This window comes from Streptosporangium sp. NPDC002607, from assembly GCF_053592655.1.
The window spans coordinates 53,761-110,196 of sequence record NZ_JBSFWD010000029.1 but is presented as its reverse complement, the minus strand read 5'-3'; the positions used below and the strand labels follow the sequence as shown (position 1 = coordinate 110,196).

At 70.7% G+C, this 56,436-nt stretch carries 55 protein-coding genes and 1 pseudogene (3 of these 56 running past the window's edge); 23 read left to right on the top strand and 33 right to left on the bottom strand.

The annotated features are described in order from the left end of the window. Both xylB and xylA read right to left on the bottom strand, forming a co-directional pair. Positions 1-453, bottom strand: partial view of a xylulokinase gene (gene xylB, locus ACWD3H_RS29245; protein ID WP_355548147.1) — the 5' portion only. 918 nt of this gene lie to the left of the window's left edge; the window shows 453 of its 1,371 coding nt (coding positions 1-453); its start codon is at positions 451-453; its stop codon lies off the left edge, out of view. After that, the gene (gene xylA / locus ACWD3H_RS29240; protein WP_350923075.1) at positions 450-1,601 is read right to left on the bottom strand and encodes a xylose isomerase; all 1,152 of its coding nucleotides are present in this window, start codon (positions 1,599-1,601) and stop codon (positions 450-452) included. Before xylA ends, xylB begins: the two co-directional genes overlap by 4 nt. 78 nt (positions 1,602-1,679) lie before the next feature. On the opposite strand from xylA, the gene ACWD3H_RS29235 reads away from it, so the two are divergent. From ACWD3H_RS29235 to ACWD3H_RS29220, 4 genes are all read left to right on the top strand, one after another. Then, positions 1,680-2,828, top strand: coding sequence for an ROK family transcriptional regulator (locus ACWD3H_RS29235; RefSeq protein ID WP_355548142.1), 1,149 nt, complete (start codon positions 1,680-1,682; stop codon positions 2,826-2,828). Positions 2,829-2,991: 163 nt separating this feature from the next. Continuing rightward, the gene (locus ACWD3H_RS29230) at positions 2,992-3,867 is read left to right on the top strand and encodes a LysR family transcriptional regulator (RefSeq protein ID WP_451957266.1); all 876 of its coding nucleotides are present in this window, start codon (positions 2,992-2,994) and stop codon (positions 3,865-3,867) included. A 70-nt stretch (positions 3,868-3,937) separates the two neighbouring features. Next, entirely contained in the window at positions 3,938-4,966 is a 1,029-nt protein-coding gene (locus ACWD3H_RS29225) for a tartrate dehydrogenase (protein ID WP_451957265.1), read from the top strand. A 7-nt stretch (positions 4,967-4,973) separates the two neighbouring features. Continuing rightward, on the top strand, positions 4,974-5,861 hold the full coding sequence (locus tag ACWD3H_RS29220; RefSeq protein ID WP_451957264.1) for an alpha/beta fold hydrolase: 888 nt from the start codon (positions 4,974-4,976) through the stop codon (positions 5,859-5,861). On the opposite strand, the gene ACWD3H_RS29215 is transcribed toward ACWD3H_RS29220, so the two are convergent. The 6 genes from ACWD3H_RS29215 to ACWD3H_RS29190 are packed head-to-tail and all read right to left on the bottom strand — an operon-like array spanning position 5,838 to position 13,149. Beyond that, positions 5,838-7,694 carry a S9 family peptidase gene (locus tag ACWD3H_RS29215; RefSeq protein ID WP_451957263.1) on the bottom strand — a complete coding sequence of 619 codons (1,857 nt, stop codon included), beginning with the start codon at positions 7,692-7,694 and terminating at the stop codon, positions 5,838-5,840. The two genes, ACWD3H_RS29220 and ACWD3H_RS29215, sit on opposite strands and share 24 nt — an antisense overlap. Then, complete coding sequence (locus tag ACWD3H_RS29210) at positions 7,684-8,652, bottom strand: ABC transporter ATP-binding protein (RefSeq protein ID WP_355548127.1); 969 nt, start codon at positions 8,650-8,652, stop codon at positions 7,684-7,686. The genes ACWD3H_RS29215 and ACWD3H_RS29210 overlap by 11 nt, the downstream gene beginning before the upstream one ends. Then, a complete protein-coding gene (locus ACWD3H_RS29205) occupies positions 8,649-9,620 on the bottom strand; it encodes an ABC transporter ATP-binding protein (protein WP_030916010.1) in 972 nt (323 codons plus the stop codon). Before ACWD3H_RS29205 ends, ACWD3H_RS29210 begins: the two co-directional genes overlap by 4 nt. Next, positions 9,617-10,501 (bottom strand): ABC transporter permease, encoded by an 885-nt coding sequence (locus ACWD3H_RS29200; protein WP_451957262.1) that lies wholly within the window; start codon positions 10,499-10,501, stop codon positions 9,617-9,619. The genes ACWD3H_RS29205 and ACWD3H_RS29200 overlap by 4 nt, the downstream gene beginning before the upstream one ends. Continuing rightward, positions 10,498-11,463: an ABC transporter permease gene (locus ACWD3H_RS29195; protein WP_350923094.1), complete on the bottom strand. Its 966-nt coding sequence runs from the start codon at positions 11,461-11,463 to the stop codon at positions 10,498-10,500. Before ACWD3H_RS29195 ends, ACWD3H_RS29200 begins: the two co-directional genes overlap by 4 nt. A gap of 6 nt (positions 11,464-11,469) precedes the next feature. Further along, positions 11,470-13,149: a peptide ABC transporter substrate-binding protein gene (locus tag ACWD3H_RS29190; RefSeq protein WP_451957261.1), complete on the bottom strand. Its 1,680-nt coding sequence runs from the start codon at positions 13,147-13,149 to the stop codon at positions 11,470-11,472. Positions 13,150-13,327: 178 nt separating this feature from the next. Between ACWD3H_RS29190 and ACWD3H_RS29185 the strand changes: the two genes are divergently transcribed. Continuing rightward, on the top strand, positions 13,328-14,092 hold the full coding sequence (locus ACWD3H_RS29185) for a TetR/AcrR family transcriptional regulator (protein WP_451957260.1): 765 nt from the start codon (positions 13,328-13,330) through the stop codon (positions 14,090-14,092). Here ACWD3H_RS29185 and ACWD3H_RS29180 read toward each other — a convergent pair. Both ACWD3H_RS29180 and ACWD3H_RS29175 read right to left on the bottom strand, forming a co-directional pair. Beyond that, the gene (locus tag ACWD3H_RS29180; RefSeq protein ID WP_451957259.1) at positions 14,033-15,121 is read right to left on the bottom strand and encodes a M20 family metallopeptidase; all 1,089 of its coding nucleotides are present in this window, start codon (positions 15,119-15,121) and stop codon (positions 14,033-14,035) included. The two genes, ACWD3H_RS29185 and ACWD3H_RS29180, sit on opposite strands and share 60 nt — an antisense overlap. Before the next feature lie 201 nt (positions 15,122-15,322). After that, entirely contained in the window at positions 15,323-15,775 is a 453-nt protein-coding gene (locus ACWD3H_RS29175; protein ID WP_451957258.1) for a MarR family winged helix-turn-helix transcriptional regulator, read from the bottom strand. A 72-nt stretch (positions 15,776-15,847) separates the two neighbouring features. Between ACWD3H_RS29175 and ACWD3H_RS29170 the strand changes: the two genes are divergently transcribed. Next, positions 15,848-16,357, top strand: a complete 510-nt coding sequence (locus ACWD3H_RS29170; protein WP_355548106.1) for a VOC family protein — start codon at positions 15,848-15,850, stop codon at positions 16,355-16,357. Positions 16,358-16,540: 183 nt separating this feature from the next. Here ACWD3H_RS29170 and ACWD3H_RS29165 read toward each other — a convergent pair whose 3' ends face one another. Further along, the gene (locus ACWD3H_RS29165) at positions 16,541-17,503 is read right to left on the bottom strand and encodes an asparaginase (protein WP_451957277.1); all 963 of its coding nucleotides are present in this window, start codon (positions 17,501-17,503) and stop codon (positions 16,541-16,543) included. Between the two features lie 159 nt (positions 17,504-17,662). Then, the gene (locus ACWD3H_RS29160; protein ID WP_350923108.1) at positions 17,663-18,580 is read right to left on the bottom strand and encodes an SDR family oxidoreductase; all 918 of its coding nucleotides are present in this window, start codon (positions 18,578-18,580) and stop codon (positions 17,663-17,665) included. A 178-nt stretch (positions 18,581-18,758) separates the two neighbouring features. On the opposite strand from ACWD3H_RS29160, the gene ACWD3H_RS29155 reads away from it, so the two are divergent. The 7 genes from ACWD3H_RS29155 (at position 18,759) to ACWD3H_RS29125 (ending at position 26,568) form a co-directional block, all read left to right on the top strand. Then, entirely contained in the window at positions 18,759-18,893 is a 135-nt protein-coding gene (locus ACWD3H_RS29155; RefSeq protein WP_451957257.1) for a hypothetical protein, read from the top strand. Further along, a complete protein-coding gene (locus ACWD3H_RS29150) occupies positions 18,886-20,286 on the top strand; it encodes an MFS transporter (RefSeq protein WP_451957256.1) in 1,401 nt (466 codons plus the stop codon). Before ACWD3H_RS29155 ends, ACWD3H_RS29150 begins: the two co-directional genes overlap by 8 nt. Positions 20,287-20,530: 244 nt before the next feature. Then, positions 20,531-21,769, top strand: coding sequence for a sensor histidine kinase (locus ACWD3H_RS29145; RefSeq protein WP_451957255.1), 1,239 nt, complete (start codon positions 20,531-20,533; stop codon positions 21,767-21,769). Continuing rightward, positions 21,760-22,401: a response regulator gene (locus tag ACWD3H_RS29140; protein ID WP_451957254.1), complete on the top strand. Its 642-nt coding sequence runs from the start codon at positions 21,760-21,762 to the stop codon at positions 22,399-22,401. The genes ACWD3H_RS29145 and ACWD3H_RS29140 overlap by 10 nt, the downstream gene beginning before the upstream one ends. Positions 22,402-22,405: 4 nt before the next feature. Then, complete coding sequence (locus tag ACWD3H_RS29135; RefSeq protein WP_451957253.1) at positions 22,406-23,194, top strand: hypothetical protein; 789 nt, start codon at positions 22,406-22,408, stop codon at positions 23,192-23,194. Positions 23,195-23,294: 100 nt separating this feature from the next. Further along, positions 23,295-23,924, top strand: coding sequence for a TetR/AcrR family transcriptional regulator (locus ACWD3H_RS29130; RefSeq protein ID WP_451957252.1), 630 nt, complete (start codon positions 23,295-23,297; stop codon positions 23,922-23,924). 232 nt (positions 23,925-24,156) lie between these two features. Further along, positions 24,157-26,568, top strand: a complete 2,412-nt coding sequence (locus tag ACWD3H_RS29125) for a GH1 family beta-glucosidase (protein ID WP_451957251.1) — start codon at positions 24,157-24,159, stop codon at positions 26,566-26,568. Positions 26,569-26,589: 21 nt separating this feature from the next. On the opposite strand, the gene ACWD3H_RS29120 is transcribed toward ACWD3H_RS29125, so the two are convergent. Together ACWD3H_RS29120 and ACWD3H_RS29115 are read right to left on the bottom strand one after the other, a co-directional pair. Next, the gene (locus tag ACWD3H_RS29120) at positions 26,590-30,339 is read right to left on the bottom strand and encodes an nSTAND1 domain-containing NTPase (protein ID WP_451957250.1); all 3,750 of its coding nucleotides are present in this window, start codon (positions 30,337-30,339) and stop codon (positions 26,590-26,592) included. Positions 30,340-30,988: 649 nt separating this feature from the next. Then, positions 30,989-31,516, bottom strand: a complete 528-nt coding sequence (locus tag ACWD3H_RS29115) for a COG4315 family predicted lipoprotein (RefSeq protein WP_451957249.1) — start codon at positions 31,514-31,516, stop codon at positions 30,989-30,991. A 409-nt stretch (positions 31,517-31,925) separates the two neighbouring features. Between ACWD3H_RS29115 and ACWD3H_RS29110 the strand changes: the two genes are divergently transcribed. Beyond that, a complete protein-coding gene (locus ACWD3H_RS29110) occupies positions 31,926-32,453 on the top strand; it encodes a signal peptidase II (RefSeq protein ID WP_451957248.1) in 528 nt (175 codons plus the stop codon). A 406-nt stretch (positions 32,454-32,859) separates the two neighbouring features. Here ACWD3H_RS29110 and ACWD3H_RS29105 read toward each other — a convergent pair whose 3' ends face one another. Continuing rightward, complete coding sequence (locus tag ACWD3H_RS29105; protein ID WP_451957247.1) at positions 32,860-33,540, bottom strand: winged helix-turn-helix transcriptional regulator; 681 nt, start codon at positions 33,538-33,540, stop codon at positions 32,860-32,862. An 82-nt stretch (positions 33,541-33,622) separates the two neighbouring features. Here ACWD3H_RS29105 and ACWD3H_RS29100 point away from each other — a divergent pair, with 82 nt between their 5' ends. Further along, the gene (locus ACWD3H_RS29100) at positions 33,623-35,092 is read left to right on the top strand and encodes an MFS transporter (protein WP_355548061.1); all 1,470 of its coding nucleotides are present in this window, start codon (positions 33,623-33,625) and stop codon (positions 35,090-35,092) included. Between the two features lie 166 nt (positions 35,093-35,258). On the opposite strand, the gene ACWD3H_RS29095 is transcribed toward ACWD3H_RS29100, so the two are convergent. After that, positions 35,259-35,738: a hypothetical protein gene (locus tag ACWD3H_RS29095; protein WP_355548058.1), complete on the bottom strand. Its 480-nt coding sequence runs from the start codon at positions 35,736-35,738 to the stop codon at positions 35,259-35,261. 293 nt (positions 35,739-36,031) lie between these two features. Between ACWD3H_RS29095 and ACWD3H_RS29090 the strand changes: the two genes are divergently transcribed. From ACWD3H_RS29090 to secY, 3 genes are all read left to right on the top strand, one after another. Continuing rightward, positions 36,032-36,670: an HNH endonuclease family protein gene (locus ACWD3H_RS29090; RefSeq protein WP_451957246.1), complete on the top strand. Its 639-nt coding sequence runs from the start codon at positions 36,032-36,034 to the stop codon at positions 36,668-36,670. After that, entirely contained in the window at positions 36,667-36,939 is a 273-nt protein-coding gene (locus ACWD3H_RS29085; protein WP_355548052.1) for a hypothetical protein, read from the top strand. Before ACWD3H_RS29090 ends, ACWD3H_RS29085 begins: the two co-directional genes overlap by 4 nt. Positions 36,940-37,137: 198 nt before the next feature. Then, on the top strand, positions 37,138-38,451 hold the full coding sequence (gene secY / locus ACWD3H_RS29080; protein WP_355548049.1) for a preprotein translocase subunit SecY: 1,314 nt from the start codon (positions 37,138-37,140) through the stop codon (positions 38,449-38,451). Here the strand turns inward: secY and ACWD3H_RS29075 are convergent. The 3 genes from ACWD3H_RS29075 to ACWD3H_RS29065 all read right to left on the bottom strand — a co-directional run bounded on the left by ACWD3H_RS29075 (position 38,426) and on the right by ACWD3H_RS29065 (position 40,859). Continuing rightward, complete coding sequence (locus tag ACWD3H_RS29075; RefSeq protein ID WP_350923148.1) at positions 38,426-39,091, bottom strand: response regulator transcription factor; 666 nt, start codon at positions 39,089-39,091, stop codon at positions 38,426-38,428. The two genes, secY and ACWD3H_RS29075, sit on opposite strands and share 26 nt — an antisense overlap. Positions 39,092-39,146: 55 nt before the next feature. Beyond that, complete coding sequence (locus tag ACWD3H_RS29070; RefSeq protein WP_451957245.1) at positions 39,147-40,169, bottom strand: sensor histidine kinase; 1,023 nt, start codon at positions 40,167-40,169, stop codon at positions 39,147-39,149. A gap of 90 nt (positions 40,170-40,259) precedes the next feature. Further along, on the bottom strand, positions 40,260-40,859 hold the full coding sequence (locus ACWD3H_RS29065) for a TetR/AcrR family transcriptional regulator (protein ID WP_451957276.1): 600 nt from the start codon (positions 40,857-40,859) through the stop codon (positions 40,260-40,262). A 66-nt stretch (positions 40,860-40,925) separates the two neighbouring features. Between ACWD3H_RS29065 and ACWD3H_RS29060 the strand changes: the two genes are divergently transcribed. Then, a complete protein-coding gene (locus ACWD3H_RS29060; RefSeq protein WP_451957244.1) occupies positions 40,926-41,378 on the top strand; it encodes a VOC family protein in 453 nt (150 codons plus the stop codon). Between the two features lie 46 nt (positions 41,379-41,424). On the opposite strand, the gene ACWD3H_RS29055 is transcribed toward ACWD3H_RS29060, so the two are convergent. From ACWD3H_RS29055 to ACWD3H_RS29020, 8 genes are all read right to left on the bottom strand, one after another. After that, entirely contained in the window at positions 41,425-42,534 is a 1,110-nt protein-coding gene (locus ACWD3H_RS29055) for an acyltransferase family protein (protein WP_451957243.1), read from the bottom strand. A 97-nt stretch (positions 42,535-42,631) separates the two neighbouring features. After that, entirely contained in the window at positions 42,632-43,576 is a 945-nt protein-coding gene (locus ACWD3H_RS29050; RefSeq protein ID WP_355548032.1) for an urease accessory protein UreD, read from the bottom strand. After that, a complete protein-coding gene (gene ureG, locus ACWD3H_RS29045) occupies positions 43,558-44,193 on the bottom strand; it encodes an urease accessory protein UreG (RefSeq protein WP_451957242.1) in 636 nt (211 codons plus the stop codon). Before ureG ends, ACWD3H_RS29050 begins: the two co-directional genes overlap by 19 nt. An 11-nt stretch (positions 44,194-44,204) precedes the next feature. Further along, positions 44,205-44,903, bottom strand: a complete 699-nt coding sequence (locus ACWD3H_RS29040; RefSeq protein WP_451957241.1) for an urease accessory protein UreF — start codon at positions 44,901-44,903, stop codon at positions 44,205-44,207. Next, positions 44,903-46,624 carry an urease subunit alpha gene (ureC, locus tag ACWD3H_RS29035; RefSeq protein WP_355548022.1) on the bottom strand — a complete coding sequence of 574 codons (1,722 nt, stop codon included), beginning with the start codon at positions 46,622-46,624 and terminating at the stop codon, positions 44,903-44,905. Before ureC ends, ACWD3H_RS29040 begins: the two co-directional genes overlap by 1 nt. 6 nt (positions 46,625-46,630) lie before the next feature. Continuing rightward, positions 46,631-47,065: an urease subunit beta gene (locus ACWD3H_RS29030; RefSeq protein ID WP_451957240.1), complete on the bottom strand. Its 435-nt coding sequence runs from the start codon at positions 47,063-47,065 to the stop codon at positions 46,631-46,633. 138 nt (positions 47,066-47,203) lie between these two features. Then, complete coding sequence (locus ACWD3H_RS29025) at positions 47,204-47,512, bottom strand: urease subunit gamma (RefSeq protein WP_355548019.1); 309 nt, start codon at positions 47,510-47,512, stop codon at positions 47,204-47,206. A gap of 21 nt (positions 47,513-47,533) precedes the next feature. Next, positions 47,534-48,436, bottom strand: coding sequence for an urea transporter (locus tag ACWD3H_RS29020; RefSeq protein WP_355548016.1), 903 nt, complete (start codon positions 48,434-48,436; stop codon positions 47,534-47,536). Between the two features lie 342 nt (positions 48,437-48,778). Between ACWD3H_RS29020 and ACWD3H_RS29015 the strand changes: the two genes are divergently transcribed. From ACWD3H_RS29015 to ACWD3H_RS29000, 4 genes are all read left to right on the top strand, one after another. Continuing rightward, positions 48,779-50,002: an ammonium transporter gene (locus ACWD3H_RS29015; RefSeq protein WP_451957239.1), complete on the top strand. Its 1,224-nt coding sequence runs from the start codon at positions 48,779-48,781 to the stop codon at positions 50,000-50,002. Between the two features lie 30 nt (positions 50,003-50,032). Further along, the gene (locus ACWD3H_RS29010; protein WP_451957238.1) at positions 50,033-51,880 is read left to right on the top strand and encodes an APC family permease; all 1,848 of its coding nucleotides are present in this window, start codon (positions 50,033-50,035) and stop codon (positions 51,878-51,880) included. A 270-nt stretch (positions 51,881-52,150) separates the two neighbouring features. Then, a complete protein-coding gene (locus ACWD3H_RS29005) occupies positions 52,151-52,672 on the top strand; it encodes a hypothetical protein (RefSeq protein ID WP_451957237.1) in 522 nt (173 codons plus the stop codon). 285 nt (positions 52,673-52,957) lie between these two features. Further along, on the top strand, positions 52,958-53,419 hold the full coding sequence (locus ACWD3H_RS29000) for an NUDIX hydrolase (RefSeq protein WP_355548006.1): 462 nt from the start codon (positions 52,958-52,960) through the stop codon (positions 53,417-53,419). 47 nt (positions 53,420-53,466) lie between these two features. Here ACWD3H_RS29000 and ACWD3H_RS28995 read toward each other — a convergent pair whose 3' ends face one another. After that, a complete protein-coding gene (locus tag ACWD3H_RS28995) occupies positions 53,467-54,291 on the bottom strand; it encodes an SDR family NAD(P)-dependent oxidoreductase (RefSeq protein ID WP_451957236.1) in 825 nt (274 codons plus the stop codon). Then, positions 54,288-54,470 (bottom strand): hypothetical protein, encoded by a 183-nt coding sequence (locus ACWD3H_RS28990; protein ID WP_355548000.1) that lies wholly within the window; start codon positions 54,468-54,470, stop codon positions 54,288-54,290. Before ACWD3H_RS28990 ends, ACWD3H_RS28995 begins: the two co-directional genes overlap by 4 nt. Positions 54,471-54,957: 487 nt before the next feature. After that, complete coding sequence (locus ACWD3H_RS28985; protein ID WP_451957235.1) at positions 54,958-55,929, bottom strand: NAD(P)-dependent alcohol dehydrogenase; 972 nt, start codon at positions 55,927-55,929, stop codon at positions 54,958-54,960. Next, positions 55,926-56,156 carry a helix-turn-helix transcriptional regulator gene (locus ACWD3H_RS28980; protein WP_451957234.1) on the bottom strand — a complete coding sequence of 77 codons (231 nt, stop codon included), beginning with the start codon at positions 56,154-56,156 and terminating at the stop codon, positions 55,926-55,928. The genes ACWD3H_RS28985 and ACWD3H_RS28980 overlap by 4 nt, the downstream gene beginning before the upstream one ends. Continuing rightward, positions 56,153-56,436, bottom strand: the 3' portion of a protein-coding gene (locus ACWD3H_RS28975) for a hypothetical protein (RefSeq protein WP_451957275.1). Its footprint extends 100 nt past the window's final position; 284 of the gene's 384 nt are visible here — the last part of the coding sequence; the start codon falls outside the window, past its right edge; the stop codon is at positions 56,153-56,155. The genes ACWD3H_RS28980 and ACWD3H_RS28975 overlap by 4 nt, the downstream gene beginning before the upstream one ends. Further along, a pseudogene (locus ACWD3H_RS28970) lies at positions 56,427-56,436 on the bottom strand (ATP-binding cassette domain-containing protein) (its annotated part continues 302 nt past the right edge of the window); the annotation flags it as partial. The gene ACWD3H_RS28975 and the pseudogene ACWD3H_RS28970, both read right to left, overlap by 110 nt.

Sequence of the window (56,436 nt, the reverse complement as noted above, 5' to 3'; positions counted from 1 at the left end):
GTCGTGCGGCAGGCACACCCTCGCCGTACGACGGGCGGAGTCGGGCTCGTGCTCGGCCAGCCAGCGGAGCTTGGTCACCGTGAACGACGCCACCGGCACGCTGCCGACCGCCTCGGCCCAGCGCTCAGGACCGCCCAGTTCCCTCACCAGGTCGGCCGCCGCCCCGGCGGAGCGGGTGTCGTTCCAGAGCAGCGCCTTCCTGACCACGTCGCCTGAGGCGTCCAGGCAGACCATGCCGTGCTGCTGCGCGCCGACGCTCATCGCCTCGACGCCGTCCAGCCCGCCCGCCCGGGTGAGCGCCTCCCGCAGCGCCTCCCACCAGGCCCCGGGATCGACCTCGGTGCCCTCCGGGTGGGTCGCGCGGCCCTGGCGGACCAGGGCGCCCGTGCGGGCGTCCCTGATCACCACCTTGCAGCTCTGGGTCGACGAGTCGACCCCGGCCACGAGCGTCATCCGCGGACCCCGAGGAGGTGCTCCATGGCGAGCTGGTTGAGGCGGGTGAAGTGGAAGCCGCGCGCGGCCACCGCTTCGAGGTCGAAGGAGTCGCGACTCAGGTCCGCGATCGTCTCGCCCGGTGCCAGCGTGGGCTCGGAGAGCTCGGCGACCTTGCTCGCGGCGAGCGCCTCGACGACCTCGGGGTCCGCGCGGAAGGCCCTCACCTTCTCCTTCAGGATCAGGTACGTGCGCATGTTGGCCGCGGCGGAGACCCAGACGTCCTCGGAGTCCTCGGTGCGCAGCGGCTTGTAGTCGAAGTGCCTGGGGCCCTCGTAGCCGCCGTTCTCCAGCAGGTCGACCAGGAAGAAGGCGTTCTTCACATCGCCGTGGCCGAAGATCAGGTCCTGGTCGTAGCGGGGGCCGTGCTGGCCGTTCAGGTCGATGTGGAAGAGCTTGCCGTGCCAGAGCGCCTGCGCGATGCCGTGCGCGAAGTTGAGCCCGGCCATCTCCTCGTGGCCCACCTCGGGGTTGAGGCCGACGCGGTCGGGGTGTTCGAGCTCGTTGATGAACGCGAGCGCGTGGCCGACGGTCGGGAGCAGGATGTCGCCGCGCGGCTCGTTCGGCTTGGGCTCGATGGCGAACCTGATGTCGTAGCCCTTCTCGATCACGTACGAGGTGAGCAGGTCCATGCCCTCCTTGTAGCGGCTGAGCGCGGCCCTGATGTCCTTGGCGGCCCCGGACTCGGAGCCCTCGCGCCCGCCCCAGCAGACGTAGGTGGTCGCACCGAGTTCGGCGGCCAGGTCGATGTTGCGGATGACCTTGCGCAGCGCGTGGCGGCGGACCTCGCGGTCGTTGCTGGTGAACGCGCCGTCCTTGAAAACCGGGTGGGTGAACAGGTTGGTGGTGGCCATCGGGACCTTGAGCCCGGTCTCGGCCAGCGCCTTCTTGAAGTTCGCGATGGCCCTGTCCCGGTCGGGCTCGACGGCGAGCAGGTCGTCGTCGTGGAAGGTGACGCCGTACGCGCCGAGCTCCGCGAGCCGGTGAACGCTCTCCACCGGGTCCAGCGGGGCCCGCGACGCGTCACCGAAGGGGTCGCGGGCCTGCCAGCCGACGGTCCAGAGCCCGAAGGTGAAGCGATCTTCGGGCTTGGGGGTGTAGGCGCTCATCTACGTTCCTCCGATTTAATCCATTTTATGGACTTAATATGGATCGGGGTGGTGGGATCGTCAAGGGGTGGATGTTCCATGACACAGGCCGTACGCCACGACTCGATGCGCGCCCGCAACCTCGGCGTGGTCCTCGGCGAGATCCGCAGGAACGGCCCGGCCACCCGGGCGGCGCTGGCCGAGATCACCGGGCTGACGAAGACGACGGTGTCGAAGATGGTCGGCGACCTGATCGAGGCGGGCATGGTCGCCGAGTCCGGCGCGCTGCGAGACGGCGAGCGGGGCCGGCCGGGCACGGCGGTGATGCTCAGCGGGCGGCGGGTCGCCGCGCTCGGCCTGGAGATCAACGTCGACTACCTGTCCGCCTGCGTGGTCGACCTCACCCTCGCGGTGCGGCTCCGATATTCACAGGCTGTGGACAACCGTGCGACCTCCCCTGTGGAAACCCTTTCCCACCTGGCAGAACTTGCCCACAGGGCTGTGGACGAAGCCCGCCGGGAGGGCCTGGCCATCGCCGGATCGACCCTCGCGGTGCCCGGCCCCGTGGACGGGGGGCTCGTGCACACCGCCCCCAACCTCGGCTGGCACCACGTCCGCGTCTCCGACCTGCTGGACTTCCCCGTCGAGGTGGACAACGAGGCCAACCTCGCGGCCCTGGGCGAGCTCTGGTTCGGGTCGGCCCCCGGCGACTTCCTGCACGTGTCGGGGGAGATCGGCATCGGCGCGGGCCTGGTGGTGGGTGGCACCCTGTTCCGCGGCGCCCGCGGTCTCGCCGGGGAGCTGGGGCACGTGGTCGTCCATCCGGACGGTCCGGCCTGCCGCTGCGGCGGCCGGGGCTGCCTGGAGCAGTACGCCGGGCAGGAGGCCCTGCTCCGGGCCTGCGGCCTGCCCGGCATCCCCGAACTGCTGGAGAGCCTGCGCGCGGGCGAGCCCGGCGCGCTGGAAGCCTGCGAGCGCGCCGGGCAGGCGCTCGGCGTCGCCCTCACCTCGGCGATCCATCTGATGGACCCCGGCATGATCGTGCTGGGCGGCGTCTTCGCCCCGCTCTTCCCGTGGATCCGCGACCCGGTCCACCGGGCGATGACCGCCCGGCTGACCGGGATGCGGCATACCGTCCCCGAACTGACCGTCTCCCGGCTCGGCAGCGACGCCGCCCCCCTGGGAGCCGCCGGACAGATCATCCACCGGATCATCGCGAATCCGATCGCGATCCTGTTGCGACGCTGACGCGTCGCGGGTCGGCCGCTGAGACCCGGCTCCTTCGCTCCTCGGTCCAGTCCCCGGCGCGGCCTCAGCGGCCAGGCCGTGGCCTGGACCGCCGAAGGGGCGGCGCGGGGTCTGCTCCCCGTGGTTCCTGGACCCGGATCGCCGGGAGAGGGATGATCATGCGGTGGACTTCCGGCAGTTGGAGCGGTTTCTCGCGGTCGTCGACCACGGCGGTTTCCATCGTGCGGCGGAGGTGCTCTATGTCGCGCAGCCGTCGTTGTCGCAGTCGATCAAGCAGCTCGAGCGCGAGCTGGGCGAGGCGCTGTTCCATCGGGTCGGCCGCGGTGTGGTGCTGACGGAGGCGGGGCGGGCGCTGGTGGAACCGGCGCGGGCGGTCATCCACGCGCGGGGCCTCGCCGTCGGGTCCGTCGAGGCGGTGCGGGGCCTGCGGACGGGACGGTTGGAGATCACGACGATGCCGTCGCAGGCGATCGACCCGCTCGCGGGGGTGATCTCCCGTTTCACGGCGGAGTATCCGGGGGTGCGGGTGGTGGTCCGCGCCGCGGCGACCGCGGAGCAGGTGGTGGAGGCCGTCCGCACCGGCCGGACCGAACTGGGCCTGCTGGCGGCGATACGGCTCCCGCAGCGGCCCGGCGTGGGTCTGCATCCGGTCGGGCGGCAGCGGTTCGTGGTGGTCTCGTCGGCCGGCGGGCCGTTCTCCGCCGGCGCCCGGGTGAGTCCGGGCGAGCTGTCCGGCCTGCGGGTGATCGCCGGCCAGACGGGCACCGGGATGCGCGCGGTGGTCGACGACCTGATCCGCTCGGGGGTGCGGCTGACGATCGCGGTCGAGACAGAACACCGCGAGGCGATCCTGCCGCTGGTGCTCGGCGGGAGCGGCGTCGCCGTGCTGGCCGACTCGTGGCGGGAGCTGGCCGAGCGGTCGGGCGCGGTCGTGGCCGACCTCGATCCGCCCGTCCATCTGGACATCGCCTACGCCGGCCACGCGGGCGGGCTCGGCCCGGCGGCACGCACGTTCCTGCGCATGGCCACGCATCGATAGGCGGCGCCGATCGGTGGGGTAGGCAGCCGATCTTGGACCGCACCCGGGCCCGGCTGCTGGAATCGAGGGCATGAAATCGCATCGCATCGCCGTGATCCCCGGGGACGGGATCGGCACCGAGGTGTGCGGCGCCGCCCGCGCCGTACTCGACGCCGTGGGCCGCAAGCACGCCATCGACCTCACCTACGACGAGTTCGACTGGTCGTGCGCCCGCTATCTGGCCGAGGGCGCGATGATGCCCGCGGACGGCCTCGACCGGGTGCGCCACCACGACGCGATCTTCCTGGGCGCGGTGGGCGCGCCGGGCGTGCCCGATCACGTGTCGCTGTGGGGGCTGCTGATCCCGATCCGCCGAGGCTTCCAGCAGTACGTGAACCTGCGGCCGATCAAGGTACTCGGCGGGCAGCGGGGGATCGATCTCGTGGTGGTGCGCGAGAACGTCGAGGGCGAGTACAGCGAGATCGGCGGCCGCCTGTACCAGGGGACGCCGGCGGAGATGGCGGTGCAGGAGGCGGTCTTCACCAGAAGCGGAGTCACCCGCATCGTCGACTACGCCCTGGACCTGGCCGAGCGGCGCACCGGGCGGCTGACCTCGGCGACGAAGTCGAACGGGATCATCCACACGATGCCGTTCTGGGATGAGATCGTCGCCGAGCGGGCGGCTCAGCACTCCGGTGTCACCGTGCAGTCGGAGCACATCGACGCGCTGTGCGCCAAGCTGGTGCTCGACCCGGCGCGGTTCGACGTGATCGTCGCCTCGAACCTGTTCGGGGACATCCTTTCCGATCTCGCCGCCGCGGTCGCCGGCAGCATCGGCCTGGCGCCCGCCGCGAACATCGACCCGACGCGGGCCCACCCGTCGATGTTCGAGCCGGTCCACGGGTCGGCGCCCGACATCGCGGGCCGCGGCATCGCCAACCCGGTCGGCGCGATCTGGACGGCCGCGATGATGCTCGACCACCTGGGCCACCCGGAGGCCGCGGCCGCCATCCTGGAGGCGATCGGTCACGTGTTCGCCACGACCTCCGTGCGCACCCCCGACCTCGGCGGCACGGCCACCACCGTGGACCTGACCCACGCGATCCTCGAAGCACTCTGAGGGAGTCATGAGCGTTCCGCTGCCCAGCCCGTTCCAGCCGCGCACGGTGGACGCCGGCGGCGTCGCCGTCCACACGGTCGTCGGCGGTGAGGGGCCACCTGTGCTCCTGCTGCACGGCTACCCGCAGACGCACCTGATCTGGCATGACGTCGCGCCCGCGCTGGCTTCCCGCCACACGGTCGTGCTGACGGATCTGCGCGGGTACGGCGACAGCGCCAAGCCCGCGCCGGTCACCGACGACCTGTACTCCAAGCGGGCGATGGCCGCGGACCAGCTCACGGTGATGCGGGCGCTGGGTTTCGACCGCTTCGCCGTCGCCGGCCACGACAGGGGCGCGCGGGTGGGCCACCGGATGGCGCTCGACCATCCCGAGGCCGTCGAGGCGCTGGCCGTCCTGGACATCGTGCCGACCAGGCACACGTTCGCCCACGCCGACGCGGCGTTCGGCCTGGGGTACTACCACTGGTTCTTCCTGGCCGCCGGCAACGGCATCCCGGAGAGGCTGATCGGCAACGACCCCGAGTTCTGGATTCGCAGCCGGATGGCCGCCAGGCACGCGGGCGGCGCCACGTACGACGAGGCCGCGGTGCGCGAGTACGTGCGCTGCTTCTCCGACCCCGCCGCGATCGCCGCGTCGTGCGCCGACTACCGGGCGGCCGCGGGCGTCGACCTCGAGCACGACGAGGCCGACGCGGCGGCGGGCCGTAAGGTGCGCTGCCCCGTGCTGGCGCTGTGGGGCGCGCACAGTTTCGTCGGACGCACCTACGACGTGCTCGCGGTCTGGCGCGAGTACGCCGACGACGTCTCCGGCACGGCGCTGCCAAGCGATCACTACCTGCCCGAGGAGGCGCCGGCCGAGGTCGTCAGGGAGCTAGCGCGCTTCCTGCCCAGGTGACCAGCGCTCGCCACGCAGCGCCTTACGTGCCAGTTCCAGCTCGAGCTCGATCTTGCCGACCACGCCGTCGTTGCCGACGGGTCCGTGGCCGCCTTCGAAGAACCGGAGCACCACGTCGCCTCCGGCCTCACGCAGCCGCCGCGTGTACTCCTCGGCCTGCCGCGCGGGCGTACGGGTGTCGTAGCGGCCCTGGTTGATCAGCACGGGCGCCCGCACGTGCTCGACGTAGGTCATCGGCGAGCTCAGCCTGAACCGCTCGCCGGCGGTCTCCGGGGTGCCGCCGATGAAGCCTCTCCAGGCCGCCTGCAGCGCGGGGTGCATGTCCTCGTAGGCGATCTTCCAGTCGGCCAGTGCGATGAAGGCGAAGCCGCCGGCGAACAGCTCGGGTAGCCGGCCCAGCGAGAGCAGCGTCAGGTAGCCGCCGAACGAGGCGCCGGTGATGAAGACGGCCGAAGGGTCGGCGACGCCCTCATCGACGAGCCATCGCCAGGCCGCCTCGATGTCCTCCAGCTCGCGGTCGCCGACGGCGCCCCAGAACCCCTCGCGGAACTCCCGGCCGAACGTGACGGAGCCGCGGTAGTTCAGCGAGGCGTAGGCGAAGCCCTCCTCCAGCCACGCCTGCGCGACGGGATCGTATCCGCCGACCTCGGCGAGGTTCGGCCCGCCGTGCACGTTCAGCACGAGCGGCACGGGGCCGCTCGCCTCGCGCGGGGCCGCGACCCACAGCTGCAGTACGGTGCCGTCCTTCGAGGTGACAGGCACCGAACGCAGCGGGATCCCGGGCACCACGGGCTCGGAGGCGAGGAGGGTGCGCGGCTCACCGTCGCCCCGGTCGAGCGCGAGCACCTGGAGCGGCAGGTCGGCACGCTGCCGCAGCAGCCTGATCTGGCCGCCGGGGCCGTAATGGGAGGCCCATGCGTTGCGCACCGCGCACGCCACCTCGGGGAAGAAGTAGGCCCCGTCGGGGTGCGGGACGCGAAGCAGCTCACCGGCCGGGATGTCGTACTCGTACACCCGGTGGATGCCCTGGTCGACGTGGACGAGCAGCAGCCTGGCGGCGTCGTCCGACCAGTCGAGCGGGACGAGCTCGCCGGCGAGCTCCGGCGCGTCGACGTCGATGCGCTCGCCGGTGAGCGGGTTCCACACGCTGGGCCGGGCGTATCCGGTGCGCTCGGTGCTCACCAGCAGCCGCGGGTCCCCCACGACCGGCGAGAACCTGACCCCGCGCACCGGCCCGAGCGGGCCGTCCGAGAGCGAGGCGAGCACCGCACCGTCCAAGGTGTCGAGCACGGTGACGGCGAAGCGGCGGACACCGGGGTTGTGGTCGGTGGTGTCGATGCTCGCCAGCGTGCCGTCGGCGGTGACCAGGCTGTTCCACGCCTCGTTCCTGCTGCGGAACAGGCGGCTGACTGCGCCGCCTGCCAGGTGGTAGAGCGTGAACCCGGTGTCCGTGACCGTCGCGATGACCACGGCCGAGCCGTCGCGCGCCACGTCGAGGCCGCGCAGCGTGTAGGGAGGAAGGTCAGGGGTGAGATCGACGGGCCGGCCGCCGCCGACCGGATACGACCACAGGTGGCCGACCTCGCCGCCGTCCTCGTCGTGCAGCACCAGCACCGAGCGGCCGTCGGCGGCCGGTACGGGGTCGGCCACGTGCGGCGGCAACTCGGGCAGCGGCGTGGTCGCGCCGGTGGCCGGATCCCAGATCGACACCTCGGCGTCTTCCACGCCGGCCGCGAAGATCATTTCCAGGTCGAGGGCACCGGGGCAGGGACGCGCGGACTCCAGCACGGGTACGGAGAAACGCGAGCGCCAGGTGCGGACTTCAGAGGACATCGATCAACTCCGGTTTGTGACAGGCGACGCCGTGCCCGCGCTCGTCCGTGACGAGCGGAGGGACCTCGGCGGCGCAGATCTGGCTGGCCTTCGGGCAGAGGGTCCGGAACCGGCAGCCCGACGGCGGATCCGTCGGGCTCGGGACGTCGCCGGTCAGGATGATCCGGCGGCGGGCGCGCTCGGCCCGTGGGTCGGGGATCGGCACGGCCGACAGCAGCGCCTGGGTGTAGGGGTGGAGGGGGCGCTGGTAGAGCTCGTCCGGCGGCCCCTGTTCGACGATCCGGCCGAGGTACATGACGGCCACCTGGTCGCTGGCGTGCCGTACCACGGACAGGTCGTGGGCGATCAGCACGTAGGTGAGGCCGAGCCGGTCCTGCAGGTCCTCCAGCAGGTTGATCACGCCCGCCTGAATGCTCACGTCCAGCGCGCTGACCGGCTCGTCCAGCACGATCACATCGGGTTCGACGGCGAGCGCGCGGGCGATGCCGACACGCTGGCGCTGGCCGCCCGAGAACTCGTGCGGGAAGCGGCCGGCGTGCCCGGGGTCGAGCCCGACGAGCTCCAGCAGCTCGGGCACGCGCGCCGGGTCGCGCCCGTGGGTGTCAAGGGCCTCGGTGAGGATGGCGCGCACGGTCATGCGGGGGTTGAGCGAGGCGTACGGATCCTGGAAGACCATCTGGATCCGGCTGCGCGCGTGTCGCAGCTCGGCGGCGGGCAGCGCGGTGAAGTCGGCGCCGTCGAGCAGCACCCGGCCGGCCGTGGGCTCCACGAGGCGCACCAGGCACGCGGCCAGCGTCGACTTCCCGCAGCCGCTCTCGCCCACGAGCCCGAGCGTGGTGCCGCGCTCCACGCGCAGGTTCACCCCGGACACGGCCTGGACGCTGCCGACGCGGCGGCGGAACACCCCGCTGCGTACCGGGTAGGTCTTGACGAGGTCCACGACCTCCAGCGCCGTCATATCGAGCGAACCTCCTCTACCCGCAGGCACGACGCCGTGTGCCCGGCGCCGATGGGGACCGGCGCGGGGACGGTCGTGTCGCACAGGCCCGCCCTCGCGTGCTCGCAGCGCGGGTGGAACGCGCACCCGGGAGCCCGCGAGGGCTGGCCGGGGATCTGGTAGAGCCGCTCGCCGTGGCGCGCGTCGAGCCGCGGCAGCGAGGCCAGCAACCCTCGGGTGTACGGGTGGGCGGGCTCGTAGAAGATCGGCTCGACGGCGGCCTCCTCGACCTTGGCTCCCGCGTACATCACGAGCACGCGGTCGGCGACGCCGGCCACCACGCCGAGGTCGTGGGTGATCAGCATGAGCGCGGTCGCCGTGCGCTCCTGGATCCCTCTGATGACGTCGAGGATCTGCGCCTGCACGGTCACGTCGAGCGCGGTCGTCGGCTCGTCGGCGATGAGCAGGTCGGGCTCGTTGGCGATGCTCATCGCGATCATGACGCGCTGGCGCATGCCGCCGGAGAGCTCGTGCGGGTACTGCTCGGCGCGCTTGGCCGGCGAGGGTATACCGACCAGGTCGAGCAGCTCGGCGACGCGCCCGCGCAGCTCGCGGCGCGAGCGCGACGGGTCGTGCACGCTGATGGCCTCGGCGATCTGCGCTCCGACGGTGTGCACGGGGGTGAGCGCGGTGAGCGCGTCCTGGAAGACCATCGCGATGCGGCTGCCCCGCAGCGTGCGCAGCTCGGCCTCCGATCGGCCCAGCAGTTCCTCGCCACGGAACCTGATCGACCCTGTCACGCGGGCCCGGCCCGGCAGGATGCCCAGCACGGCCATCGAGGTGATGCTCTTGCCCGAGCCCGACTCCCCCACGATGCCGAGCGTCTCGCCGGGCGCGACGGAGAACGACAGCCCGGTGACCGCCGTGACCTGGCCGTCGTCGGTGGGCAGTTCGACCGTGAGGTCGTCGACCTCCAGCAGCGCGCTCACGGGCGGCCTCCTTTCGGGTCGAAGGCGTCGCGCAGCCCGTCGCCGAGGAAGTTGATGGCCAGCGCGGTGAGCAGGATGAACAGGCCGGGGAAGTACAGCAGGTAGACCTTGCCCGTGCCGATCAGCCCGGCCGCCTGGCTCAACAGGTTGCCCCAGCTCGACTCGGGTGGCTGCACGCCGTACCCGAGGAAGGAGAGCGTGGACTCGACGATCACCGCGCTGGCGGCGCCGAGCGACGTGCTCACGGCGATCACGCCGGTGAGGTTGGGCAGGATGTGGCGCACGATGATGCGCCGCCTGGTCACGCCGAGCACCGTGGCCGCCGACACGTACTCCTTCTCCCGGAGCGAGAGCACCTGGCCGCGGACCACCCTGGCCACCGTGGTCCAGCCGATGGCCGCCAGCACCGGGACGATCACCGTGGGAGACCGGCCGGCCCCCTGCAGCACGACGGCCAGCACCACGATCGCGGGCAGGACGATGAACAGGTCGGTGATCCGCATGATGATCTCGTCCACCCAGCCGCCGAAGAATCCGGCGGCCGCTCCCAGAGCGGTGCCCATCGCGGTGGCGAGCACGGCGACGGACAGACCGATCGCCAGCGAGATCCGCCCTGCGTACAGCAGCTCGGTGAGGTAGTCGCGGCCCAGTTCGTCGGTGCCGAACCAGTGTGCGGCCGACGGCGGGGTCGGCCCGAGCGCCAGGTCCTGCACGCCCCGCTCGTACGGGGCGATCACGTCGGCGCCGAAGCAGCCGATCAGCAGCACGGCGAGCACGCCGAGCCCGGCGACCGCGAGCCGGTGGCGCAGGAACCGCCTGCGGGCCAGCTGCCACTGGGTCCGTTCCTGCGCGGGCGCCGCCGGGGCGGTGAGCATGGTCATCGGAGCCTCACTCTCGGATCGAGTACGGCGTAGGCGATGTCGGCGAGCAGGTTGAACACGATCACGACCACCGCGATCACCAGCGTCCACGGCACCAGCACGAACACGTCGCCGGCGAGCAGGGAGTCGAGGAACAGCCGGCCCATGCCCTGGATGGCGAAGATCTGCTCGGTGACGACCAGCCCGCCGAACAGCAGGCCCGCGTCCACGGCGGTGATGCTGACGAACGGGCCGAGCGAGGTGCGCAGGGCGTGCCGCACCACGATGCGGCCTCTGGGCACCCCCTTGGCCCGCGCGGTGCGCACGTACTCGCTGGAGAGCGCGTCCAGCATGGTCGCGCGGGTGAACCTGCTCCAGCTCGCCACCAGGCCGACGGTCAGCGTCAGTACGGGCAGCACCAGATGGCGCAGGTAGTCGAGCGGGCCACCGCCCTGCGCCGAGTGCAACCCGACGAAGTAGAGCGGCGGGTCGGCCAGGCCGAGGATCTCCTGCGGCCAGGCGGCGAGGATCTGGATCAGGATCAGCCCGAGCCAGAACGGCGGCATCGCCACGCCGAGGTAGGAGAGGCCGGTGAAGGCCAGGTCACCCGCCGAGTACTGCCGCACCGCCGAGTAGACGCCGACGGCGAGCGCGATCAGCGCGGCGGCCAGCACGCCCCAGACGATCAGCTGCAGCGTGGTGCCGAGCGCGGGCAGGATCAGCCCGTGGACCGAGCCGGCCGTCCGCGAGCTGACTCCCCAGTCGCCGGTGACGAACTGGGTCAGCCACCGCCAGTACTGCTCGGGGATCGACCGGTCGAGCCCGAGGACCTCGGTCATGCGGGCGATCGCGCCCTGGTCCTGCCCGCCGCGCAGCTTCGCGAGCGGGTCGAAGGTGGTCCTGACCGCCCAGAACAGCAGGAACGAGGCGATGAGTACGACGGGGACCGAGTAGAGCAGTCGCCGTCCAACGTAGGCGAACATCGGTTCTCAGCCCACCAGTCCCCACTGGGCCAGGTTCCAGAACGGGCCGCGGGCCGGGTCGATGGCCAGCGGCCCGCCGATCTTGTTGTTCCACAACAGGACGTTGGGGATCACGTCGAGCGGCAACAGGGCGGCCGAGTCGGCGAGGAGCTTGTCGGCCTGGCGCGACAGCTCGATCCGCTCGTTCTCGTCGAGCGTCGAGGCGGCCGTGTCGAGCACCTTGTCGAGGCCGGGCAGGTCGATGCGCGACAGGTTGAGGCCGGAGAAGCCGTTGTCCTCGGTGGGGATCGCGCCCGAGGAGAAGGAGGCGTCGAGCGCGGGTTGCGGGAAGGTGTCGACGAGGGTCCACAGGCCCATCTGGAAGTCGCCCTTGGGCAGCTTGGCCGCGAACAGGTCGGTGGCCGAGGTGTTGTCGACGGTGACCTCGAAGCCGGCGACGCGCAGTTGCTCCTGGAGGATCTGCTCGGTCAGCTCCCGCCGCTTGTTGCCGGTCATCGTGCTGACGGTGAAGCTCGCCCTGGTGCCCGCCTTCGCCCAGATGCCGTCGGCTCCCTTGGCCCAGCCGTCAGCCTGCATCAGGGAGTCGACCTTGGCCAGGTCGAGGGTGTACTGCTCGAAGTCGGTGCCGCCGTACCTGCCGACGAGCGGGGTGTGCGCGCTCTGCGCCGGCCGCGTGACGCCGAGCGCGCCATACAGGCGGGTGACGATGGCCTTGCGGTCCAGCCCGTGTGACACGGCCTTGCGGAACGTCGCGGAGTCGAAGGGCGGCTTGGCATTGTTGAACCAGACGGCCTCGAGGTTGCCGGACTCGGGGTCGACGAGCGAGCTCGCGTTGGGCAGCCCGCTCATGATCTGGTCGATGGAGTCGAGCTGCGGCGTGGGGTAAAGCGCGTCGAGCTGGCCGGTCTTGAACGCCTGGAACGCCGCCGCGGTGTCGGCCGTGAACTGGAAGGTGACCTTGTCCAGTTTGGGCTTGTCCCCCCAATAGCTCGGGTTCGGCACCAGGACGACCGAGACCCCCTTCGTCCAGGATTCGATCTTCCAGGGGCCGCCGCTCCAGGTGTAGCCGTCCTTCATCAGTGCGCTGCGGTCCTTGCCGTCGAGCAGGTGGCTGGGCAGCACGCCGCCGCCGTCGCTGAACAGGCCCTTCCAGTTGGCGTACGGCGCGTCGAAGGTGACGACGGCGGTCTTCTCGTCGGGCGTGTCGATCTTGGTGATGTGGCTGTATCCGGTCCTGTTCAGCACGTCCTTGCCGTCACGGATGGCCAGGGCCGTGTAGCGGAAGTCGGCCGAGGTGATCGGCTTGCCGTCCGACCAGACCGCGGCGGGGTTGATCCGGTAGGTGACCTTCTGCGGCGGGCCCGCGGCGACCTCGGGCTCCGACGCCATCAGGTTGGTGGCCACCGGCGCCCACGTGCCGCTGACCTTCTTGGGCTCGAACACGCGGGGAACGGTCGGGACGTCCATGATGTACGTGCCCCAGATCGAGGCGGCGCAGCTGGCGATCCAGTCGGCGCAGTCGGGCTCCTGCTCCGCGCCGATCACGATGCTCCCGCCCTGGCGCACCGGAGCGGCCGCGCTCGGGGCCGCACTCGACGTCCGGCCGGCACCCCCGCTCGTGCACGCGGCCGCGAGGAGTGCGAGGGCAGTGAGCCCGATGACCCCGAGTCTGATCCGTGTGCTCATGCTCTGGCCTTTCTGAAGGTGATGAGGGGAGGGTAGGCGCAAGTCAGAGCACAGGCAAGGGTCTTAGACATGTTTCTAGTCAGTCTCATTGACTATGCTGTGGTCCGGCAGGCCGATCAGCGGGTGCGAAAATGCCAGCACCAGCGGTGGCACAGTGGTCGACTACGGGAGGCTTTTGGTGGCAACTGCACGCCAGCCCAAGGAGAAGCGGGAAAAAGGCGAGAGCCGGCCGCGCCGTGCGCGCGACAGCCTCAACAGGGAGACGATCCTCGCGGCGGCAGAGAAGATCGCCCTGCGCGACGGCCTCGATGCGCTGACGTTCCAGGAGATCGGCGACGAGCTCCAGGCGCACCCGACTTCGATCTATCGCCACTTCAAGGACAAGGACGAGCTGCTGCTCGAGCTGGTGGACGGGCTCAGGGCCCGCTCGTACGGCGGCAGCGTCACGCCGACCGACGACTGGCGCGCCGACCTGCGCACCATCTCCCAGCGAGTGCGCGAGCACTACCTGCGCTACGCGCCGTTCGCGCAGCAGATGGTCATGCGCACCACGCGCCGACCCGTGGAGTTCTCCAACGTCGAGTTCACCCTCGACGCCGTCAGGCGGGCTGGAGTCGACGACAACGAGGTGGCGGCCGTGCAGCGCGCGCTCGGTAACTTCGTGCGCGCCGTGGCGAGCCTGGAGGCGGCCTTCCACACGCTCGACCCCGACGTGCGGCGCAGGGACGAGCTCGCGTGGCAGGTCGAGTACCGCCAGCTCGACCCCGAGAAGTACCCGACGATCGCCCACTTCGCCGATCACCTGCCCAACCTCGGCGACCCCATCGCCTTCGACCTCGGCATGGAGATGATGCTCGACGCGATCGAGGCGCGCGCGGCGCGTTCACGGGCGCGCCAGGGCGTCGATCAGACCGGCGACGAGCCGGGCCCGCTCGGCGAGTGAGGCCAGCTCGACCCACTCGTGCTCGGCGTGAGCACCGTCGCCCAGCGGGCCGAGCCCGTCGAGCGTGGGGACGCCGAGCGCGCCGGTGAAGTTGGCGTCCGAGGCACCCCCGACCGCCACCTCGTCGAGGTCGGGCAGCCCGAGTTCGGCGGCCACCTTGCGGGCCGTGGCGTAGAGCCCACGCGAACTCGCCGGCTCCAGCGGCGGGCGGTTGATCGTGCCGTCCACCCTGACGATCGCGCCGGCGATGCTGGGGGCCAGCGCGTGCATCCGCTCGTCGACCCGCTCCAGCTCGGCCAGTTCCCAGGCGCGCACGTCCACGCGCAGATGGGCGTGCGCGGGCACGGTGTTCGTGGTGGTGCCCGCGCGGGCGACCGTGGGCGTGACGGTGGTTCCCCGTCCGGGGTCGGCCAGCCGCGACAAGGCCCCGACCTGCTCCGCGAGTTCGAGCAGCGCGTTCACCCCGCGCTCCGGCTCGAGCCCGGCGTGCGCCGCCCGGCCGGTGATGTCGACGCTGTAGAACGAGCCGCCCTTGCGCGCGGTCTTGACCGCGCCCTCCTGGCTGGGCTCCAGCACCAGGACGGCGTCCGCGCCGGCCGCCACCTCCTCGATCAGCGCCCGCGAGGTCGGCGAGCCGACCTCCTCGTCCCCGGTGACCAGCACGCTCACGCCCGCCGGATCACGGCACTCGGCCAGCGCGGCGAACGCCGCGACCAGCCCCGCCTTCATGTCGAAGACGCCGGGGCCGAACGCGCGGCCGTCCTCGACGCGGAACGGGCGGTGGGCGGTCGTCCCGAGCGGCCACACCGTGTCGACGTGACCCAGCAGCAGCACGCCGCCCTCGCCGGGCGCCCGCCAGAGCAGGTGCGGCGTGCCGTCGTCGCCGACGACCTCCGCCCGCCTGCCGAGGACCGGCTCCCCCCAGGCCCGCATCAGGGCGTGACACTGCTCGAGACCCTCGGCGTGTCCCGAGGGCGACTCAACGGAGACCAGGGCGGCGAGGCGCTCGCGCAACAGGGCGTGATCCATGGCCAGCAATGTAGTCAGGCTCATTGACTATAGCAAGGGCTATCAATCTGACATGCGGCCGGGATCCGCCCCGTGCCAGGGCCGTACGTCTTCTCGCTCGCACAGCGCCACGGTGTGGCGCTCAGTCCGGCCAGTCGAATTCGCCTGGCGTACCCGCCGGCGGCCTCCGGAGGAGCGTGGGCGCGTCCCCGCGGAGTTCGGTCATGAGGGGTTCGAGGTGGGGAGGAGGGCGGTACAGATTTCCCGCAGGTGGCGGAGTTGGTCAGGGGTCAGGCGGTCGAAGAGGGTCTGGCGTACGGCCTCGACGTGGCCGGGGGCGGCGGCGGTGAGGACCGCGAGTCCCGCGTCGGTGAGGATCGCCCAGCTCACCCGCTTGTCGGCGGCGCACGGCTCGCGCCGCGCCCAGCCGCGCTCCTCCAGTCGCTTCATCGCGTGCGACAGGCGGCTCTGCGAGGAGTTGAGCTCCGTCGCCAGCTCGCTCATCCGCATCATCCGGCCGGGCGCCTCGGAGAGTTTCACCAGCATGGCGTAGTAGGCGTGCGGCATGCCGGAGTCGCGCTGCAGCTGCCGGTCCAGCTCCTCCTGGACGAGCTGCGAGGCGGCCATGAACGCACGCCAGGTGCACTGCTCGTCATCGTCCAGCCATCGCGTCACGGCGCAAGCTTACTTGAACTCTCAACAAAGCGGGAGTAATCTACTTGAGAGTTCAAGTTTTTGGGAGGAATCATGCCGGTCCAGCGGCTCAACCACGCCGTTCTCTTCGTGCGCGACGTCGAGCGCAGTGTCGCCTTCTACCAGGAGGCGCTCGGCTTCAAGGTGGTCATGGGCATGCCGGGCGCCGCCTTCCTGCAGGCCTCGGGGTCCAGCAACGACCACGACCTCGGCCTCTTCGAGCTCGGCGCGCAGGCGGGTCCCTCGGGAGCCGGGCGCTCGACCGTCGGCCTCTACCACCTGGCCTGGGAGGTCGACACGCTGCGGGAGCTGGAGCGGATCGCCGTCAAGCTCAGCGAGCTCAACGCCCTCGTCGGCGCCTCCGACCACTCCACCACCAAGGCCCTGTACGCCAAGGACCCCGACGGGCTGGAGTTCGAGGTCTCCTGGCTGGTCCCCGCCGATCTTCTCACCTCAGAGACGCTGAGCGGGCGCAGCGGTATCAAGCCTCTCGACATCGCCAGGGAGAAGGAGCGCTACGGCGCCGACACCCGCGGCGGCCTCGGCGTCTCGATCCCCGTCTGATCATCTCGCGTGGCCGGGACATCCATCCGGGGAACGACCGACCCGCGTGGGGGGAGAGGGGGGTGATCCGGCGGAGGCCTCCCCAGCCCTCCGCCGGATCACGGACTCCCCGGACCTGCCCACCCGATTCGGGGATACTCCCTTTCTTACGATTTTCAACCGTCCATAATTTCCTCGCGGGGGTCAGAGCCTGCCGAACCAGTCGCGTACGGCGTCGATCCCGCCGGTCCCGAGGGCGACCATCAGCGCGCACCGGGCCTTCGAGGGCGCCAGGCCGCGGGCTCCGATCGCCCCGACGCGGGCGGCGAGCCCCGTACCGAGGCGCATCTCGTCAAGCGGGACCGCACCGGTACGGCACCTCGACGCGACGACCACGGGGATCCCCCACTCCGTCAGCTCGGCGATCGTCGTGAAGAGCCCGACCGGCACGTTGCCCAGGCCGGTCCCCTCCAGCACGACGCCCTGCGCCCCGGCGTCCACCACGGCGGTGAGCAGCACAGGGTCGATCCCCGGATAGGTCTTGATCAGCGCGACGTCCGACGCCGGGTCCCCACCGAAGGCGGGCGGCCGGCGCGGTGCGGCGGACAGCGTCTCGACCCGGCCGCCGGTCACCCGGCCCAGCGCGGGGAAGGGCGCCGACGAGAACCCCGCGACGCTGGTGGCGTCGACCTTGGTGACCCAGCGGGCCGCGTGGATCTCGTCGTTCACGCACACGACGGCCCCGGCGCCCCGCAGCGCGCCGTCGGCCGCGGCCGCGAGCGAGGAGGCGAGGTTGCGCGGGCCGTCGGGGGAGAGCTCGTCCAGGGAGCGGACGGCACCGGTCAGCACGATGGAGCCCTGTTCGGCCGCCCGGCCCGCGAGCAGATCCACCAGGTACGCGGTCTCCTCCAGCACGTCGGTGCCGTGAGTGATCACGACACCGTCGAATCCGCGTTCCAGGATGGCCGAGCGCGCCCGGCGGGCCAGCTCCAGCATGGTCGAGGGGGACATGTCCCAGCTGGGCTCCGCCATCACGTCCTCGGCCACCACGTCCGCCGGGATCGCGCCGGGCGGGAGGGCCTCCAGGAGCTCGGCCCCGGAGGCGACACCCGGACGACCGGGGGCGTAGGAGTGGGCGATGGTGTCACCGGTCGCCAGCAGCAGCACACGCTTCAAGGACGGGATCCCTTCGACGGGCCATGTTCGGTCGCCTCTATTTATAACCCATAGGTACCCCTATTGGGGTTATGTTCGGGCGGCGCGGCGTCACCTGCCCCCAGAGCGAACGGCGCACCGGACGGGGAACGCGGGCGGGCTCCCGCGATGTCAGGAGGTCCGGGCGAGGAAGTCCCGGTAGTAGGTGATGAAATCAGGCTGCGAACCGTCGACGTCCGTGAAGCCGTACTCCGCCGCCAGCCCGCCCGTGCTGTACGAGCCGCCGGTCCTGGCCATGATCTCCGGGTCGGCGGCGAGCGCGGCCACCGCCCGGCCGATGTAGGCGGGCGTCTCCGAGGCGGCGAAGTGCGGATCCTTCAGCGCGCCGTCCCGCCAGTTCTCCTCGGTGACGCCGAAGTGGTCCAGCATGGCCTCGGAGCGCAGGAAGCCGGGGGTCAGCGCGACCGCCGCCACACCGTGCGGCTTCAGTTCGGCGGCCTGGTTGCGGGCGAGCCGGATGACCGTGTGCTTGGCCAGGTCGTAGAAGAACGAACCGCGATAACCGCCCAGTACCTCGTCGACATCACGCTCGGTGCCGTCGGTGATCTCGACGACCAGGCCGCTCCGCCGGGCGATCATCAGCGGCAGCGCGAAACGGCTGGTGATGATGTGGGTGTCCACGGCCCGGTGCAGCATGCGCAGCCCGTTGTCCAGGTCGTGCTCCCAGAGCGGCCTGTCCCACTCGGCGAGCGGGTCGCCGCCCCACACGTCGTTGACGAGCAGGTCGAGCCTGCCTTGCTCGCTTCCGATCCGGTCGACGAGCGCGCGTACCTGCTCGGGGTCGGAATGGTCGCAGCGGACGGCGATGCCGGTCCCGCCGCGCGCCGAGACCAGTTCGGCGGTGTCCTCGATCGTCTCCGGCCGGTCCAGGTCGGAGCGCCCCTGTCTGGTGCTGCGTCCGGTGACGTACACGGTCATGCCCGCCGCGCCGAGTTCGGCGGCGATGCCGCGTCCGGCGCCACGGGTCCCGCCCGCGACGAGCGCGACGGCTCCGCCCGCCCGCACGGCATCTCCCTGGTGGTCCTGCACGGGATCTCCCTCTCTGTCCGGTCTCGGGTGCGGAGGCCACAGCTCGGGCGAGTGCCCCAGGACGGCGCGTGAGATCCCGCCGAGCCCCCACCCCATTAGTGAATGACTGTTTGTTAACAGTACCCGGTCCGGCTAGGTTTATAAACGAACAGCCGTTTATAAACGAGAGAGTAGGGTCATGCACGAGAGCACAGCGGGTTCGGTGTCGCCCCGGGGCCTGCCGGACAACCGCCCGCGATACACGATCACCGGGGAGAGCCCTGTCGAGCACGGGCAGGCGGCTCCCCTCTCCAGGGACCGGGACCGTGACTGACCCCGGCCCCGTCCAGCGGCCCGGACTACTGCTCACCGTGCTGTGCACCGCGCAGATCATGCTCGTGCTGGACCTGGTGGTGGTGACGGTCGCCCTGCCGTCGATGGGCGCCGACCTGGGCATCTCTCCGGCAGACCTGCAGTGGGTCGTCACCGCCTACGGCCTGGCGTACGGCGGATTCATGATCGCCGCAGGGCGAGCCGGCGACCTGTTCGGACACCGGCGCGTGCTCGTCGCGGGACTGGTGGTCTTCACTGCGGCGTCGGCCCTGGCCGGGCTGGCGAACGGCCCGGCGACCATGTTCGCCGCGCGAGCCCTGCAGGGAGTGGGCGGCGCCCTGGTGTCACCCACGGCACTGGCACTGGTCACCACGGCGTTCGCCGAGGGCGACGCGCGCAACCGGGCGCTCGGCGTCTGGGGTGCGGTGGCCTCCGCGGGGGCGACCGGCGCCGCCCTGGTCGGCGGCCTGCTGACCGACCTGGTGCACTGGCGGGCGATCTTCATGATCAACCTCCCCGCCGGCGTCGCTGTGATCGTGATGGTGCTGCGACTGGTTCGCGATCATCGCCCCGGCGGGGAGCGCCGCCTCGACCTGGCCGGAGCCGTCCTCCTGACCGGCGGCATGGTCCTGCTGGTCGCGGCGGTGACCCGCGCGTCCCAGGGCGGGACGGCGACCACCTGGTTGATGGCGGTGGCCTCGGCCGTCGCTCTCGGGGCATTCGTGGTCGTCGAGCGCCGGGTGGCCGTGCCGCTGGTGAAACCGGCGATGTTCGCCAACCCCCACGTGAGGTACGGGAACCTGATCTGCGTCCTGTCCGCCTCCATCGTGTTGGTGACGCAGTACTTCACCACGCTCTCCCTGCAGAACGTGGCCGGGCTGTCCCCCCTGCAGACCGGGCTGGCCTTCGCCCCCGTCACCGCGGTCATCGTCGCGGTCTCCGGAAGGGCGGGGGCCCTGATCGCCCGGTTCGGGCTGCGGCGGATGCTCGCGGGCGGTGCCTCCGCCTCCGCGCTGGGGCTGCTCGTGCTCGGCCTGTCCCCGGCGGACGCCCTGTGGGCCGGGGTCCTGCCCGGCCTGCTGCTCAGCGGGCTGGGCGCCGGATTGATGTTCGCCCCCTCGATGATCGTGTCGACCACCGGGGTGCCTGAGGGCGACCAGGGGCTGGCGTCCGGGCTGCTGAACACCTCCTTCCAGCTCGGCGCACCACTGGGCCTGGCGGTGATGAGCGCGGTGGCCGCCGCTGTCACCGGTGGAGAGACCGGCGCGCAGGCGCTCGCCGACGGCTACCGGTCAGCCTTCCTGTGGGCTCTGGCACTGCCCACGCTGATCGTCGTCGCCGTCGCCGCCCTGCCTCACGACCGGTCCGCCCAGCCGGAATCCTCCTCGGCCTGACCGGGACCCCGGGCCGCCCGCAGGCCGCTCCGACACGACTCCACGGGTGTGGGAACCCGCCCCCGGGCTCCCACACCCGTGAGACCCCGGGGGCGTCGGGGACCTCGACGCCGTTTCCGCTCCAGACCCGGGCTCCGGCTCACGCCGGAAGGCGCCCCGGCGGTACAAGGGTGGGGTAAACCCCACCTTTTTCCGGGATACCTCGCCCATGTGCCCGAGCCGCCGCAGTCCCTACGGTGGTCCCATGAGCGGCATCGAGGCGACCACCCCCTGGTCGAGGATCAGCGCCCACTGGTCGGCACAGACCTGGCTCCGCACCGCGCACCTGGTGACGGGCCTGCCGATCGCCCTGCTGGGCGCGGCGGTGATCGTGGGCCTGACCGTGGCGTCGGTGCTGTTCGTGTGGACCGTGGTGGTCCCGATGGTCGCGCTGCTGCTGTTCTTCTGGGTCGTCCGGCTGCTCACCCGGGTGCAGCGGTCCCGGTTCGCCGCCTTCCTCGACGTCGACATCCCCCCGGTCCCGCACCGCCCGCTGAGCAGGAACCCCTTCGGGCGGCTGCTCCAGGAGGCCAGGACGCGGAGCACCTGGCGCCGGCTCTCGTACCACCTGCTGGCCCCGCTGATCAGCGGCGTCGGCGCCGCCTCGGTCGTCGGGGCGTGGGCGGGCGGCCTGGTCACCGCCGCGCTCGCGATGCGGAGCTGGGCGATGGGGGAGACCTGGCAGAGCACGGTGTTCATCCTCGTCTCGGGGACGCTGCTCGTCTCCGGGCCGTGGGTGGCCCGCGGATTCGCCGTGCTGGACGTGATCGCCGCCGAGGCCCTGCTCGGCCCCAGCCTCAGCGACCAGCTGGTGCTGCGGGTCGAGACGCTGCGGGAGAGCCGGGCCGGGGTGGTCGACGCCGCTGACGCCGAGCGCCGCCGTATCGAGCGGGACCTGCACGACGGCACCCAGCAGCGGCTGGTGTCGCTGGCGATGAACCTGGGCATGGCCCGTGCGACCCTCACCGACCTGCCGGAGCCCGCCCGCGAGGTGATCGTGCAGGCGCACGAGGAGGCCAAACAGGCGCTGAAGGAACTGCGCGACTTCGTCCGGGGGCTGCACCCGGCCGTGCTCAACGACCAGGGCCTGGACGCGGCGCTGTCCGGCCTCGCCGCGCGGGCCCCGTTTTCCGTGCGGCTGGACGTCGACATCTCCGAGCGGGTCTCTCCCACGGTCGAGGCGGTGGCGTTCTTCGTCGTCTCCGAGGCGCTGACCAACATCACCAAGCACGCGCGGGCGTCCGGCGCCGAGGTCACGGTGGAGCGCCGCGACGACCGGCTGCACCTGGCCGTCCACGACGACGGCCAGGGCGGCGCGGACCCCGACCTGGGAACGGGGCTGCGCGGCCTGGCCCGCCGGGTCGGCTCCGTGGACGGCATCCTGTACGTCGACAGCCCGCCGGGCGGGCCGACGACGATCAGAGTGGAGCTACCGTGCGCGTAGTGCTCGCCGAGGACTCCGTACTGCTGCGAGAGGGGCTCATCCGCCTGCTCGGCTCGGTGGGCATCGAGGTCGTGGCCGCCGTCTCCGACGCCGAGGGACTGCTGCGCGCCGTGGACGAACACGTTCCCGACCTCGTCGTCACCGACGTGCGGATGCCGCCCTCGCACACCGACGAGGGCCTGCGCGCGGCGCTCGTGCTCCGCCGCCAGCGACCGACGCTCGCGATCCTCGTGCTCTCCCAGTACGTCGAGGAGCGCTACGCCACCCAGCTGCTGTCCACCGCGACCAGCGGGATCGGCTACCTGCTCAAGGATCGGGTGGCCGACGTCGAGGAGTTCCTCGACGCGCTGCGCCGGGTCGCCGCCGGAGGCACCGCGCTGGACCCCGAGGTGGTCGCCCAGCTCCTGCTGCGCAGGCACAGCGACCCGTTGGACCGGCTGACCCGCAGGGAGCACGAGGTGCTCTCGCTGATCGCGGAGGGCCGGTCCAACACCGGGATCGCCGAGGCCCTGGTGGTCTCGGAGAGCGCGGTCGGAAAGCACATCAACAACATCTTCACCAAGCTCGACCTCTCCGGCGCCGACAAGGACCACCGCCGGGTACTCGCCGTCCTGCGATTCCTGAAGGTTTGAGAACATGCCGATACGGAGCAACGCCAGAAAAGCCTGGATCGTCGTGGGCGGTACGCTCACCGCGCTCACCGTGGCCCTCACCTCCATCGCGGCGTGGAGCGAGGTCACCCAGGCCCGCCGGGTCTCCGAGACCACGCTGCGGTCCCACGCGCTCACCTCGCCGGGGATCGTCGTGGAGACCACCGGTTACGTCAACGTCTCGGTCGTCGGCGGCGCGGAGCGGCGGCTGGACCTGGAGCGGACGCTCCAGTGGACCCTGGACCGGCCCGTGGTCACCGAGGACTGGGACGGGCGGACGCTCACGATCGGCGTCCGCTGCCCCGGCGGCGACCGTCCAGACGGCCCGAACTGCCGGGCCGACTACACCCTGAGCCTGCCCGGGACCACCGACGTCGAGGTGCAGAACCGCTTCGGGACCGTGTCGGTCAACGGTGTCTGGGGCGACCTGCGCCTCTCGACCGCCACGGGCGACGTGGTCGTGGACGGCGCGCGGGGCGCGCTGCGGGCACGGACGGAGGTGGGGAACGTGCACGGCACCGGTCTGATGTCCGCCGGAGCCGATGTCGAGACCGGTATCGGAGACGTCGAACTGGGGTTCGCGAGCCCGCCCGGCGACGTCAGGGCCGTGGTGCGGACGGCCGGGGACGTGGAGGTCAGGGTGCCGGGCGAGGACGGTTACGACGTGCGGGCCGACGACGGGAACGCGACCGTCCAGGTACGGCGCGACTCCGCCGCCCCGCGGCGGATCACCACCCTGACCGCGGCGGGCGAGATGCGTATCCTCCCCTCGTGACCCGCACCCCTCACCGGCGGAGTATTGCGCACGCAGGTTTGACCGGGTCAAAACCAGTACGTGGCCCTCCCCGCCCTCGTGCGGGACTTGAATGGGAATCATGCTTCCCTCCGACGACCCGCAGGGCCAGGCGGTCATCGACATCGCGGCGCGGCTCTTCGCCGCGTTCGGCTACGACGGCACGTCGCTGCACGATATCGCGGAGGCCTCGGGGGAGGACATGACGTGGCTGCAGCAGCGGTTCGGCGACAAACGTGAGCTCTACCTGACCGTCGTCGACCACGGCAGCCGGATGGAGCGCGGCATCGTGACAGATGTGCTCAGCGCCCTCCCGGCCGCCGACTCCGAGGAGGCCCGCGCCGTCGTGTACCGGCTCGCGACGCGCTTTCTGGAGTTCTTCCTCGCCAACCCGCAGGTCCCCTCACTGTGGGCACACCGCTGGCTCGGCGACGCCGCCGACATCCCCGAACTTGAGGCGACCTACAAGGACCCCGTCATCCACCTCGTCTGCGACGCGTTGCGCCCCGCCGCGGAGGCCGGTCTGATCGACGACCGGGTGAACCTGGAACAGACGGTGCAGACGCTGATCTGGAGCGTGTACGGGTTCATGCACGGCGAGATCAACACCGATGGGCACGGCTCCGCCTCCACCGACCCACAGGCGCGGCAGGACTTCCTCGCCCATCTCCAGCAGTTGGTCGACCGCATGCTGACCCCGCGCGGCGCCTGAGGGCGTGCGCCGGGAGGTCTCCCACGGTCCCGGAGCGGCCTCGTTGCCGGCGGTATCGGTTACCGTGTCACCGATCACGAACACGGGACCGGGGGAGGCACACCAGTTCGGAATGGCGGTCCTCTCGACGCCGGACCTCGGCCGTGCCCAGAATGTCGGTGAGGTGTTTCCACCGGCCAGGACGTTCCGCGCGTCCTGACAATCGCGAGAACCAACGGGGAGTTGTCGAAGGATGACCGCAACGACCATCTCGGCTCGGGGCGAGACCCTGGCCTTTCCCGACGGCTTCGTCTGGGGGGCGGCCACCGCCGCGTACCAGATCGAGGGCGCCGCGCGAGACGACGGGCGCGGTCCGTCGATCTGGGACACCTTCTCCCACACGCCCGGCAGGACCGCCGGCGGCCACACCGGCGACGTGGCCTGCGACCACTACCACCGCTACGCCGGCGACGTCCGGATGATGGCGGAGCTGGGTCTCGGGGCGTACCGGTTCTCGGTGGCCTGGCCCCGGATCCAGCCGTCGGGCTCCGGACCCGCCAACGCCGCCGGGCTCGACTTCTACGACCGGCTGGTGGACGAGTTGCTGGCGGCCGACATCGCGCCGTACGTGACGCTCTACCACTGGGATCTCCCCCAGGCGCTGGAGGACCTCGGCGGGTGGACCAACCGTGACACGGCCTACCGCTTCGCCGACTACACGCGGATCGTGCACGACCGGCTCGGCGACCGCGTCGGGACGTGGATGACGGTCAACGAGCCATGGGTGGCCGCGGTGCTGGGGTACGGCATCGGCGCGCACGCGCCGGGCCGCGCGTCGGCGGCGGAGGCCTTCCGCGCCTCCCACCACCTGCTGCTCGCCCACGGGCTGGGGGCCCGGGTGCTGCGCGAGGCGGGCGCCCGCGAGATCGCCCTCACCCTGAACCTCGCACCGGTGATCACCCCCGGCCAGGTGAGCGATCCCGACCTCGTGCCGTCCGCCGAGGACGCCGAGGCGGTGAACCGGGTCGACTGCCTCATCAACCGGCAGTTCCTCGACCCCGCCCTGCGCGGGAGCTACCCGGAGCCGGTGCTCGCGATCATGGACCGGATGGGCGGGCTCGGCCACATCCACGACGGCGACCTCGAAGCGATCAACCAGCCCGTCGACCTGCTCGGGATCAACTACTACACGCCCTGCGTGGTGCGGTCGGAGCCGGGTGAGCCGGCCAACGCCGCCTATCCCGGGAGCGAGGACATCCGCTTCAGCGGCGCCCACGCCCCGACGACCGCGATGGGCTGGGCGATCGTGCCGACCGGGCTCACCCAGCTGCTCACCCGGCTCTCCCGCGACTACCCCGAGGTCGGCCTGCTGGTCACCGAGAACGGCGCCGCGTTCGACGACGTGGTGACGGGCGACCGCGTGCACGACACCGACAGGACCGCCTTCTTCGAGGGCCACCTGCGGGCCGCGCACGCCGCCATCGAGGCCGGTTCGGATCTGCGCGGCTTCCTGGTCTGGTCGCTGCTGGACAACTTCGAGTGGGCCGAGGGATACGACAAGCGCTTCGGGATCGTGCACGTCGACTTCGAGACGCAGCGGCGGCTGCCCAAGGACAGCGCGCTCTGGTACCGCGAGGTGATCCGGCACAACGGGCTGCACCGCGAGCGTGTCAGGCGTCCCACGCTGGAGGCGGTCGCCGCCCGCGCCGGCGTGTCGAGGTCGACGGTCTCCCGGGTGATCAACGGTGAGGGCACGGTCAGCGACGAGTTCCGCGCCATCGTCCTGGACGCGGTCAACGAGCTGGGCTACGTCCCCAACTCGGCGGCCCGCTCCCTGGTGACCAGGCGCACCGACTCGATCGCGCTGGTCGTCTCCGGCTCCCCGGCCGGGGCGTACCCCGACGACCCGCTGTTCTCCGCGACCGTCCGCTCGGCCACCCGGGAGCTGGAGGACGCGGGCAAGCGGGTCACCCTCATGCTCGCCGACTCGGCCGAAGGCCGGCTCCGAGTCGAGCGGTACGCCGCCTCGGGACACCTGGACGGGGTGGTGCTCGACTCGACGCTGAGCTCCGACCCGCTGCCCACCGCGCTGGCCCGTACCGGCATCCCCGTCGTGTCGCTCGGCAGGCCCGCGGTGTCGGCGCCCACCTCGTACGCCGACATCGACAACACCGGCGGCGCCGCCTCGGCGGTCAGGCACCTGCTCGCCCGGGGACGGCGGCGGATCGCCGCGATCGCCGGTCCCCCGGACACGATCGCCGCGCAGGACCGGCTCAGGGGGTACCGCGAGGCACTGCGCGACACCGGGCACCGGTCGATCATCGCCGTCGGCGACCTCACCCTCGCCTCGGGCGCGGACGCGATGCGCCAGCTGCTGCGGGACGACCCGGCGCTCGACGCGGTCTTCGTGGCCGGCGACCTGATGGCGATCGGCGCCCTGCGGGTGCTGAGCGAGTCGGGGCGACGGGTGCCCGACGACGTCGCGATCGTGGGGTTCGACGACATCGGGGCCGCCTCCTACACCGTGCCCGCGCTCACCACGGTACGCACGCCCAGGACGGACCAGGCACGGGCGGCGGTGCGCCTGCTCCTGCGCCAGATCGACGGCGGCCCCGCCTCGTCGACGATCCTGCCCACCGAGCTGGTCATCCGGGAGTCCACCTGACGCACCGGCCGCGAGCCCCGGTCAGCGGGAGGTCTGCAGGTACGCCTTGCGTTCGTCCGGGGTCAGCTCGCGGATGGTGCGGTCACCGGCGAGCCGGAGCACCTCCTCCATCGGGCCGCACACGTCGCACCGCCAGACCCGCACCGTGGAGTCGCCGTGCGCGGTGACGAGGTTACGGCTGTCGCGGGCGAACTCCACGCTCTCGACGGAGGCGCCGTAACCGCGGAAGACCACCGGCTCGCCCTCGCCCGCGGCCGCCTGGATCCTGACCGTGTTGTCGTTGCCGCTGCTGGCCACCCACTGCCCGTCGGGGCTGAAGGACACGCTCCACACCAGCCCCCGGTGGCCGCGGAGCACCACCGGCTCACCGCGTCCCGAGACGTCCCAGACCCGGACGGTACCGTCGCTGCCGCCACTGGCCAGCCGCCGCCCGCCGGGGCCGAAGGACACATTCCACACCATCCCCTGGTGGCCGCGGAGCACGAGCGGCTCACCATGTCCCGAGACGTCCCAGACCCGGACCGTGCCGTCCTCACCCGCGCTCGCGACCCGCCGCCCGTCCGGGCTGAAGGCGACATACCTGACCAACCCCCGATGACCGCGGAGCACGAGCGGCTCACCATGTCCCGAGACGTCCCAGACCCGGACCGTGCCGTCACTGCCCCCGCTGACCAGCCGCCGCCCATCCGGGCTGAACGCGGCGTTCCACACCGTCTCGAGGTGGCCGCGGAGCGCGACCGGCTCACCGCGCCCGGAGGCGTCCCAGACCCGGACCACACCATCCCGCGTGGCGCTCGCCACCCGCCGCCCGTCCGGGCTGAAGGACACGCCGAGCATCTCCCCGCCACCGGGACTCAATACCACCGTGCCGCCCTTGCCGGTGACATCCCCGATGCGGACCGTCCCGTCACTGCCGGCGTCGGCCACCCGCCGCCCGTCCGGGCTGAACGCCGCGTCCCATACCTCTCCGGTGTGACCGCGCATGATGGCGGCGTCGCCCACCGCCGTCACGTCCCAGAGCCGTACGGTGCCGTCATCGCTCGCGCTGGCCAGCATCCGGCCGTCGGGGCTGAAGTCGGCGCTCCACACGGTCCCTCGGTGACCGCTCAGCAGCAGCGGGGCGATGGTGTCGCCCGCGCTCCAGACGTTGACCGTGCCGTCGTTGCCCACGCTGGCGATCCTGCGCCCGTCGCGGCTGAACGCCACCCCCTCCACGGTGCCGTCGTGCCCGCGTAGCACCATGGAGGAGCCGTCGCCCGGTATGTCCCACAGCCGCGCGGTGCCGTCGGTGCTCGCGCTCACCAGGCGCCGACCGTCCGGGCTGAACGCCACGTTCTCCACCGAGTTCTCGTGCCCGCGAAGCACGGTGGGCCGTTCCTTGCCCTCCGGATCCCAGAGCCGCACCGTACCGTCGCCGCCCCCGGTGGCCAGGCGCCGGCCGTCCGGGCTGAACGCCACCCCCAGGGCCCGCCCCTCGTGCCCGCGGAGCACGACCGAGGACGCGCCGGCCCACCCGCCGCCGCCCGCCTTCCACACCCGTACCGTGCCGTCGTCTCCGCTACTGGCCAGGCGCCGCCCGTCCGGGCCGAAGGACACGTTCCAGACCTCTCCCGTGTGCCCCGGGAGAACCGCGGGCCGGTCACCGCCGGTCAGATCCCACACCCGAACGGTGCCGTCGACGCCGGCGGTGGCCAGGTAGCGCCCGTCGGGGCTGAACACCGGGCTCCACGCCTGGCCTTCGTGCCCCCGCAACACGACCGGGTCCCCCGCCGGCAGACCCTGCCCGGTCGTCCGCCACACCCGTACGGTCCCGTCACCGCTGCTCGCGGCCAGCAGGCGCCCGTCCGGGGAGAAGGCGACGCCGCAGACCTTGCCCCCGTCGACGGGCAGGATCAGACGCACCCGGGAGTCGACGACCGCCTGTCGCAGGACCGCGGCGGCCTCGACGGTGGGGCTGACCTCGTACGCCCGCCGGGCCAGCAGCAGGCTGAGCTGGGGATCGAGCTGGAGCTGGCCTCGGGCGTCGGCGGCGAGCTGGCGGGAGTGGGCGAGATTCTGCTCGTACCTGGCCCGATCCGCCTGGACGAGGGCCATCACCGCCAGCGCGCAGACCACCATGCCGACCGCCGTCACGCTGATCAGCACCCGGCGGGCCCGCCTGCTGCCCGCCGCGCGCTCGCGGGCCTCGCGCGCCCGCGCGGCCTCCAGGAAGGCACGCTCGGAGTCGTTGAGCCGGTCGAGCTCGCGACCGTCCCAGGCGGTCAGGCGTATCCCCCGGTAGAGCAGCTCGTCCTCACGCCCGTGCTGCTCCCACTCCGCCGCGGCCTCGGTGAGGCGCCGGTGCAGGCGTACCAGCTCCCGATCCTCGGCGAGCCAGCCCCGCAGCCTGGGCCACGAGCGGATGACCGCCTCGTGCGCCACCTGGACGCTGTCCTCGTCGACGGTGAGCAGCCTGGCCTCGGTGAGCCTGGTCAGCACGGTCGCCACCGCCGTGCCGTTCGGTCCGGACAGCAGCTCGTCGGGAGCGACGCGACGGCGGGTGTCCTCGGTGCCCTCGCCCAGCGCGGTCAGGCGCAGGAACACGTTCTTGACCAGATGGCGCTCCCGGTCGCCGGACTCGTCGTAGACCCGCTCGGCGCTCTGCGCGATCGCCCCCTGGATGCCGCCGGCGGCGCGGTACCCGGCCAGTGTCATCGCGTCGCCCCTGCGCCGCTTCCACGTCTCCAGCAGCGCGTGCGAGAGCAGCGGCAACGCCCCCGGCTCCCGGCGGCAGTCGCCGAGGATGGCCTCGACCAGCGCCCGATCGACCTTGAGCCCGGCGCGGACCGCCGGTCCCGTGACCACCTGCCGCAGATCCTCCTCGTCCATGGGCCCGATCAGCAGCTGCCGGTCGCGCAGCGCGGCCACCAGCGGCGGGTACTCCGCGCACCGGGCGTAGAAGTCCGCGCGGACCCCCAGCACCACCCGCGCCCGGTCGTCGGTACCGTCCGCCGCGGTGAGCAGCCAGTCGAGAAAGGCCACCCGCTCCCTCTCGTCGCGGCAGAGCGTGAAGACCTCCTCGAACTGGTCGACCACTATCACGGCGCGCGCCGATTTCGGCCGTCCCTCAAGCAGCTGGCCGATGTCGAGGCGGGCGCTCCCGTGCTCGGCCAGCAGCCCAGCGTGGAGCACCGAGGCGCTGGCCCCCACCTCGTTCGCCATGGCGATCGCGAGCTCCTCCAGCGGATGCTCGCCCGGGGTCAGCAGCAGCGTCGGCCACGCCTTACTCCCCCACAGTGCCCCGTCCCACAGCGCCGGTAGCAGGCCCGCCCGCAGCAGCGAGGACTTGCCGCTCCCCGACGGGCCGAAGACCGCCAGCAGGGAGGTGTCCTCCAGCCGCGCGCGCAACTCACCGACCAGCTCCCGGCGCCCGAAGAACCGGTCGGCGTCACCGGGATCGAAGGTCACCAGTCCCAGATAGGGGGCGTCCTCGTCCTTTCTGGCCCGCTCCGCCGCGTCGGCCGAGGCGAACTCCGCGGCCAGCGTCCGCCACCGCTTCTCCCAGACCTCGGGATCGCCGCCACACGCCTCGACGTAGGCCAGGGTGACCGCGAGCGTGGGAAAGATCTCTCCACCGGCCGCCTCCGACAGCGCGGTCACCGAGTAGTGCGCACGCCGGGACAGCTCCCGGTAACTCGGCCGCCCGGCCTCGGTCCGCAGCTGCCGCAACTCTGACGCGAACCGCTGTAGCGGACTCGCGTCGGGATCGAGAGCCCTTTCCGGTCGCCCCATTCAGCCCCCGCCGGCACGCGATCGTCGCTCGTCTTCTCCCGAAGATCGATTCTGGACAAGCGAGATGCAACCATGCCTGGCCGTACCGGTCCAGTGGATGGCAAGAATCCCTCGTGGACATGACGAAATCGGCGCCCGTCGAAAACGACGTCGCCGATGGGCACCTCACCCCCGCACCGGCCCCTTGAGAAAACGGTGCGGGGGTTCTCGTGCCGCCGTTTCGGAATCGTTCTCATGCGATCCGGTGGCGAAGCGCCGGCTCCTCCGTTCCCCGGCGGAGGGCCGGCGGCCGGGCACCGCCAGAACCGACTTCGGCCTGCGGACCGATGTGGGCGGAGACGGGTCCCGGTGCTCGGGCGCGCCTCACGTCATCCAGCCGCTTTCGCGGCGCTCGTGGCGGGCGCGGTCGGGGAGGTACGCGGATGCGAGCAGGGCTACATCTCCGGCCTCGACACCGGGGAGGATGTCACATGGCGTCCCTTCGGTCAGCGAGCCGTCTCATCGACGGCTTTACTCACCTGTTTAGCGGTTTCCGGTTTGTCCAGCACATATCTCATGCACTGGACAAACAACCCTTGGTGCGACGGCGGACCCACTTCCTCCCGTCATGACATGTGAGCAGCCCATCGCCGATCCGGGCGAGACGCGCTCAGCTGTGCACCTTCTTCCCGTCCGCGCCGACCGCGTACCAGTCGGCGCCGAAACTGTTGAGGTCCTGCCCGGTCGTCTCGCCGGCCTTGGTGTCCTTGATGAAGTAGTAGAGCGGGTAGTGGTTGTAGGTCACCTGGGTCGTGCCGTCATCCCGCTTGGTGGTGCCGAGCAGCTGCTCCTTGACGCCCTTGCCCGCTCTGGGCTTTCCATCCGTGAGGTACGGCGGCCACGCCTGCGCGCAGGGGCCGGAACACGACGACTTCCCGCCCTTGTCCTTCTCGAAGAGGTAGAGCGTGCGGCCCCCCTCGCCGACCAGTACCTTTCCGATCTTCGTATCTCCCAGCCGGACCTCGGCCCTGGTCCCCGACGGGGCCGAGGGCGAAGACGGTGCAGGGGTCCCCGGCGATGTGGGCGACGCGTTGACCTGGTTCGCGACCATCGGCTCGGTCGCGCTCCCGTCCCCGGCGCCGCACCCGGCCGCGAACACCCCGAGCGCGAGCACGCCGGCATGAAGCAACTTCCTCATCTCCGACCCTCCAGGTAGCGGTGTACTGCTGCTGCACAGCAGACACTCCGCGCCCCCGGCACGGGGCCACGACACGTACCGCTTGGCCATGCCTTTGCTCACCGCCGACATCTCGCTCAGTGGAGGCGAACCGGCCGGACAGGTCCCGGTCCCCACCACCGCTGGGAGCCGCCGTCGAACGGGTGCCGGAGCAGGTTCCGGGCGGCGCCACGGTCCGGGCCACCCTGTGTCCCCTTCAACGCCTGTGCCCGAGAGCACATCGACCGGTAACCTCACCGACGAGACGCTGCTCCGCCCCGCACGCGACACCGACATCGCTCCTCAAGCACGACCCTTCCCGCCCACGACGCTCAGGGGCAGGGCCGCTCTCTGGATTCGATGCGAGAGAACTACAGATTGTGGGGTAAAGGTGGCGGTCGGACGGGATTCGCAGGCGCCGAGGGGAAGGCTACGGCTGTACGGGTGGATGCTCGCGCTGGCCGCAGTGGTCCTTATCGCGGACCAGACTTCGAAGACCTGGGCGATCTCGGCGCTCTCGGACGGCGAGCGTATCCCGGTGATCCCACAGCTGATCCAGCTGCGGCTGCTGTACAACCCCGGTGCCGCGTTCTCGATCGGGGCGGGCACGACGTGGGTGTTCGCGCTGGCGGCGGCCATCGCGGTCATCGGCATCCTGTACACGGGGCTGCGGCTGCGCTCGGCCGCCTGGACCGTCGCGCTGGGCGGGCTTCTGGGCGGCGCCACGTCCCACCTGCTTGATCGCCTCCTGCGTTCCCCCGGGTTCGGCCGGGGGCATGTCGTCGACTTCATCGACTACGGCGGCCTGTTCGTCGGCAACGTCGCCGACATCGCCCTCGTCGGAAGCTGCGCCCTGCTCATGCTGCTCAGCCTGCGCGACGTCCCCCTCGGGGAGGTGGCCGACCGGGGGCATGCCTGAGTCGCGAGCCGCACCACCCCCGGGCCCTCTGCCCCTGTCACGAGAATTGCCGTGCCCCTGTCTCACCCGGCGGAACAGCCGTCTCCGGCGGTTCCAGGAGGCCGGAGGTCTGCCAAGGTGGCGGCCCTGACCGATCCTTCCCCTCCTCCCTCTCCGGCTCTCCTCTGACGACGAGGCTGACTCCCGCGACCACCGGCTCGCACGGGGATGCCGCCGGCAGGCGCATGGCAGCGCGCCCCGAAACCCGCACCCGTTCTCCTCCGCCTCCCCTGGAAGGCCGAGCGTGCCGGGACCCGGTTGTGCGGCGCTTGCGGATCGCCGTGCCGGCCTCCGGCCACCGCGCCGTCCAGGGCGCCGATGTCGATGTGCACACGGACCACGTGGGCGGGCGCGGCGGTGCGGCCCTCTAGTGGACGCCGGAGCGGCGGCGGTGTGCCTTCTGGCGGCATGCCGCGCCGCAGAACCTGGCGGGCCTGCCCGTGCGCGCGACGTGGATCGGAGCGCCGCACACCTCGCATCCCGACGGGCCCACCCCGGCACGACTTTCGTTACGCGGTGCTGCCGCCACCCATGTTCCGTTACGGTTGACCGTCACGTTGTCGCGTTTCGTCGCGCTGTCACGTCGCATCGCCCCCCGCGCGCCATCGCGTCCCGCCACGGCCGGCTCGGCCTCCGCGCGGGCGTCGTAGTCCGCGCGTGCGGCGGCGATCTCGTTCTGGTGCCGCTCCGTCCAGGTGACGAGCGACTGGATGGTGTCGTGCAGGGTCACGCCGAGCGACGTGAGCTCGTAGTCGACCCGGGGCGGCACGACGGGGTGCACAGTGCGGCGCACCAGGCCGTCCCGCTCCAGATGGCGCAGGGTGACGGTGAGCATCCGCTGGCTGACGCCGTCGATCTCCCGGCTCAGTTCGGTGAACCGGAGGATGCGCCGGTCGAGGAGCGCGATGACGAGCAGCGACCACTTGTCCGCGACGCGGTCGAGGATCTGGCGGACCTCGCAGTCCTCCCTGGTGTCCCACTGCCGGGCGTCGACGTGGGAGCCGGTGTCCGCGCAGTGACTCGGTGACTTCGAAGTGCCTTCTTCCATGGTCGTTGATGGTGCCTCATGATGCGACTACTTACAAGAGGGAACCAATCACGGTCCCTCCCTTCCCGCAAGGAGCCGTCTCGTGTCCACACCACTGTCCCCACCGCCCGGCGGCGCCGACCGTACGGATCACATCGGCGGGCGCGCCCGGGGCATGCTGCTCGTGCTGTGCGGCGCGATCTTCCTGGAGGGGATCGACGTGGCGATGCTGAACGTGGCTCTGCCGTCGATCCGCGCCGATCTGGGCCTGACCACCGGATCGCTGAGCTGGGTGATGAGCTCCTACATACTCGGCTACGGCGGCTTCATGTTGCTGGGCGGGCGAGCCGCCGACCTGCTCGGCCGGCGGCGGATGTTCCTGGCGTGGCTCGGCGTCTTCGTCGTCTTCTCCGGCCTGGGCGGGTTCGCGACCGAGGGCTGGGTCCTCGTCGTCGCCCGTTTCGTGACGGGAGTGGCCTCCGCGTTCATGGCGCCCGCGGGCCTCTCCATCATCACGACGAACTTCGCCGAGGGGCCGCGGCGCAACCGTGCCCTGCTGGTCTACGCGGGTACGGCCGCGGCCGGATTCTCCCTCGGCCTCGTCGTCGGCGGCCTGCTGGCCACGGTCAGCTGGCGATGGGTGTTCTTCGCGCCGGTGATTCTGGCCTCCGCGATCCTCCTCGCCGCCCTTGCCCTCATCCCCGGCGACAGCCGCCCGCCCCGCTCCACCGGAGGCTTCGATCTGGCCGGTGCGATCACCGTGACCGGCGCGATGTTCGCGCTGGTGTTCGCGGTCGTCCGGCTGGAGGACCCCGGCTCGGGATGGGGCTGGACGGTCGCCGCGCTCGCCGCCGGGCTCGTGCTGCTCGCCGCCTTCACCGCGATCGAGCGGCGGTCGGCCGCACCGCTGATACGCCTGGGCATCCTGCGCTCGGGTCCGCTCGTCCGTGCCAACCTCGGCGCGCTGCTGTTCGGCGGCTCGTTCTTCGGATTCCAGTTCCTCGTCGTCCTCTACCTGCAGGAACTGCGCGGCTGGTCGTCGTTGCAGGCCGCCCTGGCCCTGCTGGTCGTCGGCATCGACGCCGTACTGGCCCCCACCCTCACCCCCCGGCTGGTGAACCGCTTCGGCAACGTCCGGGTGATCCTCGGCGGGCTGTGCCTCGCCGCCGTGGCCTACGCCCTGTTCCTGCCGGTCGGTCTCGACTGGACGTACGCGGCGATGTTCCCGACCATGCTCCTGCTCGGTCTCGCCTTCGCCCTGGCGTACGGGCCGCTCACCATCGCCGCGACCGACGGCGTGCCCGAGAGGGAGCAGGGGGTCGCCGGCGGCCTGCTGTACACCTCGTTCCAGTTCGGCTCGGCGCTCGGCCTGTCGGCGGCGACCGCCGTCAACGTCGCCGCCACCGGGGCCGGCGGATCGCTCCTGGCGGGGCTCGACGGCTTCCGCGCGGCCCTGTTCGTCCCGGTCGTGATGGTCGTCGCGGGAGCGGCCATCATGGTGTCCGGCCTTCGCGGGCGCACCGGGTCCGGCGGCACCCGCCACCGGACCCCGGTCGTCGCCGAGGCCGGGTAGGGCGGGCGTTCCGGGATATCGACAGGATCGGCGACGCGCTGGGCGGGAACCGCTTCGCGACCGACTTCGACCACGGTGACGGGCCGGCGCCCGATGAGGCCCGATCGATCGTCGACCGGGCCCCCGTGCACTGACCCTGCACCCCCGTGTGGAGACGCCCATCAGGTCAGAAGGCGTCGCCCCAACGGCCGCAGTCGTCGAACTTGTCGGTGCCCTCGCACACCCGGACCTTGAAGTCGTCGAAGCCGCTGCTCCCCTTGAACCCGCCGAACCGGTCGATGTCACCGTGACCGAGGGTCTTGAAGACCTTGGTGTGCGAACCGAACCGGTCGTGCCACTTGAACCACACGTAGCTGTAGGAGCGGTCGCGGTCACGGTCGAACAGGTCGCCGTAGAACCAGTAGCGGCCGCCCTCCTTGGTCCAGTAGCCCTTGAAGTAGGACCGGTGCCCGAAGTCCTCGCCTTGGCCGAAGCCGGAGTAGTAGGGGCCGAAGAAGTGCTTGCTGAAGGTCTGTGCCTGCTGCGGGGCGGTCGCGGTGGTCGTCGTGCCGGCGGTCGAGGCCGTCGCCGCCGGGGCCACGGCCACACCGGCCAGCAGTGAACCGGCCAGGGCCGCTCCGGCGAGAAGTGCGCGCTTCGTGCTCATGTTCATGCTCCCGTGAGTGCGGTGTGGAAACTTGTCGTTCGGACACCACAGACGTTAGAAAGCTACGAAGAACCCTTCTGCGTACGAATCCACACTCATCCCCGAGAGTGCACTATTACGCATTCCCGCCCTTCTATGACGGCCGAGGGACCCGCACCGCGGCGGTCCGGGATCGAACGGCTCCCGATGCCGGCGCCACCCGAGTCATGATCACGTCATCGCTCCGGCAGGGATCTCCATGAGGGCGCGCTGGATCGGCCGGGCGACGGTATCGATCATTACGGTGCTGGCGCGTGAAGATCCTCATGCTGACGGGCGCCGCGGCGTCCGCCCTCGTCCTGTCCCTGCCCGCCATCGCCGCGACGGCACCGGCCGCTCTTCCCGAGCCGCCGTCCGTCACCGTCGCCCGAACCGAACTCGACCAGTTGAAGACGGCGGAGCCGCGCCCGATGACCGGCTACTCCCGCGCCAAGTTCCCGCACTGGTCCGCTCAGGGCGGCGCCTGCAACACGCGCGAGAAGGTCCTCGCCAGGGAAGGCTCGCTCGTCTTCCAGGACGGCCGGTGCCGGGCCGTCTCCGGCACCTGGAGGTCGGCCTACGACGGGAGGATGATCGCCTCCGCGAGCCAGGTCGACATCGACCACATGGTCCCCCTGGCCAACGCGTGGCGCTCCGGCGCCGACGGCTGGACCACGGAGAAGCGGGGCGAGTTCGCGAACGACCTGAAGAACTCCCAGCTCATCGCCGTTTCCGCCGCGTCGAACAGGAGCAAGGGCGACCAGAGCCCCGACCAGTGGCGCCCGCCGCTGGTGAGTTACTGGTGCACCTACGCGCGTGCCTGGACCGACGTGAAATTCGACTACGACCTCACCGTGACCGATGCCGAGCGGGCGGCACTGAAGAGCATGCTCGACACCTGCGACGCGGAATGAACGAGCGGTACCGGTCCGAGGTGACCGCCGGTCCCGGTGGGGTGATGACCGACGAGGTGGGAACCGTCACCGGAGACCTCACCGTGGTCACCGAGATCGCCGGCGGCCAGGCCGCCGTCCGCGTGCAGTACACCGGCGCGGAGGAGTGGTACGTCGCCACGGGCAGCCCGCTCCCCGTCTCGGCGGGCAGTGGCGAGGGGATCCACGAGGCGGTGGTGGCGATGATCCGGCACGGCGCGCCCGAGGGCGTCGCCCAGGCGACCGGCTGACACCACCGTCGACGCCCCGCTCTCCGGCCGGCGGGGAGCGGGGCATTTCTCGCGCGTACCAGGCCGGCGCGGGCGGTGCTCCTGGTCGTGGTCGGCCCGGGATCGTCCAGGCGCCGATGAGAGGGTACGCGGATCTGCGTACGGTGAAGCCTCGGGTGAGCGGATGTCCCGGCGCGGCCGCGCGCCCAGACTCTGCGCATGCCGACCATGCTCATTCGTGCCTTCCGCGTGCCCGACCTCCGGAAGAAGATGCTCTTCACTCTGGCGATGATCACGCTGTTCCGGTTCGGGCAGATCCTGCCCGCGCCCGGCGTGAACGTGGTCGCGGTGCGGGAGTGCCTGAACACGACCCGCGGCGGGCTCATCGACATGTTGCAGCTGTTCAGCGGCGGGGCGATGCTGAAACTGTCGGTGTTCGCCCTCGGGATCATGCCGTACGTCACCGCCGGCATCGTGATCCAGTTGCTCACCGTGATGGTCCCGCGTCTGGAGGCGCTCAGGAAGGAGGGGCGTCAGGGGCAGGCGAGGATCACCCAGTACACGAGGTATCTGACGGTGGCACTGGCCGTGCTCAACGCCACCACCGTCGTGTCGCTGGCTCGCGCGGGCCGGATCTTTCCCGGCTGTGACCGGCAGATACTGCACGACCGGAGCCCGATGACGATCGCGGTGATCGTGGTCACCCTGGTGGCCGGGACGTGCGTGATCATGTGGCTGGGCGAGCTGATCACCGACCGGGGGATCGGGAACGGCATGTCCATCCTGATCTTCACGCAGGTCATCGCCGTGTTCCCCTCCTACATGTCGAACATCTTCCTGCTCAGCCCGTTCGCCCTGGCGACGATGCTGGTCGCGGGCGTCTTCCTGGTGGCGGCGGTGGTCTTCATGGAGCAGGCGCAGCGACGGATCCCGGTGCAGTACGCCAAGCGGCTGGTCGGGCGCAGGATGTACGGCGGAACCTCGACCTACCTTCCGCTGAAGGTCAACCAGGCCGGGATCGTCCCCGTCATCTTCACCTCGTCCCTGCTCTTCCTGCCGCAGCTGGCGATGCAGCTGATGGGCGGCACGGGACCGGTCGCGGCGTGGATCGCGCGCTATCTCGTCTCGGGCGACCACCCGGTCTATGTGACGACGTACCTGGTGCTGATCGTGGCCTTCACCTACTTCTACGTGTCGATCACCTTCGATCCCGCGGAGGTGGCCGACAACATGAAGCGGTTCGGCGGGTTCGTGCCCGGCATCCGGCCCGGACGCCCCACCGCGGAGTACCTGCGGTTCGTGCTCTCGCGGTTGACGGCCCCGGGAGCGGCCTATCTCGGCACGCTGTCGCTGATCCCGATCATCGCGTTCATGCTGCTGCGCGATCCGGCGACCCAGCAGAACTTCCCGTTCGGCGGAACCACGGTCCTCATCATGGTCGGGGTGGGCCTGGACACGGTGAAGCAGATCGAGGCGCAGCTGGAGCAGCGCGACTACCGGGGCTTTCTCAGGGGATCGTCAACCCGGATCTGACCGCGAAGACGACCAGCTGGGCGCGGTCGCGGGCGTGCAACTTGACCATGGCGCGGCTGACGTGGGTGCGAACCGTCTCGGGGCTGATGACCAGCTCCGCGGCGATCTCGTCGTTCGATCGGCCGGTGGCGACCCAGGCGACCATCTCCCGCTCCCGGGGAGTGAGGGTGTCGAGGCCCTCGACCGGGGTGATGTCGTGCCGACCGAACAGCCCGATCACCTTCCTGGTGACGGACGGGGAGAGCAGGGCCTCGCCCGAGGCGACGACCCTGATCGCGTGGGTGAGCTCCTCGGGAGCGCTGTCCTTGAGAACGAATCCGCTGGCCCCGGCCTGGAGGGCGGCAAAGATGTACCGGTCGACCTCGAAGGTGGTGACGACGACCACCCGGGTGGTGTTGAGCGCGGGATCGGCGGCGATGGCACGCAGCGTGTCGATGCCGTCCATGCCGGGCATCCGGATGTCGAGGAGGAGGACGTCGGGACGGGTGTCGCCGAGCAGCCGGAGAGCCGCGGCGCCGTCCGCGGCCTCACCGGCGAACTCCAGGTCGGGCTCCCTGTCGATGAGCGCCCTGAGCCCCATGCGCACGACGGCCTGATCATCGGCGAGCGCCACGCGGATCGTGCCCGCCGGGGAAGTCACGAGGTGTCCTGCGGCGTCAGCCACCGCGGGGCGTCGGTCGTGGAGCTCTCCGGCCTCACGCGATGTCCGGGGAAGGCTTCACGTCGTGCCCGGGGGGAGCCTCGTGCGGTGCGCGGGGAAAGCAGGCCACGACCTGGAACCCGCCGCCCTCGCGAGGGCCCGCGCTGAAGGCGCCGCCGGCCTCCGTCACCCGGACCCGCATCCCGGCCAGCCCTCGGCCCTCGTCCGTTCCGGCACGGCCGCTCCCCCTGTCCGCGACCTCCAGAACGAACCGGCCCGGGTCGCCGGAGACCCGGACCAGGGCTCTGGTCGGGCCGGCGTGGCGCAGGACGTTGGTCAACGACTCGCGCACGACGCGATAGACCGTGCCTTCGAGGTGCGAGGGAACGCTCGGCTCGGCCGGTTCGACGTCGACGGGCAGCCCCGCCGCGCGCACTCCGTCGATCAGCCGGAGCAGGTCGTGGTCGGCGGCCACCGGGTCGATGAGGTCGAGCGCGGAGCGGAGCTGGTTGAGCGCCCGCACGCTGGTCGAGCGGATCGCCTCCAGCGACTCGCGAACCTGGTCGGGCCGCTCGTCGAGCATGAGCAGGGCGACCCCGGCCTGCATGGCGATGGTCGCGAGGCCGTGCCCGGCGGCGTCGTGCACCTCGCCCGCGATGCGCGCCCGCTCCGCGGCGATCAGCTCCCGTGCGCTCGTCGACGCCCGCGCCGTCTCGCCGACCGGCTCGGTGACCGTTTTCACCAGCAGCGCCGGACGGACCGGCGCCGCGGTCAGACCCCAGCTCGCCGGGACATCCGTGCCCGTGATCCGGTCGCGCGAAGTCTCCGCGTCGAGGACCTGGCCCGCCGGGAGACCCGCGCCGGAGAACCTGGCCGCGACACCCGCGTCCAGGGGCTGACTGGCCGCGCTGCGGGCCTGGACGAGACCGCTGGACGGCCACGGGATGGCCAGCCAGCCCACCCAGGCCAGCATGAGGATGACCGGCAGGTCACGGACCCGGCCCAGGCGGGAAAGCGCCACCGCGGCCGCCGCGAGGGAGGCGTGCGGACGGCCGTCCGGATGCGTGGGCTCGGTCACCGTCCTCCATCAGAACAGACTCGGGTGAACCGATCCTAGCCAGTGCCGGGCGGTCCCGTCCGGACCCGGAGGTGAGCGTGCCCTGACCGCCTACCGGCGGTCTCGCAGGGATTCCAGCAGGCGCGACAGCTCCTCGGTGACGGCCGGGAGGTCGCCGGGATCCGTCGAGCGGGCCAGCCACAGGGCCGCCTCGTTCATCGCGCCGGACAGCAGCCGGGCCAACGGCTCCACGGGTCGGCGGGCGATGACCCCCGCCTCGATCAGCGTGACGAGCGCCTCGCTGAGGTGCCGCGCCGAGGACGCCTCGTCCATGGCCCGCCACTCGTTCCAGCCGAGCACCGCGGGGCCGTCGACGAGCATGATCCGCTGTATGTCGGGGTCGCGGCTCACCGCGAGGAAGGCCCGGCATCCCGCGACCAGCTGCTCCCACGGGTCGTCGTGCGCGTCCGCCGCCGCCGAGACCCGCTCGCCCACCTCCCGCTGCACCTGCTCGACGACCGCGTGGAAGAGGGCGGCCTTGCTGTCGAAGTGGTGGTAGAGCGCGCCCTTGGTCACGGCCGCCGCCCTGACGATCTGCGCCAGGCTCACCGCGGCGTACCCGTGCCGCGCGAACAGCGTCCTGGCCTCCGTCACCAGCGTGCGCCTGGTCTCCAGTCGTTGCCGTGCCCGATCCATCGCGGCCTCCATCATTGGCATACCGATGGTATGTTAACCTCACATACCGATGGTATGTGAATATGTCGAAAGGAGGGGGCCGTGTCCCTCACCAAGTCCCTCAGCAAGTCCCTCAGCAAGTCCCTCACCAGCTTCTACCCGGTCGTCTGCACCGATCGGATCACCGAGTCCCGTGACTTCTACCAGCGGTTCTTCGGCTTCGAGACGGTGTTCGAGGCGGACTGGTACGTGAGCCTGCGACGGCCGGAGCCGCCGTACTACGAGCTGGCGCTCGTCGACCACGACCATCCGACCGTGCCGGAGAAGTACCGCTCGGCGGTGCGAGGGCTGATCCTCAACTTCGAGGTGGCCGACGTCGACGCCGAGCACGACAGGCTGGTACGACGGGCGGGACTCCCGGTCGAGCTGACGCTGCGTACCGAGGAGTTCGGGCAGCGGCACTTCATCGTGGCCGCCCCCGACGGCGTGCTCATCGACGTGATCACCCCGACCGAGCCGTCCGCCGCCTACGCCGGACAGTACGCCGCTCCGTGACCCGGTGCGGCTCCGGCTGTTCCGGTCTCTCCGCGGACCAAGCGGTTCAGCCCCGGCCCAGCCGCCTGCCGAGGCGCTGGGCCGGGGCCTCGATCAGCCGGTGGGTCAGGTAGCAGAGCGGCAGCAGCGCGAGGAAGAAGAGCGGAAGGTTCGGGCTCACCCGCAGCAGGAGCGGGTGGAGCAGGTAGAGGGAGAAGCTGATCACCCCGAGGTGGGCGAGCCACCGGGGGAACGACCTGTGCCGCAGCGCGAACGCGCCGCCGAAGAAGGCGGCGGCCAGCAAAAGCGCGGGTGCCCAACCGGGATCGTCCTTGGCGAGGGCCCCGCAGGCCAGGACCGTCAGCACGGCGGCGATGGCGGCGGGCCATCGGATCGTCCCCTGCTCGGCACGGTAGACGGCCGTACCGGCGAACATCATGGCCGGCACGATCAGGCCCTGCCAGGCACCGATCCTGCTGCCCAGGACCACCAGCGCCAGCCCGAGCAGGCCGCCCGTCACCGCGGCGGCCGTGCGCGCCCCGCCGCGCGCGGCCGCCGACACCACGATGACCACGACGACCGCGACGCCGAGGAGCGCGGCGACCAGGTCGGCGCGGCCACCGATGACCGGACGGGGCAGCAGGAGTCCGAGAGGTACTGCCGACACCGCCAGGACGATCGCGACCGCCGCCGACCGGTGCGCCTGCCGCACGGTGAACAGCCCGACCGCCATCAGGTAGAACGCCATCTCGTAGGAGAGCGTCCACATCACGTCGATGACGGCGGGCACGCCGAGCAGCTCCTGCAGCATCGTCAGGTTCCCCAGGGCGACGAGCGGCGCCGGGCGGGCGCTCACGCCCGGGTGGAGGGCGAACGCACCGGCGTAGGCGAGCAGGAACGCCAGGCCGAGCGCGGCGAGCAGCAGGGGCAGGAGGCGGAATGCCCGGCCGACCCAGAAGACCCGCGGGTCGCCGCGCCGCTCCAGGGAGGCGGGGATGATATAGCCGCTGACCAGGAAGAACACGAAGACGCCCCAGGTGCCGACGTCGATCCTGCGGTCCACCTCGGCCCAGAGGTCCGGGATGAAGGTCCACCCGGAGTGGTGCAGCGCGACGGCCAGCGCGGCGGGTCCCCGCAGGGCGTCCAGCCAGGCCAGCCGGGAGGGAGTCGGGGCCATTCGCCCGACTTTAGGCGATAGAAACTAGTTCTCGGGTGCCGCCCGGTCCGCGGTGTCAACAGCCCGGTGAACCGGCCCGCCTCTCCGTGGACGGGCGTCACTGCTTGCGGCGGTCCGGCGCGGGCACTCCCAGGAGCAGCTCGCGGACGGCGTTCCAGGTCCGGTGGAGAGCCGCCTCGACCTCGGGAGACCTGTCCCCGAGGATGCGGGCCCAGGCGCCCCGGTCCCCGGGCAGGACGCTGGCACCGGCCCGCAACCCGGTGCCGGCGAGCACCGCGTGCATCGTGTCGGCCACGACCTGCGCGGGCTGCGCGGCGGTGACGACGTACAGGGAGGACAGCAGTCCGAATCCGGCCATCACCGCGGGTCCGGTCACCGGCCGTTCCCCCGGCACCAGGCGGAGCGGGTCGGCGAAGAGCAGCCGTGCCGAGGTGTCACGCACCTCGACGTCGCTGCAGTACGCCGTGTACGCGTGCCGCTCCCCCCGCGCCAGCCTGCCGGCCATCAGCGTCTCGCCCAGCACCACCGTCGCGTCCGCCGCGACGGTGACACGGAGCCGCTGGTAGTACCGCGAGCCGGCGAACGGGATCGTGGTGTCCGGCAGGTACTCCAGGTAGCCGCCCGGCCCCGCGGTGAGATTGACGAGCTGGGTGGCGTAGTCCTGTTCCATCCGGTAGATCCGGGTGGCGGCCTGGGTGGTCAGGTGGACGGACGAGCCCTCGCCGCAGGAGACGTCGACGCGGTAGCGGTCGCCCTGGAGAACGCCGCCGCCGGAAGACATGAACATGAGGTACGGCATGTCCGGGCGCTCGGGGTCGTAGTACAGCGGGCGGGCGATCTGCAGCGGCGTCTTCTGGTAGTGACCGGTCAGCTCGGTCCGCCCGCCGGCCCGCTCGAACGCCAGGTGCAGGATCCCGACCTTGCCGGGGCTGCCGACCGGCAGCATGTCCAGGTCGGCGGCATGGCGCGCCACCGAGCCCGGCAGCCACTCCGGCTGGTAGCGCTCCGGGACCAGATGGTCGATCACCGCCCCGGAGCGCACATCGCCTCCAGCCGCGCCTCGATGAAGTCGGCGACCTCGGTGACACCGGTGCCGGCCAGGCAGTCGGTCAGCACGACCGGCCCCGCCCCGCGCACCGTGTGCGCGTCCCGTTCCATCACCGACAGGTCGGTGCGCACGTACCGGGCGATGTCGATCTTGTTGATGACCAGCAGGTCGGAGTCCGTGGTGCCCGGGCCGCGCTTGCGCGGCATCTTGTCGCCCGCGGCGGTGTCCAGGACGAAGATGTAGACGTCGGCGAGCACCGGGCTGAAGGTGAGCGTCAGGTTGTCGCCGCCGCTCTCGAACAGCAGCATGTCGATGTCGGGGAACCGGTCGAGCAGCTCGGCCGCCGCCGCCAGGTTCATGCTCGGATCGTCACGGACCGCGGTGTGCGGGCAGGACCCCGTCTCGACCCCGACGATCCGCTCGGAGTCGAGCACCCCGGCCATCGTGCGGCGGACGTGTTCGGCGTCCTCCTGTGTGTAGATGTCGTTGGTGATCACGCCGGGGCTGTGCCCCCTGGCGATCAGGATGGGGACCAGCATCTCGATCAGGGCCGTCTTGCCGGATCCGACGGGCCCCCCGATACCGACCTTGAACACCTTCCGCGGTTCCATCTCGTGCCCTTTCAGGTGATGAACAGACGGGCCGCCGCCCGCTCGTGCGCGGCCGAGACCGTGTCGGCGATGGGTACCGAGCCGTTCAGGTCCATGGGGTCCTCGGCGGCGAGCGCCGCCCGCGCGACCCGGGCGAGGTCCGGCCGGACCTCGCCCAGGATCCGCTGGGCCCGGCGGAAGTCGGTGCGGCCCAGCCGCACCGCCGCCGCCGTCCAGCCCGCGGCGAAGGCGTACAGGTCACCGGCCACCGCGTGCGCGACGGACACGCCCATGCCCGCGTGGATCACGCCGACCACGACCGCGTGGTTGCCCGGCACGGCCCTCTCCGCCACCAGGGCCGCCAGCCGGGCCGCCTCCGGCGAGGCGAACGCCCACACCGCCGTGTCGAGGACCTGCCGGCCGGTCCTGACCGAGGCGGAACGCTGCTCGCGGTTGAGTTTGATCGCGTGCAGCCGCTGGTCGACCTCGACCAGCCGGTCCCAGTCGCCCGCTCCGGCGGCGCGGTGCGCCAGCACCAGGGCCGTCGCGTCCCCCGGCCCCACCGAGTTGTACAGCAGGTCGGTCAGCAGGCCACGCAGGTCCGCCGATCCGGTCGCCCCGAGCTGGACGTACCCCTCCAGCCCGTGCGAGAGCGTGTACAGCCCGCTCGGGAAGCCGGAGTCGGTGAGCTGCAACTGGGCGAGCAGCGGGCCCAGGTCGGTCAGGCTCATCAGATGAAGTAGAGCCTGTTCAGCGGCAGCTTGGTGGCCGGCTCGATGCTGACCGGCTTGCCGTTCACCGAGACCTTGTAGGTCTCCGGATCGACCATGATGTCGGCCAGCGTCGAGTTGCGCAGCATGTGGCGCTTGTCGACGGTCCGGCACTGGCGTACGCCCCGGACGGTCCGCTCCAGGCCGAGCCGCTCGGGCACGCCCGCGTCGATCCCGGCCTGCGACATGAAGGTGACGCAGGTCTCCTTCAGCGCGGTGCCGAAGGCTCCGTACATCGGCCGGTAGTAGACCGGTTGCGGCGTCGGCAGGGACGCGTTCGGGTCGCCCATCGGGGCCCAGCTGATCATGCCGCCCTTGACGATCAGGTAGGGCTTGGCCGCGAAGGAGTGCACCTGCCAGAGCACGATGTCGGCCAGCTTCCCGTCCTCCAGCGAGCCGATCGTGTCGGCCATCCCGCAGGTGCGGGCCGGGTTGATGGTCAGCTTGGCCAGGTAGCGCAGCACCCGGAAGTTGTCGTTGCGCGCGGAGTCCTCCGGCAGCGCCCCCCGCTTGTCCTTGCAGTGGTGGGCGATCTGGAAGGTGCGGGTGAAGGACTCGCCCACCCGGCCCATCGCCTGCGAGTCCGACCCGATCATGCTGATGATGCCCAGGTCGTGCAGGACGGTCTCGGCGGAGATGGTCTCGGCGCGCACCCGGCTCTCCGCGAACGCCACGTCCTCGGGGACGTCGTAGCTGAGGTGGTGGCAGACCATCGTCATGTCCAGCAACTCGTCCACCGAGTTGGCGGTGTAGGGCAGCGTGGGGTTCGTGGAGGCCGGCAGCACGTTGGGCTCCCCGGTCACCCGCAGGATGTCGGGGGCGTGCCCGCCGCCCGCGCCCTCGGAGTGGTACGTGTGGATCGCGCGGCCGTTGATCGCGCTGATGGTGTCCTCGACGAACCCGGCCTCGTTCAGCGTGTCGGTGTGGATGGTTATCTGGATGTCGTACTCGTCGGCGACGGACAGCGAGCAGTCGATGACGGCGGGCGTGGTCCCCCAGTCCTCGTGCACCTTCAGCCCGCAGGCGCCCGCCCGGATCTGTTCCTCCAGGGAACCCGGCAGGCTGCTGTTCCCCTTTCCGTACACCCCGATGTTGATCGGAATGGCCTCGTACGCCTGCAGGATGCGGGCGATGTTCCACGGTCCCGGGGTACAGGTGGTGCCACGGGTGCCGTCGGCGGGACCGGTTCCCCCGCCGACCAGGGTGGTGATCCCGTTGCTCAGCGCGTTCTGCGCCTGCTGCGGGGAGATGAAGTGGACGTGGGTGTCGATCGCTCCGGCGGTGGCGATGAGGTTCTCGCCGGAGATCACCTCGGTGCCCGCGCCGATGACGAGCCGCCGGTCGACCCCGTTCTGGGTGTGCGGGTTGCCCGCCTTGCCGATCCCGGCGATCCTGCCGTTCTTGATACCGATATCGCCCTTGACGATGCCCAGGATCGGGTCGATGACCACCGCGTTGGTGATCACCACGTCCAGGGCGGCCGTGGCGTTCCGCGAGGCGGGGTCGGCCGACATCCCGTCGCGTGCCGTCTTGCCGCCCCCGTACTGCGCCTCGTCCCCGTAGTGCCCCTCGGTGTGGTCCTTCTCCACCTCGACGACGAGGTTGGTGTCCCCGAGGCGGATCCGGTCCCCCACCGTGGGGCCGTACATGGTCGCGTACTGCTTACGACTGATCGTGGTCATCGGGGTTCAGCCCTTCTTCGCGGAGCCTGAGGAGCCGTTCTTCTTCGACGAAGCCGCCGCGGACCTGCCCGGCTCGTCGAGATAACCGCGTTCGCGCATTCTTTTCAGCGCCTTGCGATGCGCCTCGTGCGAGCGAACGCTTCCGTTGAGCAGTCCACCGAAGCCGACGATCCGCAGGCCCCCGCCGTACTCGACCAGCTTTACCTCCTTGGTGTCTCCGGGTTCGAACCGGACGGCGGTACCGGCCGGAATGTCAAGGCGCTTGCCGAACGCCTTGTCGCGGTCGAACCTCAGCGCGCGGTTGGCCTCGAAGAAATGGAAGTGCGAGCCCACCTGAACGGCCCGGTCACCGGTGTTGTGCACGGTCAGCTTCACCCTGGGCTGACCGGCGTTCAGCTCGATCTGTCCCTCGCCGTAGATGTAGACGTCGTCATCCGACATGGGATGTCGCCCCCCTCAGGTTCGCCACCGCCCGGAAGCCGTGGTGATGGTCGTCGTGGTCATCGTCGTGGTCGTGGTGATGTCCGGCCACCGCGGACGACGGTCCGCCGAGCCGTAGGAGCGCGCGTTCCCCGGGCATCACTTCCCACCGACGGGATCGTGACAGGAGACCAGCTTGGTGCCGTCGTCGAAGACGGCCTCGACCTGCATCAGCTTCAGCATCCCGCGTACGCCCGGCAGCACGTCGTTGGGCCCGACCACCTGCTTGCCCAGCTCCATGCACTCGGCGACCGTCTTGCCGTCCCGTGCCGCCTCCACGATCGCCGAGCTGATCAGCGCCACCGTCTCGCCGTAGTTCAGCTTCAGCCCGCGCCTGCGGCGCTGCTCGGCCATCTGGGCGACGAGGAAAATGAGCAGCTTGTCCATCTCGCGTGGTGTGAGATTCATCGGGGTCCTTTCTCCGCACGGCTATCCGGCGCGCTGGATTTTCGTGAACATCGGGATGGCCGCCAGGAACACCCAGGTCACCAGGACGAACGGCCAGGTGAGGGTGTGGCCGCCGGTAACGGCGAAAAGGTTGCCGATACCGGCGGTCAGCGCCGCCGCGGACACCACGCCGATCACCGCGTAGACCGCGCTCACCCGGTTCACCAGCATGAACGTGCCCCACAGTGCGAGCCCGGCCAGCACGGCGTTGTAGCCGTACAGGCCGGCCCCGAGATCGGCGGCCTGCGCGCCCAGCGCCCAGCCGGTGAGCAGGCCGACCAGGCTGGACAGGAGCGCCACCAGCCCGGTCACCCAGCCGGCCACGAACAGCCCGATCAGGAAGATCAGGCCGACGTACCACTGGTTCTGGAAGAACACCTGGCCGATGCCGCTGAGCGTGCCCCGCCAGAAGTCGTGCCAGCTCATCGCGGTGCCCGGAGCGGTGGCCGACGGCGGGGCCGAGCGCGCGTGCTCCGCCCAGATCCGGCTGAAGGACGGCCCGCCGATCACCATCACGCTGGTGACCACGCAGAAGGGCGCGGTGAAGGTCGGCAGGTTGTACGGGGTGAGCAGCACGTTCAGCGCCGAGGTGAGCACGCTCCCGGCGATCGCCCCGGCGACGACCAGGAGCACGGTCATCCACCGGGCTTCCAGGTAGAGCACCAGGCTGACACCGATCAGCGTGCCGCAGAACCCCTCCAGCCCCACCGAGACCCGGTCCCAGGTGACGCCGAACAGGTACGCGGTGGCCGTGGCGACGAGCGTGCCCAGCAGGCCGAAGACGCCGAACCGCCAGCCGCCGACGAACAACGCGACGATGAAGATCAGGCCCGTCCAGTGGTTGGGCTGGAGGTCGACCTGCGCGACCCCCCGGGGGATCGTCAACAGGTACTCCAGCGCGCGGCGCCCCCCGACAGGGTGCTCACCTCCGGGTGAGCCCGACGGCGGAAACGCCGATGTCATAAACGTCGCCCTTCCCGCCACTGACACGCGTCCTGCCCATGGACGGCCATCAAAGGTGAATCCACGATGTGGGCACACAGCACTACTTTCCATGTGCCGAACCGGCAAAAATCAACCAAGGCCAGCATTTGGTCAAATATCAAAGGTGCTGAGGTTAACTCCTGACTTAGACGCCAACCATGTGAGCTAGGGCATCTCTGTCGGCAGGCGCAAAAAGAGCCGAAGGAGCAAACAAGACGAAGGGGCCCAATAATGTCAGTCGGAATGAGCAGCTGGATATCAAGCGGGCTGAACACCGGTGATTCGGCCTGGATGCTGACCAGCACCGCGATGGTGCTGCTGATGACTCCGGGGCTGGCCTTCTTTTATGGCGGCATGGTCCGTTCCAAGAATCTGCTGACAACGCTTTACATGAGTTTCATCTCGATCAGCCTGGTGACCATCATCTGGTTCGCCTACGGATACGGGCTGGCCTTCGGGAGGGACCTCGGTGGCGCCGGGCTCATCGGCTGGAGCGATTTCCGGTTCGCGAACATCACCCCCGAGACGCTGTACCAGCAGATCCCCACGTACGTCTTCGCGCTGTTCCAGCTGACCTTCGCCATCATCACGGTCGCGCTGATCAGCGGCTCGATCGCGGGACGGGCCCGGTTCGGCCCATGGATGCTCTTCGGCGTCCTGTGGATGACCCTGGTCTACGCGCCGGTCGCCCACTGGGTGTTCTCCAGCACCGGCTGGCTCAAGCAATGGGGCGTGCTGGACTTCGCCGGGGGGCTGGTCGTCGAGCTGAACTCGGGCATCTCCGGGCTGGCACTCGCACTGGTGCTCGGGCCGGGTGTCGCCTTCCGGCGCAAGGACGCCCCGCAGCCCGCCAACATCCCCCTGGTCCTGCTCGGCCTGGCCCTGCTCTGGTTCGGCTGGTTCGGTTTCAACGCGGGCTCCGCGCTGACCGACGGCCCGCTGGCCGCCAGGGCGTTTCTCAGCACGATGATCGCGGGCTGCGCGGGGATGCTGACCTGGCGGCTGGTGGAGTGGATCCGCTTCCGGCACCTGACCAGGATGGGCTCGGCCAACGGCGTCCTGGCCGGACTGGTGGCCATCACCCCGTCCTGCGCGTTCGTCAACGTCGAGGGCGCGCTCGTCGTCGGCATCGTCGCCGCCATCGTGTGTACGTACGCGGTCGAGATGAAGCTGGTCCTCGGCTACGACGACACGCTGGACGTGACAGGCTTCCACGGGGCCGGCGGCATCACCGGCATCCTGCTGCTCGGGTTCTTCGCCACCGGCGAGCTCGTCGGAACCCCCGGCCTCTTCTACGGCGGTTCGATCGCGCTGCTGGGCAAGCAGGTGGTCGGTGTCCTGGCCGTCGGTCTGTACAGCTTCATCGTCACGTTCATCATCGGGAAAGTGGTCGACAAGCTGTTCCGGATGCGAGCGACCGAGGAGGAGCAGCGCGTCGGCTCGGATGTGGGCTTTGCCGAGGGGTGAGCCCGGCGGCCATCATGACGAGTCGCCGCCATGACCCCTCACCGCCGATCGGACCGCCCTGTTCACGTCAGCTGGCGCGTCAGGCCCCAGCTGCGCCACGGTGAGGGCGAAAGGCATCATCTGACCAGCCTGCAGGGGCTGGCCGCGTTGTCGCTCGACGCTCTCAGCTCGGTCGCCTACGGACCGGAGGCGATCGCGCTCATCCTGGTCGCCGCCGGTGGCGCCACGATCGGTTACACGCTGCCGATCACCCTGGCCATCGTCGGGCTGCTCACGGTGCTGGTGATCTCCTACTGCCAGGTGATCGCCGCGTATCCGAACGGCGGCGGCTCCTACGCGGTGGCCAAGAACGATCTCGGCGAACGGGTGAGCCTGCTGGCCGCCGCGGCGCTCATCGTCGACTACGTGCTCACCGTGGCGGTCAGCCTCGCGGCCGGTGCCGCCAGCCTCGCCTCGGCCTTCCCCGTCCTGACCCCGCATCTCCTGGCGATCTGCCTGCTGGGACTGGCCCTGCTGACCGTGGTGAACCTGTACGGCATCGCCGACAGCGCGCGGGTGCTGATGCTGCCCACCGCGCTGTTCGTGGTGAGCATCCTCGGCGTCGTGGTGCTGGGGCTGGCCCGCTCCCATCCGGCGGCCGTGGTGGGGACGCCCGTGCACGTCCCGGTGACCGACGCGCTGGGAGTGCTGCTGATCCTCAAGGCGTTCTCCTCCGGGTGCTCCGCGCTGACCGGCGTCGAGGCCATCGCCAACGGCGTGCCCATGTTCCGCGAGCCGCGGGTCGCGCGGGCGCAACGGACCGAACTGCTGCTCGGCGCACTGCTCGGGGTGATGCTGATCGGACTGGCGCTGCTCATCCACCGCGACCGGGTACAGCCCCGGCAGGACGTCACCGTCCTCGCCCAGCTGACCGCCGGCGCCTACGGCACGAGCTGGGCGTACTACGCGACCAACCTCGTGGTCATGCTCGCCCTGGCACTGGCCGCCAACACCAGCTTCGGCGGCCTGCCGGTCCTGCTGAGCCTGCTGGCCCGCGACAACCGCCTGCCCCACCTGTTCGCGCTGCGCACCGAACGTCCCGTCCACAGGTACGGCGTCGTGGCCGTGGCGGTGGCGGCCGCCGTGATACTGATCGCGGTGGACGCGCGGACCCACAGGCTGATCCCGATGTTCGCCATCGGGGTGTTCATCGGCTTCACGATCAGCCAGGTCGGCCTGGTCAGGCACTGGACGACCCTGCGCCCGCCCCACCGGCTCGGCAAGACGCTGCTCAACGGCACCGGTGCCCTGCTGACCGCCGTCGCCACCCTGGTGCTGCTCACCACCAAGTTCCTGGAGGGCGCCTGGGTGGTCGTCATCGCCATCCCGCTGCTCATGCTGCTGTTCGCCCGCGTCGAGCGCTACTACACCGCGGTCGAAAAGCAGCTCGGGCTCGGGCGGACACCTCCCAAACCCACCCGGCCCGCGGCGGTTGCCGAGACCGGGAAAGTGATCATCATCCCGGTCTCGGACATCACCACCAAGACGGAACGGGCCGTCAGCGCGGGCCTGGCCCTCGGTGGCGAGGTGGTGGTCGTCGCGGTGCGTTTCACCGAGGAGGGGGTGGACGACCTGCGGACGCGGTGGAACCTGTGGGATCCGGGGGTCCGTCTTGAGATCCTCGGCAGCCCGCAGCACACCGTGGTCCGTCCCGTTCTCGACTACATCCGGCAGGTCGCCGACGGCGGAAAATGGGTCGCCGTGCTCATTCCCACCGTCGAACCGCGGCACTTCCGCCACCGGGCCCTGCACAACCAGCGTGACCTTTTCCTGATGGTCACGCTACGGGAGCACACGGATGTGCTCGTCTGCCTGCTGCCCTTCCGAATCGGCATATAGACGACACCGGTGATTGAAGTGGCCTTTTATGTTATGCGTTACCTATAGGCTGATTTGAGTATCACGCCATAAGCTGATTTAAGTGTCACACTCGGCAGTTGGGTCGCCCGAATTGACATGATATTTCCGGCGAAAATGCCGGTCCCCCAGAAGCAATACCTAATCCTCCGCAAGCCAGCCGACTTTCTGATGGTCGCTTTGCCCTAAGCAGGAATGGCCGGTGCGAGCATCGCCAGAGAGGCAGAACCGATCATGACATCTGGGGGAAAAATGCTTCGAAAACTAATCCTGGCGCTGGCCCTGGTCACGGTGACCGGATCACCAGCCGCCACGACCACGGCCTGGGCGGACGAGGCGTCCACCGCCCCGGCGGCGCAGGCGGCCGTCGCCGCGCCGGCCGCGCAGAAGGCGGGTAAATGTGATCCCGGATCGCCGTGCGCGGCGGTCAACTGCGGTCCCGGCCGCGTCTGCGTGCCCTCTCCCAAGCAGTGTTTCACCACACCGTGCCCGCAGTACGACTGCGTGCCCATAGGCAACACGGTCGGCCAGCCGTCCTACCCGGGCTGGCACCCGCCGTACCCGGGCTGGCGGCCCCCGTACCCGGGCTGGCGCCCGCCCTACCCGGCCGGCTACCCGATCCCGCCGTACCCGGGCTGGCGGCCCCCGTACCCAGGCTGGCGGCCCCCGTACCCGGGCTGGCGCCCGCCCTACCCGGCCGGCTACCCGATCCCGCCGTACCCGGGCGGGCGCCCGCCGTACCCACCGCACTGGCCTCCCTACCCTCCCCGCTGAGGGACGGCGGACCGCTTCCTAGGGAAGTACTCCCGTTGGAGGCTCCTCACCCTTGACCGTGGCGAACGTCGTGCGGGCCATGGACCGCGGCGGCTCATCCGCGCCATACGGAGTGGAGTCTGAATCACGGATACAAAGGCCCAGGTCATCGATTGACGGCCTGGGCCTTTACGCTGTCAGATTCCAGGCCGTATATTCGCGATCTCCGTCGCGGAACGGAGAATCGGTATCCGCGTCGGCAGGACCCAGCTGGATCAGCGGCCCGACGACAGACGGGACATCGGATTGGCTCCTCTCGCGGTCGACGACGCCGGCAACGAACTGACCGCCTTTCACCACGGCGCCGAGACCGTGCCTCCCGGCGACGCCCCGCTCCCTCTCGCCCTGGTCGCCCTGTGGTCTCGCGGCCGGTTGCTTCTGGTGTTCAACCGCTACCGCCAGAAGTGGGAACTACCGGGCGGAATGATCGATGCGGGAGAGACGCCACGCCAGGCCGCCGTACGTGAACTCCACGAGGAGACCGGCTTCCACATCACCCGGCTGACCTTCTCCGGGTACGCCGAGTACGTCCTCGGACCCGAACGACGCACCGAGTACGCGGCCCTCTACCAGGCCGACGAAGCCGCGCCGCACGGCGCGTTCACCCCCGACGACGAGATCGAGGACATCGTCTGGTGGCACGGGCAGGAACTCCCCGGCCGCGTGCAGAACCTCGACACCACGCTGGCAGCACTTTCCCGGCTGTGAGCTTTCCGCAGGAGCGTCAGCGATGAGCCAGGCGGTCAAAAAGGGGCTCAGCCGACCATGGCACTCTGGCCTCCGTCGACCGGGAGCAGGACGCCGGTGATGAAGCGGGCCTCCTCCGAAGCCAGGAAGAGGGCCGCGTTGGCGATGTCCCATGCCGTACCCATGCCGCCCTTGAGCGGGACCCGCTGGTGACGACGGGCCTCGTAGTCCTCCCTCTCCTCCTTGTCCATGCCGTACTCCGTCGCGCCCAGGTCGACGCCGATCGGGGTGTCGATGAGGCCCGGCATGATGGCGTTGACCCGGATTCCGTAGCGGGCGTTCTCCAGGGCCATCTGCTGGGTCGCGGCGTTCATGGCCGCCTTGGACATCTTGTAGGTGATGGGCGGATTGCCGGGAGAGGGGTTTCCGGCGATGGCCGCGATGGAGGAGATGTTGGTGATCACACCACGCTCGGCGGCCCGCATCACGGGGAGCACCGCCCGGGCCATCAGCAGGATGCTGCCAGAGTTGATCATCATGTTCCGTGCCCAGTCGTCGGGCTCGACGGAGGTGGGAGAGCCGTCGCCGATGGCCACGCCCACGTTGTGGTGCACCACGTCGAGACGGCCGAAGCTCTCGACGCAGGTGGCGACCGCGGCCGACCAGTCGTCGGCCACCGACACGTCCCCTTGGACGGTGACCGCGGTTCCGCCCTGCTCCTCGACCAATCCCGCCGTGACCAGCATCGAGTCCAGGTCACGGTCGATGAGGACGAGTCTGGCGCCCTCCCGGGCGAAGATCAGTGCCGTCGCCCTGCCGTTCCCGATCATCTGGCCGGGAATCTGTCCGGCCCCGGTGATGATCGCGGCGTACCCCTCCAGCCGGCCGGTCACGAGGCACCCGCCAGGCCGGGGTCGATCTCGACGCCGAAGATGTTCGGCGCCATCGCCGTCATCGTGTAGAAGCCGACGGTCATCGGCACCCGGTCACCTCCCACGGCCAGCCCGTCGAGCAGGCGTCGCGCCTGCTCGCCACCTTCGCCCTCGGGCAACGGCGGAATACGTGTCGTCATGCCGTTACTCGTGAGTGTGTTCTGGTAAGCGCGCTCCCAAGCAGCCCATGCCTTACGACATGAGCGTTCTCCCTTTCGGGAGTTCCCGCTTCACCGCCAACCGCCCGGCCTTACGGCCTGGTCTCACATCGGCTCCACGAGCGTTCAACGTCTCCCGCAACTCTGGGCGACATGACCGCGAGCACGATCAACACCCCAGGAAAGCGAAACCCTTGCCGGCTACGACAAGACCACGACCAACCGGCCGCACCACTACCCTGAGTACACCAGAGCATAACAGAGCGTACTCGCGACCGAGCGGCCATCAGCCCTTCGATTGATCGTGGCGCTGATTCCCCCGAGCGTGTGCGGGGAACGATGAAGAGCATCCCCAGACACTGGAATCCAATTCGGAGATCCTGCGATCAAGTCGAGCACCGGTCGGCGATGACGGGCCTTGCGGCAGGGGCAACGGCGCGTTGAAAGGTGTGCCTCCGCCGGTCACATCTCACACGGTGATGACGACCTTGCCGCGCGCGTGCCCCTTCTCCAGATACCGGACGGCCTCGGGAACCTCGCCCAGCGGATACGTCCTGTCGATGATCGGCGTGATCTTGCCCGCCTCGATCAGCTCTCTCAGCAGCCGAAGGTCCTCCGCACGCGGCATCGAGAAGAGCCCGCGCAGCCGCTGCCCCACGAACGGTGCGAGCATGAGCGCCCGGAGCTGGCGATCGTTGCCTCCGATCCACCGCCCTCCCCGCTCGCCTCCGACGATGACGAGGGTTCCCCGGGGAGTGAGGGCACGCCGGAGGTGTGACAGCGGGCGGTTCCCTGCGGCGTCGAGGATGAGGTCGTAGTGACGCGCCCGGTCCGCGAAGTCCTCGCGGGTGTAGTCGATGACGTCGTCGGCGCCGATCGATCGGACCAGGTCCGCCTTGGTCGTGCCGCACACGCCGGTGACCTCCGCGCCGAACGCCTTGGCCAGCTGCACCGCGAACGTCCCCACGCCTCCCCCCGCACCGATGATCAGGACCTTCTGCCCCGGCTGCACCCTTCCCGCCTCGCGAAGACCCTTCAGGGCGGTGCAGGCCGAGACCGGAACGGCCGCCGCCTGCTCGAAGGTGAGGTTCGCCGGCTTCGGCGCGAAGCTGTCCTGCCGGGCGGAGGCGTACTCGGCGAAGGCTCCGTCGCAGGTGCCGAACACCTCGTCACCCGGTTTGAACCGGGTCACGTTCCCGCCGACCGCCTCGACGCGCCCCGCGACGTCCATCCCCCGGACCCGGACCTTGGGCCTGCGGAACCCGAAGCCCATGACACGCGCCAGATACGGCAGGCCCGTCATGAGATGCCAGACGCCCGGATCGACGGCGGCCGCGTGCACCCGTACGAGCAGGTCGTCGTCCCCCATCACCGGCCTGTCGATCTCCCTGAGTTCCAGGACGTCGGGGGAGCCGTACCTGTCCTGGACGATTGCCTTCACCGTGTCTCTCCTGCACTGTCCGCGTACTGGAAAACGTCGTCGAGCGAGACGTCGAACACCCGGGCGATCTGAAAGGCCATCTCCAGCGAGGGCGAGTAGCGGGCCTGCTCGATGGCGATGACGGTCTGGCGGGTCACGCCGATGCGGTCCGCCAGCTCCGCCTGCGTCATCTCTCCGTGCGCGAACCGGAGGGCGCGGATCGTGTTGGTGACCCTGGTCGGCTTCACCACGGCCAGAAGCCCCGGCGGTAGGCGAAGATCTTCGCGATGGATCCGACGACCGCGGACAGGACGAACATCAGATAGACGACGTTGGCGATCCAGAAGTGGTCCAGCTCGGCCAGCGACATGCCGAGCGCCGCCACCCCGCCGATGACGACGAACGACTGGCCGGTGTACTCGCCGAATCTGTAGATCTCCCGGTCACGCTGGTCCTTCTTGCCGGCGTCCTTGGGTGAGGCGATCGCGACCGCGATGCGCAGCACGATCGACATCACGATCGCGGCAC

Bases quoted from the DNA above. Each gene is read 5' to 3' on its own strand.
- ACWD3H_RS29095 (WP_355548058.1), bottom strand. From the start codon at position 35,738: ATGAGCACGAAGCGCGCACTTCTCGCCGGAGCGGCCCTGGCCGGTTCA.
- ureC (WP_355548022.1), bottom strand. From the start codon at position 46,624: ATGACCACGATCAGTCGTAAGCAGTACGCGACCATGTACGGCCCCACG.
- ACWD3H_RS29040 (WP_451957241.1), bottom strand. From the start codon at position 44,903: ATGAGCCTGACCGACCTGGGCCCGCTGCTCGCCCAGTTGCAGCTCACC.
- ACWD3H_RS29055 (WP_451957243.1), bottom strand. From the start codon at position 42,534: ATGGCCCCGACTCCCTCCCGGCTGGCCTGGCTGGACGCCCTGCGGGGA.
- ACWD3H_RS28990 (WP_355548000.1), bottom strand. From the start codon at position 54,470: ATGACGACACGTATTCCGCCGTTGCCCGAGGGCGAAGGTGGCGAGCAG.
- ACWD3H_RS29145 (WP_451957255.1), top strand. From the start codon at position 20,531: ATGAGCGGCATCGAGGCGACCACCCCCTGGTCGAGGATCAGCGCCCAC.
- ACWD3H_RS29170 (WP_355548106.1), top strand. From the start codon at position 15,848: ATGCCGGTCCAGCGGCTCAACCACGCCGTTCTCTTCGTGCGCGACGTC.
- ACWD3H_RS29155 (WP_451957257.1), top strand. From the start codon at position 18,759: ATGCACGAGAGCACAGCGGGTTCGGTGTCGCCCCGGGGCCTGCCGGAC.
- ACWD3H_RS29005 (WP_451957237.1), top strand. From the start codon at position 52,151: ATGCTTCGAAAACTAATCCTGGCGCTGGCCCTGGTCACGGTGACCGGA.
- ACWD3H_RS29190 (WP_451957261.1), bottom strand. From the start codon at position 13,149: ATGAGCACACGGATCAGACTCGGGGTCATCGGGCTCACTGCCCTCGCA.
- ACWD3H_RS29085 (WP_355548052.1), top strand. From the start codon at position 36,667: ATGAACGAGCGGTACCGGTCCGAGGTGACCGCCGGTCCCGGTGGGGTG.
- ACWD3H_RS29215 (WP_451957263.1), bottom strand. From the start codon at position 7,694: ATGTCCTCTGAAGTCCGCACCTGGCGCTCGCGTTTCTCCGTACCCGTG.
- xylA (WP_350923075.1), bottom strand. From the start codon at position 1,601: ATGAGCGCCTACACCCCCAAGCCCGAAGATCGCTTCACCTTCGGGCTC.
- secY (WP_355548049.1), top strand. From the start codon at position 37,138: ATGCCGACCATGCTCATTCGTGCCTTCCGCGTGCCCGACCTCCGGAAG.
- ACWD3H_RS29220 (WP_451957264.1), top strand. From the start codon at position 4,974: ATGAGCGTTCCGCTGCCCAGCCCGTTCCAGCCGCGCACGGTGGACGCC.
- ACWD3H_RS29120 (WP_451957250.1), bottom strand. From the start codon at position 30,339: ATGGGGCGACCGGAAAGGGCTCTCGATCCCGACGCGAGTCCGCTACAG.
- ACWD3H_RS29130 (WP_451957252.1), top strand. From the start codon at position 23,295: ATGCTTCCCTCCGACGACCCGCAGGGCCAGGCGGTCATCGACATCGCG.
- ureG (WP_451957242.1), bottom strand. From the start codon at position 44,193: ATGGAACCGCGGAAGGTGTTCAAGGTCGGTATCGGGGGGCCCGTCGGA.
- ACWD3H_RS29115 (WP_451957249.1), bottom strand. From the start codon at position 31,516: ATGAGGAAGTTGCTTCATGCCGGCGTGCTCGCGCTCGGGGTGTTCGCG.
- ACWD3H_RS29225 (WP_451957265.1), top strand. From the start codon at position 3,938: ATGAAATCGCATCGCATCGCCGTGATCCCCGGGGACGGGATCGGCACC.
- ACWD3H_RS29105 (WP_451957247.1), bottom strand. From the start codon at position 33,540: ATGGAAGAAGGCACTTCGAAGTCACCGAGTCACTGCGCGGACACCGGC.
- ACWD3H_RS29010 (WP_451957238.1), top strand. From the start codon at position 50,033: ATGACCCCTCACCGCCGATCGGACCGCCCTGTTCACGTCAGCTGGCGC.
- ACWD3H_RS29065 (WP_451957276.1), bottom strand. From the start codon at position 40,859: ATGATGGAGGCCGCGATGGATCGGGCACGGCAACGACTGGAGACCAGG.
- ACWD3H_RS29030 (WP_451957240.1), bottom strand. From the start codon at position 47,065: ATGTCGGATGACGACGTCTACATCTACGGCGAGGGACAGATCGAGCTG.
- ACWD3H_RS29195 (WP_350923094.1), bottom strand. From the start codon at position 11,463: ATGTTCGCCTACGTTGGACGGCGACTGCTCTACTCGGTCCCCGTCGTA.
- ACWD3H_RS29135 (WP_451957253.1), top strand. From the start codon at position 22,406: ATGCCGATACGGAGCAACGCCAGAAAAGCCTGGATCGTCGTGGGCGGT.
- ACWD3H_RS29180 (WP_451957259.1), bottom strand. From the start codon at position 15,121: ATGGATCACGCCCTGTTGCGCGAGCGCCTCGCCGCCCTGGTCTCCGTT.
- ACWD3H_RS29125 (WP_451957251.1), top strand. From the start codon at position 24,157: ATGACCGCAACGACCATCTCGGCTCGGGGCGAGACCCTGGCCTTTCCC.
- ACWD3H_RS29015 (WP_451957239.1), top strand. From the start codon at position 48,779: ATGAGCAGCTGGATATCAAGCGGGCTGAACACCGGTGATTCGGCCTGG.
- ACWD3H_RS29200 (WP_451957262.1), bottom strand. From the start codon at position 10,501: ATGACCATGCTCACCGCCCCGGCGGCGCCCGCGCAGGAACGGACCCAG.
- ACWD3H_RS29235 (WP_355548142.1), top strand. From the start codon at position 1,680: ATGACACAGGCCGTACGCCACGACTCGATGCGCGCCCGCAACCTCGGC.
- ACWD3H_RS29025 (WP_355548019.1), bottom strand. From the start codon at position 47,512: ATGAATCTCACACCACGCGAGATGGACAAGCTGCTCATTTTCCTCGTC.
- ACWD3H_RS29210 (WP_355548127.1), bottom strand. From the start codon at position 8,652: ATGACGGCGCTGGAGGTCGTGGACCTCGTCAAGACCTACCCGGTACGC.